Source organism: Acinetobacter sp. RW6 (assembly GCF_041956835.1).
Lineage (GTDB): Bacteria > Pseudomonadota > Gammaproteobacteria > Pseudomonadales > Moraxellaceae > Acinetobacter > Acinetobacter calcoaceticus.
Window position 1 is genome coordinate 1,901,540 of record NZ_CP167121.1, and the last position, 57,671, is coordinate 1,959,210.

50 protein-coding genes and 2 pseudogenes (2 of these 52 running past the window's edge) are annotated in these 57,671 nt (G+C 38.6%); 22 read left to right on the forward strand and 30 right to left on the reverse strand.

Annotation, left to right across the window (positions count from 1 at the left end):
• Both ACB088_RS09035 and ACB088_RS09040 read right to left on the reverse strand, forming a co-directional pair.
• Positions 1-956: the 5' portion of an AMP-binding protein gene (locus ACB088_RS09035; RefSeq protein WP_375038703.1), read on the reverse strand. Its footprint begins 739 nt before the window's first position; the window shows 956 of its 1,695 coding nt (coding positions 1-956); the start codon lies at positions 954-956; its stop codon lies off the left edge, out of view.
• Between the two features lie 110 nt (positions 957-1,066).
• On the reverse strand, positions 1,067-1,684 hold the full coding sequence (locus tag ACB088_RS09040; protein ID WP_004793061.1) for a TetR/AcrR family transcriptional regulator: 618 nt from the start codon (positions 1,682-1,684) through the stop codon (positions 1,067-1,069).
• A gap of 144 nt (positions 1,685-1,828) precedes the next feature.
• On the opposite strand from ACB088_RS09040, the gene ACB088_RS09045 reads away from it, so the two are divergent.
• From ACB088_RS09045 to ACB088_RS09065, 5 genes are read left to right on the forward strand one after another with little or no spacing between them, the layout of a single operon-like run.
• Positions 1,829-3,001, forward strand: a complete 1,173-nt coding sequence (locus ACB088_RS09045; RefSeq protein ID WP_375038704.1) for an isovaleryl-CoA dehydrogenase — start codon at positions 1,829-1,831, stop codon at positions 2,999-3,001.
• Positions 3,002-3,025: 24 nt separating this feature from the next.
• Positions 3,026-4,627 (forward strand): carboxyl transferase domain-containing protein, encoded by a 1,602-nt coding sequence (locus tag ACB088_RS09050; protein WP_375038705.1) that lies wholly within the window; start codon positions 3,026-3,028, stop codon positions 4,625-4,627.
• A 9-nt stretch (positions 4,628-4,636) separates the two neighbouring features.
• Entirely contained in the window at positions 4,637-5,440 is an 804-nt protein-coding gene (locus ACB088_RS09055; protein WP_005041477.1) for an enoyl-CoA hydratase/isomerase family protein, read from the forward strand.
• Between the two features lie 11 nt (positions 5,441-5,451).
• On the forward strand, positions 5,452-7,443 hold the full coding sequence (locus ACB088_RS09060) for an acetyl/propionyl/methylcrotonyl-CoA carboxylase subunit alpha (protein WP_375038706.1): 1,992 nt from the start codon (positions 5,452-5,454) through the stop codon (positions 7,441-7,443).
• Positions 7,440-8,342 (forward strand): hydroxymethylglutaryl-CoA lyase, encoded by a 903-nt coding sequence (locus ACB088_RS09065; RefSeq protein WP_375038707.1) that lies wholly within the window; start codon positions 7,440-7,442, stop codon positions 8,340-8,342. The genes ACB088_RS09060 and ACB088_RS09065 overlap by 4 nt, the downstream gene beginning before the upstream one ends.
• Positions 8,343-8,592: 250 nt before the next feature.
• Here ACB088_RS09065 and ACB088_RS09070 read toward each other — a convergent pair whose 3' ends face one another.
• On the reverse strand, positions 8,593-9,534 hold the full coding sequence (locus ACB088_RS09070; protein ID WP_092705465.1) for a LysR family transcriptional regulator: 942 nt from the start codon (positions 9,532-9,534) through the stop codon (positions 8,593-8,595).
• A gap of 204 nt (positions 9,535-9,738) precedes the next feature.
• On the opposite strand from ACB088_RS09070, the gene ACB088_RS09075 reads away from it, so the two are divergent.
• Positions 9,739-13,221, forward strand: coding sequence for an indolepyruvate ferredoxin oxidoreductase family protein (locus tag ACB088_RS09075; protein ID WP_375038708.1), 3,483 nt, complete (start codon positions 9,739-9,741; stop codon positions 13,219-13,221).
• A gap of 73 nt (positions 13,222-13,294) precedes the next feature.
• On the opposite strand, the gene ACB088_RS09080 is transcribed toward ACB088_RS09075, so the two are convergent.
• Together ACB088_RS09080 and ACB088_RS09085 are read right to left on the reverse strand one after the other, a co-directional pair.
• On the reverse strand, positions 13,295-14,098 hold the full coding sequence (locus ACB088_RS09080) for a thioesterase family protein (RefSeq protein ID WP_375038709.1): 804 nt from the start codon (positions 14,096-14,098) through the stop codon (positions 13,295-13,297).
• 196 nt (positions 14,099-14,294) lie between these two features.
• Positions 14,295-16,097, reverse strand: coding sequence for an acyl-CoA dehydrogenase C-terminal domain-containing protein (locus ACB088_RS09085; protein WP_309950215.1), 1,803 nt, complete (start codon positions 16,095-16,097; stop codon positions 14,295-14,297).
• A 307-nt stretch (positions 16,098-16,404) separates the two neighbouring features.
• Here ACB088_RS09085 and ACB088_RS09090 point away from each other — a divergent pair, with 307 nt between their 5' ends.
• The gene (locus ACB088_RS09090; protein WP_092705461.1) at positions 16,405-16,854 is read left to right on the forward strand and encodes a PaaI family thioesterase; all 450 of its coding nucleotides are present in this window, start codon (positions 16,405-16,407) and stop codon (positions 16,852-16,854) included.
• 8 nt (positions 16,855-16,862) lie between these two features.
• On the opposite strand, the gene ACB088_RS09095 is transcribed toward ACB088_RS09090, so the two are convergent.
• From ACB088_RS09095 to ACB088_RS09120, 6 genes are read right to left on the reverse strand one after another with little or no spacing between them, the layout of a single operon-like run.
• Positions 16,863-18,092, reverse strand: a complete 1,230-nt coding sequence (locus tag ACB088_RS09095) for an MFS transporter (RefSeq protein ID WP_375038710.1) — start codon at positions 18,090-18,092, stop codon at positions 16,863-16,865.
• 18 nt (positions 18,093-18,110) lie between these two features.
• Positions 18,111-19,427 (reverse strand): outer membrane trimeric porin-like protein DcaP, encoded by a 1,317-nt coding sequence (dcaP, locus tag ACB088_RS09100; protein WP_309950211.1) that lies wholly within the window; start codon positions 19,425-19,427, stop codon positions 18,111-18,113.
• Between the two features lie 40 nt (positions 19,428-19,467).
• A complete protein-coding gene (locus ACB088_RS09105) occupies positions 19,468-20,121 on the reverse strand; it encodes a 3-oxoacid CoA-transferase subunit B (RefSeq protein WP_309950207.1) in 654 nt (217 codons plus the stop codon).
• On the reverse strand, positions 20,121-20,789 hold the full coding sequence (locus tag ACB088_RS09110; protein ID WP_133746303.1) for a 3-oxoacid CoA-transferase subunit A: 669 nt from the start codon (positions 20,787-20,789) through the stop codon (positions 20,121-20,123). The genes ACB088_RS09105 and ACB088_RS09110 overlap by 1 nt, the downstream gene beginning before the upstream one ends.
• Positions 20,790-20,836: 47 nt before the next feature.
• Positions 20,837-22,120 carry an MFS transporter gene (locus ACB088_RS09115; protein ID WP_375038711.1) on the reverse strand — a complete coding sequence of 428 codons (1,284 nt, stop codon included), beginning with the start codon at positions 22,118-22,120 and terminating at the stop codon, positions 20,837-20,839.
• Between the two features lie 58 nt (positions 22,121-22,178).
• Positions 22,179-23,333, reverse strand: coding sequence for an acyl-CoA dehydrogenase family protein (locus tag ACB088_RS09120; RefSeq protein ID WP_375038713.1), 1,155 nt, complete (start codon positions 23,331-23,333; stop codon positions 22,179-22,181).
• 311 nt (positions 23,334-23,644) lie between these two features.
• On the opposite strand from ACB088_RS09120, the gene ACB088_RS09125 reads away from it, so the two are divergent.
• From ACB088_RS09125 to ACB088_RS09150, 6 genes are all read left to right on the forward strand, one after another.
• Complete coding sequence (locus ACB088_RS09125; RefSeq protein WP_375038714.1) at positions 23,645-24,433, forward strand: enoyl-CoA hydratase; 789 nt, start codon at positions 23,645-23,647, stop codon at positions 24,431-24,433.
• A 29-nt stretch (positions 24,434-24,462) separates the two neighbouring features.
• Positions 24,463-25,224 carry an SDR family oxidoreductase gene (locus tag ACB088_RS09130; protein WP_375038715.1) on the forward strand — a complete coding sequence of 254 codons (762 nt, stop codon included), beginning with the start codon at positions 24,463-24,465 and terminating at the stop codon, positions 25,222-25,224.
• Between the two features lie 61 nt (positions 25,225-25,285).
• Entirely contained in the window at positions 25,286-26,809 is a 1,524-nt protein-coding gene (locus ACB088_RS09135; RefSeq protein ID WP_375038716.1) for a 3-hydroxyacyl-CoA dehydrogenase, read from the forward strand.
• Positions 26,810-26,822: 13 nt separating this feature from the next.
• Positions 26,823-28,028 carry a 3-oxoadipyl-CoA thiolase gene (locus tag ACB088_RS09140; RefSeq protein ID WP_375038717.1) on the forward strand — a complete coding sequence of 402 codons (1,206 nt, stop codon included), beginning with the start codon at positions 26,823-26,825 and terminating at the stop codon, positions 28,026-28,028.
• 107 nt (positions 28,029-28,135) lie between these two features.
• On the forward strand, positions 28,136-28,978 hold the full coding sequence (locus tag ACB088_RS09145) for an IclR family transcriptional regulator (RefSeq protein ID WP_003651129.1): 843 nt from the start codon (positions 28,136-28,138) through the stop codon (positions 28,976-28,978).
• Positions 28,979-29,042: 64 nt separating this feature from the next.
• Positions 29,043-30,215: an MFS transporter gene (locus ACB088_RS09150; protein WP_375038718.1), complete on the forward strand. Its 1,173-nt coding sequence runs from the start codon at positions 29,043-29,045 to the stop codon at positions 30,213-30,215.
• A gap of 72 nt (positions 30,216-30,287) precedes the next feature.
• On the opposite strand, the gene ACB088_RS09155 is transcribed toward ACB088_RS09150, so the two are convergent.
• A complete protein-coding gene (locus ACB088_RS09155; RefSeq protein WP_004642382.1) occupies positions 30,288-31,259 on the reverse strand; it encodes a nitronate monooxygenase family protein in 972 nt (323 codons plus the stop codon).
• A 286-nt stretch (positions 31,260-31,545) separates the two neighbouring features.
• Between ACB088_RS09155 and ACB088_RS09160 the strand changes: the two genes are divergently transcribed.
• Positions 31,546-32,355: an enoyl-CoA hydratase gene (locus ACB088_RS09160; RefSeq protein ID WP_375038719.1), complete on the forward strand. Its 810-nt coding sequence runs from the start codon at positions 31,546-31,548 to the stop codon at positions 32,353-32,355.
• 71 nt (positions 32,356-32,426) lie between these two features.
• Here ACB088_RS09160 and ACB088_RS09165 read toward each other — a convergent pair whose 3' ends face one another.
• Positions 32,427-33,272: an IclR family transcriptional regulator gene (locus ACB088_RS09165; protein WP_017389939.1), complete on the reverse strand. Its 846-nt coding sequence runs from the start codon at positions 33,270-33,272 to the stop codon at positions 32,427-32,429.
• A gap of 187 nt (positions 33,273-33,459) precedes the next feature.
• Positions 33,460-34,677 (reverse strand): CaiB/BaiF CoA-transferase family protein, encoded by a 1,218-nt coding sequence (locus tag ACB088_RS09170; RefSeq protein ID WP_199991152.1) that lies wholly within the window; start codon positions 34,675-34,677, stop codon positions 33,460-33,462.
• A gap of 331 nt (positions 34,678-35,008) precedes the next feature.
• Between ACB088_RS09170 and ACB088_RS09175 the strand changes: the two genes are divergently transcribed.
• Both ACB088_RS09175 and ACB088_RS09180 read left to right on the forward strand, forming a co-directional pair.
• Positions 35,009-36,160, forward strand: coding sequence for an acyl-CoA dehydrogenase family protein (locus ACB088_RS09175; protein ID WP_375038720.1), 1,152 nt, complete (start codon positions 35,009-35,011; stop codon positions 36,158-36,160).
• A gap of 60 nt (positions 36,161-36,220) precedes the next feature.
• Positions 36,221-37,471, forward strand: coding sequence for an MFS transporter (locus ACB088_RS09180; protein ID WP_375038721.1), 1,251 nt, complete (start codon positions 36,221-36,223; stop codon positions 37,469-37,471).
• Positions 37,472-37,690: 219 nt separating this feature from the next.
• Here the strand turns inward: ACB088_RS09180 and pobA are convergent, their stop codons facing one another.
• Positions 37,691-38,905 (reverse strand): 4-hydroxybenzoate 3-monooxygenase, encoded by a 1,215-nt coding sequence (gene pobA / locus ACB088_RS09185; RefSeq protein WP_375038722.1) that lies wholly within the window; start codon positions 38,903-38,905, stop codon positions 37,691-37,693.
• A gap of 141 nt (positions 38,906-39,046) precedes the next feature.
• On the opposite strand from pobA, the gene pobR reads away from it, so the two are divergent.
• Complete coding sequence (gene pobR, locus ACB088_RS09190) at positions 39,047-39,862, forward strand: IclR family transcriptional regulator PobR (RefSeq protein WP_375038723.1); 816 nt, start codon at positions 39,047-39,049, stop codon at positions 39,860-39,862.
• A 162-nt stretch (positions 39,863-40,024) separates the two neighbouring features.
• Here pobR and ACB088_RS09195 read toward each other — a convergent pair whose 3' ends face one another.
• From ACB088_RS09195 to ACB088_RS09205, 3 genes are all read right to left on the reverse strand, one after another.
• A complete protein-coding gene (locus ACB088_RS09195) occupies positions 40,025-40,669 on the reverse strand; it encodes a glutathione S-transferase family protein (RefSeq protein ID WP_375038724.1) in 645 nt (214 codons plus the stop codon).
• Positions 40,670-40,888: 219 nt separating this feature from the next.
• Entirely contained in the window at positions 40,889-41,446 is a 558-nt protein-coding gene (locus tag ACB088_RS09200) for a TetR/AcrR family transcriptional regulator (protein ID WP_375038725.1), read from the reverse strand.
• Between the two features lie 584 nt (positions 41,447-42,030).
• Positions 42,031-43,059 carry a hypothetical protein gene (locus tag ACB088_RS09205; protein ID WP_375038726.1) on the reverse strand — a complete coding sequence of 343 codons (1,029 nt, stop codon included), beginning with the start codon at positions 43,057-43,059 and terminating at the stop codon, positions 42,031-42,033.
• Positions 43,060-43,190: 131 nt separating this feature from the next.
• Here ACB088_RS09205 and ACB088_RS09210 point away from each other — a divergent pair, with 131 nt between their 5' ends.
• Positions 43,191-45,035 (forward strand): NERD domain-containing protein, encoded by a 1,845-nt coding sequence (locus tag ACB088_RS09210; protein ID WP_375038727.1) that lies wholly within the window; start codon positions 43,191-43,193, stop codon positions 45,033-45,035.
• Positions 45,036-45,177: 142 nt separating this feature from the next.
• On the opposite strand, the gene ACB088_RS09215 is transcribed toward ACB088_RS09210, so the two are convergent.
• On the reverse strand, positions 45,178-45,960 hold the full coding sequence (locus ACB088_RS09215; protein ID WP_375038728.1) for a hypothetical protein: 783 nt from the start codon (positions 45,958-45,960) through the stop codon (positions 45,178-45,180).
• A gap of 56 nt (positions 45,961-46,016) precedes the next feature.
• On the reverse strand, positions 46,017-46,685 hold the full coding sequence (locus ACB088_RS09220; RefSeq protein WP_375038729.1) for an SIR2 family protein: 669 nt from the start codon (positions 46,683-46,685) through the stop codon (positions 46,017-46,019).
• A gap of 392 nt (positions 46,686-47,077) precedes the next feature.
• Between ACB088_RS09220 and ACB088_RS09225 the strand changes: the two genes are divergently transcribed.
• Entirely contained in the window at positions 47,078-47,287 is a 210-nt protein-coding gene (locus ACB088_RS09225; RefSeq protein ID WP_375038730.1) for a hypothetical protein, read from the forward strand.
• A 97-nt stretch (positions 47,288-47,384) separates the two neighbouring features.
• Here ACB088_RS09225 and ACB088_RS09230 read toward each other — a convergent pair.
• The 3 genes and pseudogenes from ACB088_RS09230 to ACB088_RS09240 form a co-directional block, all read right to left on the reverse strand.
• A pseudogene (locus ACB088_RS09230) lies at positions 47,385-47,483 on the reverse strand (phenylacetic acid degradation protein); the annotation flags it as partial.
• Positions 47,476-47,598 (reverse strand): annotated as a pseudogene (locus ACB088_RS09235) (hypothetical protein); the annotation flags it as partial. The pseudogenes ACB088_RS09230 and ACB088_RS09235, both read right to left, overlap by 8 nt.
• Positions 47,599-47,657: 59 nt before the next feature.
• Positions 47,658-49,037 (reverse strand): L-serine ammonia-lyase, encoded by a 1,380-nt coding sequence (locus ACB088_RS09240; protein ID WP_375038731.1) that lies wholly within the window; start codon positions 49,035-49,037, stop codon positions 47,658-47,660.
• 466 nt (positions 49,038-49,503) lie between these two features.
• On the opposite strand from ACB088_RS09240, the gene ACB088_RS09245 reads away from it, so the two are divergent.
• Positions 49,504-50,127, forward strand: a complete 624-nt coding sequence (locus ACB088_RS09245) for a hypothetical protein (RefSeq protein ID WP_375038732.1) — start codon at positions 49,504-49,506, stop codon at positions 50,125-50,127.
• Positions 50,128-50,200: 73 nt separating this feature from the next.
• On the opposite strand, the gene ACB088_RS09250 is transcribed toward ACB088_RS09245, so the two are convergent.
• The 3 genes from ACB088_RS09250 to ACB088_RS09260 all read right to left on the reverse strand — a co-directional run bounded on the left by ACB088_RS09250 (position 50,201) and on the right by ACB088_RS09260 (position 51,745).
• Positions 50,201-50,635: an I78 family peptidase inhibitor gene (locus ACB088_RS09250; protein WP_003651098.1), complete on the reverse strand. Its 435-nt coding sequence runs from the start codon at positions 50,633-50,635 to the stop codon at positions 50,201-50,203.
• Between the two features lie 158 nt (positions 50,636-50,793).
• On the reverse strand, positions 50,794-51,261 hold the full coding sequence (soxR, locus tag ACB088_RS09255) for a redox-sensitive transcriptional activator SoxR (protein WP_375038733.1): 468 nt from the start codon (positions 51,259-51,261) through the stop codon (positions 50,794-50,796).
• A gap of 190 nt (positions 51,262-51,451) precedes the next feature.
• Complete coding sequence (locus ACB088_RS09260) at positions 51,452-51,745, reverse strand: hypothetical protein (RefSeq protein ID WP_307010347.1); 294 nt, start codon at positions 51,743-51,745, stop codon at positions 51,452-51,454.
• Between the two features lie 450 nt (positions 51,746-52,195).
• Between ACB088_RS09260 and ACB088_RS09265 the strand changes: the two genes are divergently transcribed.
• Positions 52,196-52,855 (forward strand): epoxyqueuosine reductase QueH, encoded by a 660-nt coding sequence (locus ACB088_RS09265; RefSeq protein WP_003651086.1) that lies wholly within the window; start codon positions 52,196-52,198, stop codon positions 52,853-52,855.
• Positions 52,856-53,132: 277 nt separating this feature from the next.
• Here ACB088_RS09265 and ACB088_RS09270 read toward each other — a convergent pair whose 3' ends face one another.
• Complete coding sequence (locus tag ACB088_RS09270) at positions 53,133-54,611, reverse strand: PLP-dependent aminotransferase family protein (RefSeq protein WP_375038734.1); 1,479 nt, start codon at positions 54,609-54,611, stop codon at positions 53,133-53,135.
• A 111-nt stretch (positions 54,612-54,722) separates the two neighbouring features.
• Here ACB088_RS09270 and ACB088_RS09275 point away from each other — a divergent pair, with 111 nt between their 5' ends.
• Complete coding sequence (locus tag ACB088_RS09275) at positions 54,723-55,178, forward strand: GNAT family N-acetyltransferase (RefSeq protein ID WP_375038736.1); 456 nt, start codon at positions 54,723-54,725, stop codon at positions 55,176-55,178.
• Between the two features lie 93 nt (positions 55,179-55,271).
• Here the strand turns inward: ACB088_RS09275 and ACB088_RS09280 are convergent, their stop codons facing one another.
• The 3 genes from ACB088_RS09280 to ACB088_RS09290 all read right to left on the reverse strand — a co-directional run.
• On the reverse strand, positions 55,272-56,420 hold the full coding sequence (locus ACB088_RS09280; protein WP_199991164.1) for a winged helix-turn-helix domain-containing protein: 1,149 nt from the start codon (positions 56,418-56,420) through the stop codon (positions 55,272-55,274).
• Positions 56,421-56,497: 77 nt separating this feature from the next.
• Complete coding sequence (locus ACB088_RS09285; protein ID WP_375038737.1) at positions 56,498-57,451, reverse strand: M15 family metallopeptidase; 954 nt, start codon at positions 57,449-57,451, stop codon at positions 56,498-56,500.
• Positions 57,452-57,458: 7 nt separating this feature from the next.
• Positions 57,459-57,671: the final stretch of a hypothetical protein gene (locus tag ACB088_RS09290; protein WP_375038738.1), read on the reverse strand. 414 nt of this gene lie beyond the right edge of the window; the window shows 213 of its 627 coding nt (coding positions 415-627); its start codon lies beyond the right edge, outside the window; the stop codon is at positions 57,459-57,461.

A 57,671-nucleotide genomic window follows, 5' to 3' on the forward strand; every position in this document is an offset into this window, starting at 1 on the left:
GACAGATCAAACTCATTAAACTGCTCATGTTCTAAGGTTGCAATAAACATGGTTGGTACGCCATATGCTGCCGTACAACGCTCTTGATGAATGGCTTTTAACGTTTCTAAAGGATTAAATACCGCCGATGGATAGACCATGGTTGCCCCATGCGTAACACACGCTAAATTCCCCATCACCATGCCAAAACAATGAAATAACGGCACAGAAATACAGACTTTATCTTGAGGCGTTAAACGAATACCTTCGCCAACAAAATAGCCATTATTTAAAATATTATGGTGGGTCAACATGGTCCCTTTAGGGTTACCCGTTGTACCTGAGGTAAATTGGATATTAATGGTTTCATCAAACTGATGTTGCTTGGTTAACTGTTTTAATTGTTCAAGCTGCTCGGAAGTAGGTTGCGTAACTAAATCACTAAAACGGTGAATGCCGGTGTGTTGCTGGTCATCAATTTTAATCACGAATTTTAAATGTGGCAGTCGTTCTGAACTGAGCACTTTATCAGGACTGTTGGTTAACTCAGGGGCAATTTTTGTGAGTAATTCTTGGTAATCGGTGGTTTTGAATTGAGAAGCAATAATCAAACCTTTGCATGAGACTTTATTCAACACATATTCAAGTTCATGGCTTTTATAAGCTGTATTCAGGTTGACTAAAATAATGCCTGCTTTAAAAGCTGCAAATTGGGTAACTGTCCATTCCACACAGTTAGGCGACCAGATGGCTAACCGATCTCCTTTTTTTAACCCCAATTTCAACAAGCTACAAGCAAAAGCATTTACTTCATCCTGTAAAGCTTTATAGGTTAACCGTCTGTTTTGATGAAAACTGACAATTGCTTCCTTTTCTGCATATTGCTGACAGGCCTGATCAAATTGTTCACCAATGGTCATACCCAATAAGGGTTGCGTGCTTGGTCCCGAGGCGTAGCTTAACCGTTCTTGTTGCATTGAATCATTCTCCTTGATTCTTTGTAATTCTCTTCGTACCTGATCTAATTGTTGTTACTGCAACTACTTTTCCAAACCGCCTACTTTGTAATGTTTATCCTTTATATGCCCTATTTCTTCTGCACAGCGTCCACACAAAAGTCAGCAATCTGTTTTGAAAAATAGTCTTTGTGCGCATGATCAAACTTTGTATTTTGAGCTGGATCTAGGGGTTCAACCACCACATAGGTCATGGCACCGACAACACAAAGTGCTGCTGTATTTAAATCATCTAGGACAAACTCACCACTTGCATTTCCATCCGCAAGTATTTTTTTAATACTTTGTTTAATCAATTGCTTCACACGAAAACGCTCATGTTCAACCGTTGAATCGACGGGTTCAAACATGAGTGAATATGCAAGCTGAGGACTATTCAGTGCCCGTTTTACAAAGGTTGCTACAGCCTTATGCAATTTCTGCTTTGCCGATAACTCACTTTCGGTAATCGAATCAATCACCAATAGTTCTGTATTAATAGCCTCGGACAAAACCTCAATAAGCACTTGGCTCTTATTATCAAAGTAGCGATAAACCAGTCCACTAGATACACCCGCTTGCTCTGCAATTGTTTGTATTTGCGCGTCTTTAAATCCTCCCTCTGAAATTATTTTTCTGGCTGAATTCAAAATCGATTTACGATTTTGCTCCATCCGCTCTTGCATTAAAGATGATCGTTTATAGCTCATAATTTATTCTCTAACAAATAAAATGAATTGTAAATCATTTTATGAATCTGTATTCACTTTTTCAAAAAATCATTGTATGTTACTTATCAAATACCCACAAAATATTTTATGGACAACAAATATAACCAATAGGATGAAAATATCATGAACCTACGCAGCTTGAATTTCGGTCTAGATGAAACTTTAATTGCGCTTCAAGATTCGGTAGCCGCTTTTTGTGCAAAAGAAATTGCACCAATTGCTCAACAAGTTGATCAAGACAACAAATTCCCTGCACATCTCTGGAAAAAATTCGGAGATATGGGCCTTTTAGGTATGACCGTCTCTGAAGAATATGGCGGTGCCAATATGGGTTATTTAGCTCATATTATTGCCATGCAAGAAATTTCTCGTGCTTCGGCAGCCATTGGCCTCTCTTATGGTGCTCATTCTAATTTATGTGTAAACCAAATTAATCGAAACGGTAACGAGCAGCAAAAGCAGAAATATTTACCCAAACTGATTTCTGGTGAATACGTAGGCGCCCTCGCCATGTCTGAACCAAATGCTGGTTCTGATGTAGTCAGCATGAAATTACGTGCGGAGCAAAAAGGCGATCATTTTGTTTTAAATGGTTCAAAAATGTGGATCACCAACGGCGGTGATGCAGATGTACTTGTGGTTTATGCCAAAACTGACCCTAAAGCTGGTGCAAAAGGCATGACTGCTTTTTTAGTTGAAAAAGGCATGAAAGGCTTCAGTCACGGCAACCATTTAGACAAACTTGGTATGCGTGGCTCTAACACTTACCCTCTGTTCTTTGACAATGTAGAAGTACCTGCTGAAAACATACTCGGCGGTGTTGGTAACGGCACAAAAGTACTCATGAGTGGTTTGGACTATGAACGTGCAGTTTTAAGTGCCGGACCTTTAGGCATTATGGATGCCTGTTTAGATGTGGTAATTCCATACTTGCATCAACGTGAACAGTTTGGCCAAGCCTTAGGTGAGTTCCAGCTTATGCAAGGCAAACTTGCCGATATGTATTCAACTTGGTTGGCATGTAAAGCACTCGTCTATGCTGTTGGCGCTGCCTGTGACAAAGCCGACCATGACCGCAGCCTACGTAAAGATGCTGCAAGTGCCATTTTATATTCCGCTGAAAAAGCAACATGGATGGCTGGTGAAGCAATCCAGACTTTAGGTGGCAACGGTTATATCAATGAATTCCCTGCTGGACGTTTATGGCGCGATGCAAAACTTTATGAAATTGGTGCAGGAACTTCTGAAATTCGCCGCATGCTGATCGGCCGCGAACTCTTCAATGAAACCAAATAATAATTATAAATAAGGACGCATCTTATGAACCAATTACAAAGCAAGATTAATGTTCGAAGTGAAGACTTCAAAACAAACCAGCAAGCCATGCAAATATTGGTCACAGATCTCAAACAAGTGGCCCAACGTATTGCTTTAGGCGGTGGTGAAAATGCCCGTCAAAAACATTTGGCTCGAGGGAAACTTTTACCCCGCGAACGTATTGATCAACTGATTGATGTCGGAACCGCATTTTTAGAAATTGGTCAATTGGCAGCGTACAACGTTTATGAAGATGATGTTCCTGCTGCGGGTGTGATTGCAGGTATTGGTCAAGTGAACGGCATAACTTGCATGATCGTTGCCAACGATGCAACGGTTAAAGGCGGAACGTATTATCCCCTTACGGTTAAAAAACATTTACGTGCCCAAGAAATTGCCGAACAAAATCACTTGCCTTGTATTTATTTGGTGGACTCAGGCGGTGCTTATTTACCAATGCAAGACGAGGTTTTTCCTGACCGCGATCACTTCGGGCGTATTTTCTATAATCAAGCACGCATGTCGAGCTTAGGTATCGCCCAAATTGCTGTCGTAATGGGTAGCTGTACCGCAGGTGGTGCGTATGTACCTGCCATGTCTGATGAAACCATTATTGTACGTAATCAAGGCACCATTTTCTTAGGCGGTCCTCCTCTTGTAAAAGCTGCAACTGGCGAAGTGGTGAGCAGTGAAGACTTAGGTGGTGGTGATGTACACACACGCCTTTCAGGTGTGGCTGACCATTTAGCAGAAAATGATGAACATGCAATTGCGATTGCACGTAACATTGTTGCCAACTTAAATAAAAAGCCAAATGATTTAAATAAACAAGTTGATGAACCATTGTTTGATGCATCTGAACTCTACGGCGTGGTGCCAAGTGATGCACGTAAGCCTTTTGATATTCGTGAAGTGATTGCACGCATTGTAGATGGTTCTCGTTTTGATGAGTTTAAAGCACGTTTTGGCTCAACCCTCATTACTGGTTTTGCTTCGCTTTATGGTATGCCAGTCGGAATTATTGCCAATAACGGGATTTTATTTTCAGAGTCTGCACAAAAAGGTGCACACTTTATTGAACTATGTACCCAGCGCAATATTCCTTTGTTATTTCTTCAAAACATTACTGGCTTTATGGTGGGCCGTCAGTACGAAAATGAAGGGATTGCAAAAAATGGCGCTAAACTGGTCATGGCAGTTGCAACCGCAAATGTACCAAAACTCACCCTAATTATTGGCGGTTCATTTGGTGCGGGTAACTACGGCATGTGCGGACGTGCTTATTCACCACGCTTTTTATGGACATGGCCAAACTCTCGTATTTCAGTGATGGGTGGCGAACAAGCAGCCAGCGTACTTTCAACTTTAAAGCGTGATCAAATTGAGCAAAAAGGTGCCGAGTGGTCAGCTCAACAAGAAGATGAGTTTAAACAACCCATTCGTGAACAATACGAACGCCAAGGCCATCCATATTATGCTTCTGCCCGCCTTTGGGATGACGGTGTAATTGACCCAGCTCAAACACGTCAAGTACTTGGTTTAAGCCTTGCTGCTGCCATGAATGCCCCTATCCAGCCAACCAAATTTGGCGTGTTCCGCATGTAAGAGGTGTATATGAGCTATCAATTTTTACAACTCGAACAACAAGGTCAGGTTGCCTATGTTTGGTTGAACCGCCCTGAATTGCACAATGCTTTTAATACCACAGTGATTGAAGAACTACATGCTTGCTTTAAGCAAATTAATACACGTGATGATATTCGTGTGGTGGTTTTAGCGGGTCGTGGCAAAAGTTTTTCGGCAGGTGCTGACCTGAATTGGATGAAACAGGCAGGTCAGGCATCTTCAGCAGAAAATGAAGCGGATGCTCTAAAACTTGCGCAAATGTTAGATGCACTTGCAACGCTGAGACAACCAACCATTGCCCGTGTACATGGCATAGCCTTTGGTGGCGGTATGGGCTTGGCATCAGCATGTGACATTTGTATTGCCAGTACTGATGCCAAGTTTGCAACCTCTGAAGTACGTTTAGGTCTTGCGCCCTCTACCATTAGTCCCTATGTGATTCGTGCGATTGGTGCAAGACAAGCCTCTCGTTACTTCTTAACTGCTGAGCGTATTTCGGCACGTGACGCCAAACAAATTGGCTTGGCACATGAAGTCGCAGATGCCGAAGACTTAGACAGAAAAGTTCAAGAAATTATTGATGCCCTATTACTTGGTGGCCCCCACGCTCAAGCTGCATCAAAACAACTCATTCAAATGGTGAGCAACCAGACCATGAGCAATGACTTGCTACAACAGACGGCGCATCATATTGCTCAAGTTCGCCAAGGTAGTGAGGCAAAAGAAGGTCTGAGTGCCTTTTTAAATAAACAACAGCCTGCTTGGGTTTCTAACTCGAATAACAACAATTAAGGACGATCATCATGTTTGAAAAGATTTTAATTGCGAACCGTGGTGAAATTGCCTGCCGTGTGATTCGTACAGCAAAAAAACTGGGTATCGCGACAGTTGCTGTTTACTCTGATGCAGACGCAAATGCACAACATGTCAAACTTGCAGATGAAGCCATCTATATTGGCCAGTCCCCTGCAACGCAAAGTTATTTGCAAGCCGACCGCATTATTCAAGCTGCCATTGATACAGGTAGCCAAGCGATCCATCCGGGTTACGGTTTTCTTTCAGAAAATGACCAGTTTGCACTTGCTTGCCAACAACACAATATTTGCTTTATTGGCCCACCAGTCGACGCCATTTTAGCTATGGGTTTAAAAGCAACCTCTAAAGCTTTAATGGAAAAAGCAGGTGTTCCTTTAACACCGGGTTATCATGGAACCAACCAAGATGCCGACTTTTTAAAACAACAGGCAGACCAAATTAGCTATCCAGTTTTAATTAAAGCCAGTGCCGGCGGTGGCGGTAAAGGCATGAGTCTGGTTGAACGCAGTGAAGATTTTCTGCATGCATTAGCTTCTTGTAAGCGCGAAGCTAAATCAAGTTTTGGTAATGATGATGTCTTGATCGAACGCTATGTGATTCAACCGCGTCACATCGAAGTACAAGTGTTTGGCGACACACATGGTAACTATGTGCATTTGTTTGAACGCGACTGCTCTGTACAACGCCGCCACCAAAAAGTATTAGAAGAAGCTCCAGCTCCACAAATGCCAAGCGAGAAGCTTGATGCGATGCGTCAGGCTGCTATTGATGCTGCACGTGCAGTAGACTATGTGGGTGCTGGAACCGTTGAGTTTATTGTGGAACAAGACGGCACAGCGTATTTCATGGAAATGAATACCCGCTTACAAGTCGAACACCCAGTGACCGAAATGATTACTGGTGAAGACTTGGTTGAATGGCAACTTCGTGTAGCTTATGGCGAACCATTACCTAAACTACAAAACGAATTGCAAATTCACGGCCACGCGCTCGAAGCGCGAATCTATGCCGAAGAACCTGAAAAAGGCTTTTTACCTGCGATTGGTAAAATTGACTATTTGCACTACCCAACTCAAAACCAGTATGTGCGTGTAGACAGCGGTATTGTTGAAGGCGATGAAATCACGACGTATTACGACCCAATGATTGCCAAACTCATCGTATGGGGTAAAAACCGTGAAGCTGCACTCATTCAAATGCAACATGCCTTAAGCCAATTTCATGTCGATGGCTTAGGCAACAACATTGCCTTTCTTGAAAAGATTGTTCGTAGCGACTCGTTCAAACAAGCCAAACTTGATACCAACCTGATTCAACGCGAACAAAACTTCTTGTTTAGCCCTGAAGAGATTAAACCAGAACTTGTGGTGGCAGCGGCATTTATTGAGTTTCTAAGTAAACTTAATAACAACAGCTCAAGCCAAAAACAGCTTTGGCAGGCTCAACCGCTATGGCGCTTAAATATTGCCTATCAGCACAGCATTAAACTGAATTATTTAAACCAAAATATCCAAATCAAATTTGCCTCAAATGAAGATGGTTTCACCGCAGAATATAACGGACAAAGCTACCCTATTTCTGGTCAATTAATTGATGCGCATACTGCCTCTGTTCAAATTGGTGGGACTAAGCAAAAGCTATCTTTTAATCAAAGTCAGCAAGGCATTACGCTATTCCAAAATGGGCAAAGCTATAAATTTGCTTATATTCGTCAAGACTTTAATCAGGCAGATAGCCAAGCTGATGAAGGTCACTTAAAAGCCCCAATGCCGGGTGTGGTCACGCAAGTGCTGGTGAGCGCAAATCATAGCGTGAAAAAAGACGATATTTTAATGACGCTTGAAGCAATGAAAATGGAATACACCATCCGTGCTCCTAAAGACGGCGTGATAGTAGATTCCTATTTCCAAGTCGGTGATCAAGTTAAAGCTGGCGATGAGCTTGTGGAATTTCAGCCTGCTGAGGAGGAAGTTGCATGAGTGAGTTTGTCAAAATTGTGGAGGTCGGTCCCAGAGATGGCCTCCAAAACGAAAAGCAAGCTTTAACGGTCGAACAACGCTTAAATTTTATTAATGACCTAATTAGTGCAGGTCTAAAATCGATTGAAGTGGGTTCATGCGTTTCGGCAAAATGGGTGCCGCAAATGGCTCAAAGTGACGAGCTATTTAAGCTGTTACCCCAGACCACAGATGTGCAATTTAGCCTGCTCACACCCAACATTAAAGGTTTTGAAACTGCTCAAACGGTAGGATGCAAAGAGGTTGCGGTGTTTACCGCAGCTTCTGAAAGCTTTACCCGTAAAAATATTAACTGCTCTATTGATGAAAGCTTTGAAAAATTTAGCGATGTCATGAGCGCAGCGAAAGCACAGAACATACGTGTGCGCGGTTATGTCTCTTGTATTGTCGATTGCCCTTATGAAGGCGCGATTGCACCTGAGCAAGTGGTGAAAATCGTTAAACGGCTCTATGACATGGGCTGCTATGAGGTGTCTTTAGGTGAAACTATTGGTACCGCAACACCAGATCGAGTTCAAAAGGTTTGGCAAGCCTGCCTTGCTGAACTCGACAGTAAAGTTTTAGCTGGGCATTTCCACAACACCTATGGCATGGCGATTGCCAATATTTATCAGTCTTTACAGCAAGGTATTCGTGTTTTTGATTCTTCCCTTGCTGGACTTGGCGGTTGCCCTTATGCCAAAGGAGCTTCGGGTAATGTATCGACCGAAGACCTATTTTATTTGCTGTCACACATGGGATTTGAGACTGGTGTAGACTTAGAAAAGTTAATGCAAGCCAGCCAAAATATTAGCAATGTATTAAACCGAAAAAGCTTGTCGAATTATGCAAATGCCTATTGGCAGACAAAGTGTGCTTAGCAATAAATTAAAATAACTCAACTTCTGGTATAAGGCTTAATCTATTAGGCTAAGTACCAGATCATCGCGTCTAGTCTTTATCTCATTCTGATCAGGAATTGGGACTAAATCCCTCATGCAATTTATTAAAAATCTATCATTTATCTCTGTATTAAATGCCTCTCTCAACAGAAGCATTCTCTACCCTATTTTATTCTAATCCGTATTATTGTTCATCCTTTTCTATCTTAGTCCTTAAGAATTTATCTCATTATTTATAAAAATAAGATGCATCCATTTCAATTCTTGGCGAAATATATTCTTCCACCCAATCCAACCATGCACGCGTTTTGGCATCAATAAAATGGCGTGAAGGCAATAAGGTATAAACCCCAATATCGGGCGAACGCCACTCTGGCAAGATATGGCATAATCTTCCATTCTGAACCGCGTCTAAAGCCGAAAACATCGGTAATAACGCCACGCCCATATCTTGTTGCACCACATCTAATAATAACTCTGGGTTATCTGCAATGAGTTGCCCACCAATATCAATTTGGTAAGACTCACCATTTGCATTTAACAAGTGCCAATCTGCTGTAATCGATGGATTAACTAATCGTAAACAAGCATGATTTTTTAAGTCTTCTGGTGACTTAGGAACACCATGTTTCTCGAGATAAGCAGGTGAAGCACATAAAACAGAAAAAATAGTGCCAATTCTGCGTGCAACAAAGCGGGAATCTGTTAAAGACTCAGTGAGATAGAGACTCACGTCTACCCCTTTCGCCAACAGGTCTGGAACGTACTGCGATGTCGTATATTCCACCGTTAACTCGGGATAATTTTTGCAAAACTCGGCCATGACTGGAAAAACATAGTGATGCCCGAAGCTTCCCATGCTTAATACACGTAAACGTCCTTTCGGTTTAGATGCCGTTCCTGTTACTTCTGATTCTGCTTCATCCACTATTGAAATGACTTGGCGACAGCGCTCTGCATAAGTCGCACCAATATCGGTCAGAGCCTGCTGGCGCGTTGAGCGTTGTATTAATTTTGTACCTAAGCGTGTTTCTAGCTCGCTGATAAGACGTGAAACCTGTGCTGTGGTCAGATCCATCTGCTCAGCTGCTGCTGTGAAACTCCCGCTATCAATCACTTTCAGGAATGCATGCATTGCATGCAATAGTCCACCATCGAGATTTTTGCGCATAACGTAAATATGTTTTCCTAAATTACGGATTGTTGCACCAGTTTAGATCAACCACAATGACTAAATGTACATACATTGGCACTAATTCTTTTTAAGAAGAGGAACCGATCTTTTTTTATTTCGTATGTCACTTGCTCCAAATATTCAACTGGATGTTGAAAAAAGAAAGTAGTCCGAGCTACTAAAAATTCTAAGGAGATATAAATGAACATAGCTACAAAAGTCACTCCAAATATTATTGCAACAAAGGATGTGTCACTTGAAGATAAATATATAAGTGATAACGGTACAGCATATATGACCGGCATTCAGGCACTCGTTCGGTTGCCTCTTGCACAAACTCGCCGTGACGCGATGAATGGTTATCATACTGCTGGTTTTATTTCTGGTTATCGCGGTTCTCCTGTTGGTAACTATGATAGTTTCCTTTGGCAAGTTCAAGGATTACTTAAATCCCATAATGTTGTATTTCAACCTGGTGTAAATGAAGACTTAGCTGCTACCGCAATCTGGGGTACCCAACAAGTTAATCTTTCAGGCCAAGGCAAATATGATGGAGTGTCTTCATGGTGGTATGGTAAAGGGCCGGGTGTTGACCGTTCAGGCGATGTACTCCGCCATGCTAACTTAGCTGGTACCTCTGAACGTGGTGGTGTCGTTGCTTTATTTGGTGATGACCACTCATGTAAATCTTCTACAATTCCTCACCAGTCTGAACATGTCATGATTGGTTGTGGTATTCCAATTTTCTACCCAACATCCGTTCAACAAATTTTAGACTTTGGTGTACACGCCATTGCCATTTCACGTTTTTCTGGCCTCTGGTCTTCAATGAAACTGGTCAGTGAAATTGTGGAAACTTCCGCTTCAGTTCATGTTGATCTAGACCGTGTTACTCCCGTTATACCAAAAGACGTTCATTTCCCTGCCGATGGCGTCAACATTCGTTGGCCAGATCATGGCATTCAGCAAGAAGAACGTCTTTATAAATATCGTTTACCTGCTGTTTTGGCCTATGCCCGTGCCAATAAAATCAATACCGTAACATGGCCTTGTGAAAATGCCCGTGTTGGTATTGCAGCAAGTGGTAAAGGTTATTTAGATACGATCGAAGCCTTACGCATTTTAGGTATTGAAGATGAAACTGCCCAACAGCTTGGGCTACGTGTTTATCAAGTTGGTCTAATTTGGCCTTTAGAACCTCAAGGCGTTCGTGAATTTGCAGAAGGTTTGCAAGAACTGATCGTTATTGAAGAAAAACGCCCAATTATTGAAGCACAAATTAAAGATGAGCTGTATTCACTTCCTGATGGCAAACGCCCACATGTGATTGGTAAAGCAACTGATGGTAAAGGTGAATGGAGTACCTCTATTGAGGAAGCACCACTCATTGGTCACTATGAGTACCAGCCTGAACCTATTGCAAAAATGCTGGCTACTCGCTTCTTAAAACTAGATATTCCAGAAAGCTTAAAAGTACAAATCCAAAGCAGAATCGACTTACTGCTAAAAGCAGAGCAAGAATCAAAACGTGTAATCGATCTTGCTGAGCGTAAACCATATTTCTGTAGTGGTTGCCCACATAACTCATCAACAGTCGTTCCTGAAGGTAGCCGTGCATTAGGCGGTATTGGTTGTCACTATATTGCTGTTTCACTTGACCGCGGTACAGAAACGTTCTCTCAAATGGGCGGTGAAGGTGTAAGTTGGGTGGGTGCATCACCTTTTACTAACGAAAAACACATTTTTGCTAACCTTGGTGATGGAACTTACTTCCACTCAGGTTACTTAGCAATTCGTCAATCTATCGCTGCAAAAACTAATATTACCTACAAAATCCTCTACAACGATGCTGTCGCTATGACAGGCGGTCAACATGTAGATGGACATTTGAGCGTTGCACAATTAACTCGTCAGCTCGATGCCGAAGGTATTAAAAAACAAGTTATTGTCACTGATGAAGTTAAACTATTAAACGAAGAAGATGGGATTGCACCGGGTGTAGAAATTCGCCACCGCAATGAACTTGACGCGGTTCAACGTGAATTGCGTGAAGTTTCGGGTGTGACCGCTTTAATTTATGTACAAACCTGTGCCAGTGAAAAACGCCGTCGCCGTAAACGTGATGCCTACCCTGACCCAGCTGAGCGTTTATACATTAACAGTGATATTTGCGAAGGCTGTGGCGACTGTTCGAAAAAATCAAACTGCTTATCTATTGAGCCAGTAGAAACAGCTTTAGGTACTAAGCGTCAAATTAACCAAAGTAGCTGTAATAAAGACTTCACTTGTGCCGAAGGGTTCTGCCCTAGTTTTGTGACTGTTCATACACGTGATATGAAACGTCCAGCTAAATTTGAAGGAATTGGCGCAGGCTGGCCAACATCACCAATCATTCCTCAATTATATGATGTTCCAAGTCGTATTATGGTCGGTGGTATTGGCGGTACAGGTGTTGTGACTATTGGTGCACTCCTTGGTATGGCAGCTCACCTCGAAGGTAAAGCGACACGTGTTATGGACATGGCTGGACTTGCGCAAAAAGGTGGTACGGTTTATTCATACGTACAACTTGCGGCAAGTGATGAGCAAATTTCTTCTACTAAAATTCCAGCAGGACAATGTGAATTACTGATTGGTGCCGATGCCGTAGTCGCTGGTGGTAGTGCCGCACTTTCTCGCTTAAGAGATGATGCTTTAGTCATTGTTAATGAAGACAGCACGCCGACTTCTGAATTTATTAAATCTCGTGACTGGTATGCACCTATTACCGATTTAATTGATCGTCTTCGTGGTCGTGTTCGTCAAGGTCAATTGGTTTCATTACCAGCAGCCCGCATTGCAACACAACTACTGGGTGATGCAATCTATACCAATCAATTGTTACTCGGTATGGCATGGCAGTCTGGTCGTATTCCGCTATTACGTGAAAGCATTGAAAAAGCAATTAAGTTAAATGGTACTGCTGTTGAAAAGAACATCGAAGCTTTCCGCGTGGGTTGTCACCTTGCAAGTGACCCAGCTTTAGCTGCACGTTTACTTGCGGCAATGCCAAAAACCAAAATGCCGCAAACGTTGGCTGAACTTGTTGAAGACCGCTCTGCTCGTCTGACAGACTATTGGAATGACGCTTATGCAACTAAATACCGTACGCTGGTAGAACTGGCTGCTAAAAAGTTACCAGAAGAATTAACTGGTACGATTGCAACCCAGCTTTATAGAGTCATGGCATATAAAGATGAATATGAAGTTGCACGTCTGTTAACAGGCAAAAGCTTCAAAGAATCGATTGAAACACAGTTCGGTAAAGGCTTACGTTTAACTTACCATCTTGCTCCACCAGCATTACTCGGTGGTCTGCAAAATGTTCGTAAACGTGCGTTTGGTTACTGGATGCGCTTCCCAATGATGATGCTTGCTCGCTTACAATGGCTACGTGAAACTTTCCTTGACCCATTTGCGCGCCAAGAAGAACGTCAACACGAACAAGCATGGCGTGACCGTTACATCGCATTTGTTGAAGCACTGGTTGAAGCTCCAGAAAATCATAACTTGGCTGTTGCTGAACAAATTGCAAAATTACCAGCAGAAGTTCGTGGTTATGGACATATCAAAATGAAAGCAATGGACGCTGCAAAAGCGCGTTGGGATGAACTTACGCCAACACTGATTAAAGTTCGTAGCTAATAAATTTCTTAAAAATTAAATCTCAAAATAAAAAAGTCATCCTCAGGGATGACTTTTTTATATGTTCAAATATTTATTTAGTCATCTTACGTAAAGTCAAAATCTGCTCGCTTCGTCCAAATGGGCCATAGATATCATGTAAAACCGCGCTTGTTAAGCCAATGCCATCCGATCCATATTGCTGAACAGTTTCCAAACCTAACCATTTACCTTGCGGATAACGATGCATATGAATTTGCAAATCAAGATTTGGAAAGCCCCACGTAAACTCACCTTCTTGTCTTGGTACAATTCCGTTTGCGGTATCCACCATGCCAATCAAATGTGCAAAATCTGTTGTCGGCTGCCCTTCAACCATTTCTTTATCATTATTTAGCCAAACAATGCCTTTACCTGCGCGATGCTGATCATCAATTTTTGTCACTAATGTTTGAATAAAACCACCCGGCCATCTTTTCATACCCTTCCACTCTGTAAAAGAGTCTGGATGATGAACTGGCTGATCTTCAAGCCCAGCAATAGCAGAACTGTCTTGAGTACACATTCGCCATGCTCTGGCAACAATACAGGTTTTACCTTGTGCTTGCATTTCAGCTTCTATTAGCTCAATTGTTTTTCCGGCACGAATCACTTGCGTCTTAATTGTAAATTCACCAAAGGCAATAAGACCGAAAATATCAAAACTAATTCGACCAATTCGCATATCTTGTCGTGGCGAAAATTGCTCTAACTCAGCTGCTATTAAGCCACTTGCAGGCGCCATATGCTGTTCATGAGGGTTCCAAGCACCTTGTGCATAAACAGTTGCGCAATAATGAGCAATGACTTCATCTTGAGGACCAATTGTTCTATTCAGTAATTGATAATAAGCATTCATGATTTTCTTTCCTTAGTCCTTATCGAACATCAATATTTAATGAAAGTTCACGTTTTAATGCTTATATTAGTGATCTATTCCTTTGGCTAAATTGGTTTTTCCTACCAAAAACTCATGAGTCTAAAGTTACAAATTTAATCAGTGAGTAAAATTCCATATTTAAATTTCACCCAATGATTCCAAAAATTACGATTCACTAAAATGCAAAAGCATCTTGGTCAAGTTCCATGACCGATTCAGCTCCTGACTCAATTGCGGCTGCATGGCTTTGTGTACGATGCAAAAGTTTTTGATAGAAAAACTTAGCTGTACTTAGCTTAGCTTTATAAAAAGCTTCCTCTTGTGTACCTGACTCTAGTTTTTCATGAGCAACTTGTGCCATTCGAGCCCAAAGATAGGCAAACACGACGTAACTGGAAAAATAAAGATAATCTACAGAGGCCGCGCCAATTTCTTCGGGGTTATACTTCGCTTTTTCGGCAATTGTTTTAGTGAGCGATAACCATTGTTGCTTAAGTTCACCTAATTTTTCTAAATAAGGTTTCAGTGCAACATTTGCTTGATGTTGAAGAATGAATTGATCAATTAAATCCGTCATATTCTTCAAGAGCTTGCCTTCTGAATTTAAGACTTTCCGTGCAAGCAAATCTAAAGACTGGATTTCAGTTGTTCCCTCATACAATGTTGAAATGCGTGCATCGCGTACAATTTGCTCCATTCCATGCTCAACAATAAACCCATGCCCGCCAAATACTTGAACACCATGTTTTGCAGACTCATTACCAGACTCAGTTAAAAAAGCTTTAGCAATAGGCGTTAAAAAAGCCAGTAAATTATCGGAATGTTTTTGCTGTTCTTGATCGGCTGAACTTTCAACAATGTCTACATGTTGAGCTAGAAAATAAGCCAGCGCACGTCCACCTTCAGCAAATGCTTTTTGTGTCATTAACATTGAACGCACGGCAGGATGCACAATAATCGGATCGGCATTCTTTTCTGGATATTTTGGACCAGATAATGAACGCATTGCGAGGCGTTCTTTGGCATAACTTAACGCGCCCTGAAATGAAATTTCCGAGGCAGCGAGCCCTTGTACTGCAGTTCCAATGCGTGCCGTATTCATAAAGGTAAACATACAATTAAGCCCACGATTTTCCGGACCAATCAAATAACCTTGAGCACCATCAAAGTTAAGAACACAGGTGGCATTTCCGTGAATTCCCATTTTATGTTCAATGGCACTACAGACGACCTGATTGCGATCTTGCAAATTACCTTCATCATCTACATTAAATTTAGGCACGATAAACAAAGAAATACCTTTTGTACCTGCGGGTGCCTGAGGTAATCGAGCTAAAACAATATGAATAATATTTTCAGAAAGATCGTGTTCACCTGCCGATATAAAAATCTTTTCACCAGTAATAGAGTAACTACCATCCGGATTTGGTTCAGCCTTGGTTCTAATTAACCCAAGGTCCGAGCCCGCATGTGATTCGGTTAAACACATGGTTCCAGTCCAGATTCCACTAATTAACTTGGTTAAAAATTGCTGCTTTTGCTGTTCTGTTCCGTGGTGTTCAATTGTTCTCATCGCACCATGAGATAACCCTTGATACATTGCCCAAGCCCAGTTAGAACCACACAACATTTCAGAAATCGCAATGCGTAATAAAGTTGGTAAGCCCTGCCCACCATATTCAGGATCGGCGGTTAGAGAGGTAAACCCAAGTTCGGCATATTTTTGGTAGGCTTCTTTAAAACCTTTCGGTGTAGTCACTACGCCTTGATTTAAATGACACCCTTCTTGATCGCCATTTTGATTAATAGGTGCCAATTCATTTTCACAGAAATCTGCTGCTGCCTCTAAATATTGATCAATTAATTCTCGATTTACGCTTTCCTGATATTTACTTAAACGTTGGTAGTTCTCTTCAGTTTGAAGCATTTCATGCAGAACAAATTGCATATCACGTAATGGAGCTTTATATAAAGGCATAGTTTTTTCCCTTTCACTTCACTGCCCGTTTCATGCAGGCAGATATAGTTTTTTTCCTTAAATAGACTTTTATTTTTTCAACATTATCAAAATATCAAAAAATTTCTTATAGCAAAACTAATTTTCACTATTTTCATAAAATTTAACATGTAAAAACATCCATTAAATCTTTAATATGTTGTATTTAAATATTTTTATTAAATACTTATGTATAAAATTAAAAAACTGACCCATATTTTAATTTTGTACTGCAAAATATTATTCCGTAAAAAATCAATTTATAGTATTGTGATTACATTGCTTAATCATCCAAGGACGATTTATGAATAGCCCGAAATACACAGGTCTTGAATTTTTAACAGCTTTAAAAAATGGCGAAGTTTCTCCATCGCCTATGGCTCATACCATCCCCATGCAATTAGTAGAAGTTTCCGAAGGTAAAGCCACTTATAAAGTTACACCTAGACAAGAACATCGAAATATACAAGGCGGTGTACACGGCGGCTTTTGTGCCACAGCTTTAGATACTGCTACAGGAAGTGCTGCGCATACCCTACTCGAACATGGGGTTGGTTATGGGACTATTGATTTGAATGTAAAAATGATTCGCCCCATGCAAGTTGATACGTCTTACTACGCAAAGGCCGAGTTGATTAATGCGGGGCGCAATATTATTAGCACTGAAGGTAAAATCGTGGATGAAAATGGAAAAGTATATGCTTTTGCCACAGCCACATTAATGATTATTCGAAAATAAAAGTCGTGTTAAGCTCCTCCTTCTGGAGCTTTTTCTTGTTTTGCGATTTTGTTCATTTCATAAAAATCTAAGCGATCAATCATAAAACTCACAATGGCTAGACTTATACCTAAGGCGACACAGGCTTCCCATCCCCAGTGTTTCCATGCATAAACTGCAATAAAAGAGCCCAAGGCCGCCCCACCGAAATAGAGCGTCATATAAATTGAGTTAATGCGGGAACGCGCCTGCGCGGAAATTCGATAAACCAGATTTTGGTTGAGTACATGAAATGCCGACAGCCCAAAGTAAGCCATAATTACGCCAACCGCATAGGCCACTAAAGATTGCTGTGCAAAAAATAGTGGTATCCATGCAGTAATTAATAAAACCATGCTAACCAGTGCAACTTTATTCTCAAGTCCCGCTGCAATTTTCTTACCCGCCCACGGTGTGGCAAACACACCAGCTAACCCGACAATTCCAAATAGACCAATTTGGAAATCATTAAAATGATATGGAGCATTGGCTAAAAGGAATGTCATGGTTGTAAAAATAAGTGCCAAAATACCAAAACCAATTCCACCAGCAAAACCACGGCGAAGCAGATGAGGTTGATTTACCGCTAATGAAAATAATGAACTGTAAATTTGTAGAATATTGAGTTGATGGGATTTACGCGCAACCGGCAATTTTGACCACATGATCCAAGCAAAAAATAGAATGACGATGCCACTAATTAAATAAACAGCATGCCAAGACCAAACCGTAGAAAGTAAACCCGCAATAGAGCGCGCCAATAAAATTCCCAAGAACAAACCACTCATGAGAGTCCCAACAACTTGCGGGCTTTTTTTCGGTCCTGCCAAACCTGCGGCAAAAGGAACCAAAACTTGAGTTGCAATAGAAAAGAATGTCGCTAAAAAGGTAAAGCCATATAAGACAGGTAAAGTTTGGCTAAAAGAAAGCCCCACTTGTGCAAGCCCCGTACAACACATGAGCAAACAAATATAACTACGCTTTTCAAAGAAATCACCGAGTGGAACCAATAGAAACAGGCCAACCGCATAAGACAGTTGTCCAATCACAATGGTTAAAGCCACTTGCTCGGCATTAGCCTGCAAGGCTTTGGCAATTGAATAAATTAAAGGCTGGTTATAATAGTTCGAACCCGCACAAATCCCGCATGTCATTGCCATGATAAAAATAAAGCTTTTTGACAAAATATTCTCTGCATGGGGTCGAACTATTTTTTCCATTTTTAATTACGCCCTATTTTAAAATTTATACATCGACACAAAGTTTACGCGTGACACATCGGCCGTTCTGCCATCAAAGACTTCACGTTTACCTTGATGGTATTCCATACCGATATCCATTTGTTCAATAGGTGAATAAAAGACGTTAGCAGCATAGTCGGTTAAACGCTTATTGGCATCGGGATTGAGTTTTGCATAAGCCGTGTCGTCATCATAATCAAACACTGAAGCCGATAAGTTTGCACGCCATTGTTCATTAAATTTATATGAATAACCAATATTTACGCTATTGAGTTTATTCATAACTAAATCAGTTTTGTCTTCATTTAAAGAAAAATCACCCGCTGCATTTAAACTTGTTGAATTTGCCAAGCCGCTTTGCGTGGTATACGGCATAAATTTTTGATCACCAACAATATATTGATAATTAGCCTGTACCGATTGCTGTGGCGTTAATTGGTATTTTAACCCGCCGCCTGCGCCCCAACTTACTTTCTTCACTGTTGCGGTGGCTACATCTGCTGACTTCTCGTTAATAAAACCTTGAGCAAGTGCAGTTAAAGGCCCTTGTTTAAAGCTATAGCGTCCCGTTAATGATGGAAAAGCCGAGACTCTGGAACCTGTATATTCTAGAGCCACTTTTAAATCATTATTGGCATCAATTTTCCAGTCATAGCGAATTTGAGGTGTCCGTGTATAAGAGGTTCCAACAAATTGCGTGTAATCGACGGCTTCAGTACGTGTTTCCATGTTGGACATGAGTGACCATGTTTGACCAAAGGTCCAATCTTTATAAGTGAAAAATGCATGTCGAATACGGAATTTACCATCCCCCGTTCCCATGTTAGAGCTATCAAAGAAGTCGGCTTCAATATTTCCCGTCACTGCTTTATTTGGGCTATTAAAATAAACACCTAGTCTGCTTGCATTAATCATGGCATCAGAACGGGCATGATTAGAACGTTTATCGCTCTCAAAAGGTGTTCGGTACAAACTGCTGGTTGTTCTTCCCCCCGAATCAGGTGAAGATTTAAAATCGACCGCCGCATCAATACGGGCAATACCATAAACCTTAACATTATCAGTCCACGTCACCCATGACGGAGCAATAGGCTTCTCTGTTACAGTGGCTTTATTTTTTTCGATGTTTTCTTCAATTTTTACCTGCTTGACCTGTAAATTATTTTGAGTTTGTTTCTGAGCAGCAAGGTCTGCTTTTAGCTTTTGTAGCTCAGTTTCTAGCAAATTAATTCGCTGTTCTGTTGTATCTGAAGAATTTGCAAAAATAGTCCCTGAAGCCGCAGCGCAAGCTGCAGCTAAAATTAATTTTTTCATCTTTTAATCCTTAAAGAAGCTTTTTTTCCATGTGTATAAATTAGGCTACACGTGCATCTATTAGCTCACAGTCTGTGGCTGCCTGTAATTCATCAAAAGTTAAGCCTTCCACCATTTCCTTGACGTAAGCTTTTCGGTCTTTGAGTTCAATAATGCATAAATCGGTATAAATACGGTTTACACACTGCTCACCAGTCATTGGATATGTAAGTTCCTTTACAATTTTGGACTCACCTTTTTTGGTGACATGTTCCATATAGACGTAAATCGTTTTAGCGCCGACCGCCAAATCCATCGCACCGCCGACTGCTGGTACATCATCTGGTTTGCCTGTATGCCAGTTTGCCAAGTCTCCATTTACAGCAACTTGGAATGCACCAATCACGCAAATGTCTAAATGGCCACCACGCATAATGTCAAACGAGTCACCATGATGCATAAAGCACCCACCATCTAATAAAGTGACAAGTTCTTTTCCGGCATTGACTAAATCTTGGTCTTCTTCGCCAGGTTGTGGCGGTGGTCCAAAAGCCAAAACACCATTTTCCGAATGTAAAAAGATTTCTTTGTCTTTTGGCAAAAATTTGGCGACGTTGGTAGGCAGGCCAATACCTAAATTGACATACGAACCTTCTGGAATGTCATTTGCAATGAGTTTGGCAATATCTTCACGAGAACGTTTTTGAACTGACATTAGATATCTCCTACTTTTACAACGTGCTGTACAAAAATTCCCGGTGTAATAATGCACTCTGGGTCAAGCGTTCCTAGCTCTACCGTGTCATTAACTTGAACAATGGTATTTTTTGCGGCTTTTGCCATAATGGGGCCAAAATTACGAGCCGCTTTGCGATAAGTTAAATTACCCCAACGGTCCGCCTTATCTGCATAAATCAGAGCAAAATCAGCTTCAAGCGGATATTCAAGTACATAATTTTTGCCATTAATAGTTCGCGTTTCTTTACCCTCGGCAACTTTGGTGCCATAGCCTGTTGGAGTAAAAACAGCTCCTAATCCTGCACCTGCTGCTTGAATACGGCATGCCAAATTCCCTTGTGGAACCAGCTCTAGCTCGATTTTTCCCGCACGATATAAGTCTTGAAAAACAGTTGATCCAGCAGATTTCGGAAATGAACAAATCATTTTTTTAACGCAACCAGCAATAATCAGATTTGTTAAACCACGATCACCAGAAGCTGCATTGTTATTTACAATGGTGAGTTCTTTTTTTCCTAAATCAATTAAGGCTTCAATTAATTCAGCAGGTTGCCCCGTAACACCAAACCCACCTGTCATGATGGTTGCTCCATCAGGAATAGCTTTTAAAATCGGTTCAATGTCACTGGTGATTTTATTTATCATCTCACTTGTCCCTTTTCATCCTTAATTTAAGGTGACAGATTGATCTGTCACTCTGCCTTTTGCGGGTTAAATAATCGGTCTTTAATAAATAACAATGGAATCACGCCACAGATAAAGTACGCAGCAGCCATCACCAAGAGCCCTAAGCCAATAGAACCACTTTGAGACAGATAACCAATTGTAAGTGGAGAGAAAATCGACAGAACCTTACCAATATTATAGGCACCACCAACTGCAGAACCACGAATCGAAGTCGGGAAGCTTTCAGTCATATAGGTGGCATTAATGGCATATGGAATACCGTACAAGAAACCGAAGAACAGCATCATCCATAAAATATTAGTGGGTGTATTTAAATAGACAATGACAGGAATAAATAAGGCTGTACCAATGGTTCCAAAAGCGAATACAGCACGGCGACCCAATTTATCCGCAACAATGCCTGCAATCACTTTGGCAAACATCATGATCAGGAAGGTACCGACCATATACATCGCCATTTCTTTAAACTTGATGCCTAGATCGGACTCTAAATAAGCTGGTAACCAGTTACTTACGCCGTAATAACCAAACTGTAAAGCGCCTGTACTAATAATCCAAAGAACAAACATGGTGCCATGTTTTTTATCTTTTAAAATTTCAAGATAAGGATTCTGACGTTTTTTAGGGTGAGAACTTTGAGCCACTTCTAAAGCTTTTAATTGACGAGCTTTTTTCCATGATTCAGGTTCAGGTACACAAAAGTGCATCAAAATCGACAACACCACAGGGGTAATTGCAATCCAGTACAGGAAACGCCAACCATGTTCAGGAATAATATGACCTGCTAACAAGGTCGCAAGTAATGATCCTAAGGTATAACCCGTCATCAAGGTTGCCAATACCGTGGTACGATGTTTAGTCGGAACCATTTCTGACATTAAAATATTACAGGCAATATATAATGCACCCAGCCCCATCGAACCAAAGACACGTACAATGGCAAACTGCATATAAGAATCAGTAAAGCCAAGCGCACAGGTTAAAACTGAAGAATAAGCAATAAAAAACACAATAATGCGAACCCGTCCAAAACGGTCACATGCCCAACCACCAATCAGCCCGCCAATTGCGGAACCTAAAAGTGTTAAACTTCCTAAAGTACCTGCCTGCACACCCGTTAAATGAAACTCTGCTTTAAGACTAGTAAGGCTCAATGCCAAAAAACCTAAATCGGCCCCATCACATAACAATGTTAAAAAAGCGAATATAAATGCTGTAATCCAAATCTTTTTTGGTGTTTGAATAGCTTCACTGCTAGCCGTATTTTGCGTAATTGTTTCTGTTGTCATGTCCATATCCTCAGAAGGAACATGAGGCATCCAATGCCTCATGGCATTTGATTTTTTATTAGGCTGTAGCTTCCCTAATCATGTTTTTGGCAATAATAATTTGTTGAACTTGCGTAGTTCCTTCATATAAACGGAACAAACGCACATCACGGTAAAAACGTTCGATGGCATATTCGCTGATATAACCTGCCCCACCGTGAATTTGTACGCAGCGATCTGCTACTCGACCACACATTTCAGTCGCAAACATTTTTGCGCAAGAAGCTTCTGTGCTAATGTTTTCGCCATTGTCACGGCGGCGAGCTGCATCTAGAACCATACATTTAGCAGCGTAAATCTCGGCTTTTGAGTCGGCGAGCATGGCTTGAATAAGCTGGAAGTTCGCAATAGGTTGACCGAACTGTTTGCGCTCAATTGCATAGTGAAGAGCATCATTTAACATCCGCTCAGAAACACCCACGCTATATGCACCAATGTGCAAACGCCCTTTATCAAGCACTTTCATGGCTGTTTTAAAACCAACACCTTCTACACCACCAATCAGGGCAGACGCAGGTACACGGCAGTTTTCAAAAATGACATCACACGTGTGCGATCCTTTTTGCCCCATTTTTTGGTCAATTTTTCCCAAAGTAATGCCCGGTGTGTTCGCTTCTACTAAAAAAGCTGAAATACCGCCCGACCCTTTAATTTCAGGATTAGTTCGTGCCATTACGGTGAAAGTTGCAGCATGGGGCGCATTGGTAATAAAACGCTTAGTACCATTTAAAACGTAAAAATCATCATCTTTTACTGCACTGGTCTTTAAAGATGCAGCATCCGATCCTGACTCAGGTTCAGTTAAACAAAATGAACCAATAATTTCGCCACTTGCATAACGTGGTAAATATTTTTGTTTTTGCTCTTCTGTTCCATCAATCAAAATTGCACTTGAGCCAATTCCGTTATTGGTACCAATTAAAGAACGGAAAGCTGGTGAGGTTTGCCCAAGTTCAAATGCAACTCTAACTTCTTCTTCCATGGTGATGCCTAAGCCACCATATTCTTCTGGAATTGTGAGTCCAAACAAACCAAGCTCACGCATTTGCTGCACAATGTCATCCGGAATTTTATCTTTCTCTACCACTTCGTTTTCACGAGGGATCAATTCATTTTTTACAAAATCTCGAATTGTTGAAAGTAATTGCTCCAACATCCCTTCATCACGGATCATCTGTGATCTCCCTTCTTATGTATTTTCATCGTACCCATCAGCCAATTCCAGCTTGTCTAGCTACCATGTTTTAAATCTTGTTTACTGCGGATTTGTTTCATAGTACGAGAACGAAAACACAAATTTCAAGCTTTTTTGAAAATTAATTTCGTTTAACGAAATTTAAAAACATACCAATACACAATATCAATCACTTAGGTTCTTTAAGGGATCACAATTGCTCTATTAGAGTAAATAAGACTTGAAATAAATTCCAAAATAAGCATCATAAAAGGAATATAGTTTTGATATGCGAAACAAGGAGTGCAAAAATGAGCAAAGAAATAGGGAATAATTTCGTAGATGTTGATTACACCATTCAAAAAATAGCGATTGTAAAAATTAACCGCCCAGAAGCTAAAAATGCCTTAAACGGTGAAGTTCGTAAGCAATTAGCACAAATTTTTTCCGAATTAAGTTTTAACGATGACATCAATGCCGTTGTACTCACAGGTGGCGATGAAGTTTTTGCTGCAGGTGCAGATTTAAAAGAAATGGCAACAGCAACTTCAACAGAAATGCTATTACGTCACACTGAACGTTATTGGAACGCAATTGCCCAGTGCCCTAAACCAGTGGTTGCAGCTGTAAATGGCTATGCGCTGGGTGGCGGCTGTGAATTGGCAATGCATGCCGACATTATTATTGCCGGTAAAAGTGCAGTTTTTGGACAGCCAGAAATTAAAGTTGGTTTAATGCCAGGTGCTGGTGGCACACAGCGTTTGTTTCGTGCAGTCGGTAAATTTCATGCTATGCGCATGATTATGACAGGTGCCATGGTGAAGGCTGAAGAAGCTTATATCATTGGGCTTGTTTCACAAGTCACGGAAGACGACCAAACTATTCCCACCGCTATTCAAATGGCACAAAGCCTAGCAAAAATGCCTCCTATCGCCTTGCAACAAATTAAAGAAGTTGCACTCATGAGTGAAGATGTTCCATTAAATGCTGGCTTAACCCTAGAGCGAAAAGCCTTCCAACTGCTGTTCTCTACCGAAGATAAAAATGAAGGTGTGCAAGCTTTTATTGAAAAACGCAAACCGTCTTATCAAGGCAAATAATTTAAATCAATAAGAACAAAGGAATGGAAATGGCTAAAAAAGTATTTATTAGTGCAGGTGGTTCAGGGATTGGACGCTGCATTGCTGAAGCATTTTTAAACAATGATGATGAAGTTTTCGTTTGTGATATCAATGCTCAAAGTCTAGAACAGTTTCAGAAAGATTTTCCAAAGCTGCATATATATGCATGTGATTTAGCAGAGCCTGAGCAAATTAAGCTGATGTTTGCCGAAGCGATCAAAAAACTTGGCTATATTGATGTTTTAGTGAACAACACAGGCATTTCAGGCCCGACTGTTGCAGCAGATGAGCTAAGTTTTGATGACTGGAATACGGTTATTAATTTGAATCTGAATAGCACTTTTTTAATTACTCAATTAGCGATTCCCTTGTTAAAGCAATCAGATGCGGGTGTCATTATTAATATGTCATCAATTGCAGGACGCTTAGGCTATCCATATCGTTTGGCATATTCCACCTCTAAATGGGGTCTCATTGGTTTTACCAAAACGCTTTCTATGGAACTCGGTGCAGATAATATTCGAGTTAACGCTATTCTTCCAGGTGCTGTTGACGGTGACCGTGTCCAGCGCGTTTTACAGGCCCGCGCCGATGTAGCCCATAGCTCACTTGAACAAGTCACACAAAATGCACTTAAAAATCAGTCACTCAAATATTTTGTAAATCCGAAACATATCGCAGATTTATGCCTATTTTTAGCCTCAGATAGTGGGCGTTCTATTTCAGGCCAGATCTTACCAATTGATGGTGATAAACAATGCTTAAGCTAACTCACCAACCCTTATTTATCCGCTTAATTTCAAATACAGATCAATAATCAGGATGATCGACATGACTTATGATATTAAAAGCATGGCTGTGATTGGTGTAGGTATTATGGGCAGCGGTATTGCTCAAATTGCTGCACAATCAGGACATACCACTTATTTATATGATGCCAAGGCTGGTGCAGCAGAACAGGCCAAAGAAAAACTTGTTGCTACATTTCAAAAGTTAGTCGACAAAAATAAAATTACGCCTGAACAAGCCGCAACTGCAAATAGTCATTTAATTGTTGCGCACCAAATTGAAGATTTAAAAGATTGCGACCTGATTATTGAAGCCATTGTTGAACGTCTGGATATCAAACAAAGTTTGATGCAACAACTTGAAGAGGTTGTTTCAGAAAATACAATTTTAGCTTCCAACACATCTTCTCTTTCTATCACGGCAATTGCTGCAAACTGTAAAAAACCTGAACGTGTGGTGGGCTACCATTTCTTTAACCCTGTTCCACTCATGAAGGTTGTTGAGGTCATTCGAGGTTTAAAAACCGATCCACTTATTATCGACGCTTTAAATAGCTTGTCTCGTGCATTCGGCCACCGCCCTGTGGTTGCTAAAGACACACCAGGATTTATTATTAATCATGCTGGACGAGCTTACGGAACTGAAGCTTTAAAAATTTTAAATGAAAATGTCTGCGACATTAGTGAAATTGACCGAATTTTACGTGACGGTGTTGGTTTTAGAATGGGACCTTTCGAGCTAATGGATTTAACGGGGCTTGACGTTTCTCATCCTGTCATGGAGTCGATTTACCATCAATACTATGAAGAAGCACGCTACAAACCTAACCCGTTAACCAAACAAATGTTGGAGGCTAAACAACTCGGACGCAAGGTTAATCAAGGTTTTTATAATTATGAAACTGGTTCAAAAACAGGTGAACAACCCGCCAAGTTTGTAGACCGTTTAGCGCAATATCCAAAAGTTTGGGTAGCAGCAGATTTCTCTGAAGATAAAACACAGCTTGAAGATTATTTAACTCAGCAAAATATTGCCTTAGATACTGGCTCTGCACCGCAATCAGACAGTTTATGTTTACTCGCTTGTTACGGCGAAGACACAACTCAAGCAGCTATACGCCTAGGTGTTAATCCTGAGCAAGCGGTTGCTATAGACATGTTATATGGCATTGCAAAGCATTGCACATTAATGCCTTCACTTGTCACCAAAGCTGACTACCGTCAGGCAGCTCACTCTATTTTCAATTTAGATGGAAATACGGTCAGCATGATTGCTGAAAGTATCGGGTTCGTTGCTCAGCGTGTTTTAGCCATGGTCATTAATTTAGGCTGTGATATTGCCCAGCAAGATATTGCAACAGTAGATGATATTAATGCGGCAGTGCGTCTTGGTTTAGGCTACCCATTTGGCCCAATTGAGTGGGGCGACCAAGTAGGTAGTCAAAAAATCTTACTCATTCTCAACCGTATAACAGCACTTACGCATGACCCACGTTATCGCCCTAGCCCGTGGTTACAGCGTCGCGTCGCACTTCATTTACCTCTTACTTTTACTCACGAGTCTTGAAAAGGAATTTCTCATGTTAAATGCTTATATTTATGATGGTTTACGTAGCCCAATTGGTCGCCATGCAGGTGAACTTGCCTCAATTCGTCCAGATGATTTAGCTGCAACGGTTATTCAAAAGTTACTTGAAAAAACTGGTGTTCCGGGTGCTGATATTGAAGATGTAATTTTAGGTGATACCAACCAAGCAGGTGAAGATAGCCGTAATGTTGCGAGAAACGCGCTTTTACTTGCAGGTTTACCTGTCACTGTACCGGGCCAAACTGTAAACCGTCTATGTGCCAGTGGTTTAGGTGCAGTGATTGACTCTGCGCGTGCCATTACTTGTGGTGAAGGTGAGTTATATATTGCAGGTGGCGTAGAGAGTATGTCACGTGCACCCTTTGTGATGGGAAAAGCGGAAAGTGCTTATAGCCGTGATGCTAAAATTTATGACACCACGATTGGCTCTCGTTTTCCGAATAAAAAAATTATTGCCCAGTACGGTGGTCACTCAATGCCTGAAACGGGTGATAATGTTGCTGCCGACTTTGGTATTACACGCGAGCAAGCCGATTTATTTGCGGCTCAGTCACAAACCAAATATCAAAAAGCCAAAGAAGAAGGTTTCTTTACGGGTGAAATCACCCCAATTGAGGTTTTCCAAGGCAAAAAGCTACCACCGAAACTGGTTTCTGAAGATGAACACCCTCGCCCAAGCTCGACTGTTGAAGCACTTACAAAATTAAAACCATTGTTTGAAGGTGGTGTAGTGACTGCTGGGAATGCTTCAGGCATTAATGACGGCGCTGCGGCACTCTTGATTGGTTCAGAAGCTGCAGGTCAAAAATATGGCTTAAAGCCTATGGCAAAAATATTGTCAGCAGCAGCAGCTGGTATTGAACCCCGTATTATGGGGGCCGGCCCTATTGAAGCCATTAAAAAGGCAGTTGCACGTGCAGGGCTGACTTTAGATGACATGGATATTATTGAAATTAATGAAGCTTTTGCCTCACAAGTGTTGTCTTGCTTAAAAGGCTTAAATGTTGATTTTAATGACTCTCGCGTAAATCCAAATGGCGGTGCGATTGCTATTGGTCATCCACTTGGTGCTTCTGGTGCCCGTCTTGCTTTAACTGTGGCACGCGAACTCATTCGTCGTAAAAAGAAATATGCTGTCGTAAGCCTATGTATTGGTGTGGGTCAAGGCCTCGCTATGGTGATTGAAAACGTTTCATAATTACCAAACCAGATATCCATTCATCACAACAGCACAGTGATGAATGGATTTATTTTGCAGAGCGAAATATAATAGCAAAACTTTGCTTTATTATATTTGAGGATCGAATGTCTCAGAATTCAAAAACTGAACAACCAATAAATTTTGATGAGATACGCCTAGATCCTATTTCACATATTCATCGGGAAAACAACCCTCAATTTATCGCTTCCTTAGCGCGTGGCTTAGAACTTTTACGCTGCTTTTCTGCAAATAATCAGGTACTTGGAAATCAAGAACTCGCAAAAATGACAGGTTTACCTAAACCGACTATTGCACGTATTACCAATACCCTTGTGTCATTAGGTTATTTAAAACAATTGCCTAATTCGACCAAATATACCCTAGACATTGGTGTCTTATCTTTAGGATATGCAGCATTGTCGAATATTTCTATCCGTACTATTGCTCATCAATATATGGAAGAAATGAGTCAATATGTGCAAGCGCCTGTGGCAATGGCAACACGTGACCGACTCAATATGGTGTATATCGATGTGGTACAAATTGAAACTGCATTAAATATGCGCCGTCCAATTGGCTCAACTTTGCCACTTCATAGTAGTTCAATGGGAAGAGCATGCTTAGCGGCGACTCCTGAACGTGAACGTAATTTTTTACTTGATGCGCTTAAACAAAAGAACGCTGAAAACTGGCCTGCCATCAAACGCTCTTTAGAACGAGCTTTCCGAGATTATCAAGATTACGGATATTGTTTGTCTTTAGGTGAATGGCATAAAGAAGTGAACTCGGTTGCTGTACCTTTAGTCAGCTCTAAACACGGCCTTTATGTCTTTAACTGTGGTGCGCCAAGTTTCCATTTAAATCCGGAAAAACTTGAAGGTGAAATTGGACCACGTTTAATCCATATGGTGCACAATATTCAAGATGCTTTGAATGAAACGCACTGACAACCGTACTTAGAAAAGTAATGGTTGTGATGGTTAAAGTTCCTCTTTCATTATGACAATAGGCATGATGAAAAACGCACTCTATACCCCAACCATTATTTTAATGGCTATTGCAGCAGGCATCTGTACAGGCGGAAATTATTTTAGCCAACCACTTATTCATTCGATTAGTTTGAGCTTAAATTTAACCGAAACCACCACCGCATGGGTGCCTACTTTAGCCCAAATTACCTATGCTTGTGGCTTACTCTTTTTAATGCCACTAGGAGACATTTTAGAAAAGCGTAAACTGCTCTTCATCTTTATGTTGCTGGCTGCAAGTGGATTAATTATTAGTGGTTTTTCACACAATATTTATCTGCTCTTACTAGGTACAATCATTACCGGTCTATTTTCCAGTTCAGCCCAGCTTCTATTACCTCTTGCTGCAAGTCTGGTTCCCATTCAACAAAGTGGTCGTGTTGTTGGTTTTTTACTGAGTGGTCTCATGATGGGGGTTTTACTCGCTCGCTCCCTATCAGGTTTAATGTCTACGCTCTTTGCATGGAATGTGATTTATCTGGTCAGTGGCTTTTTATTATTGGTTATCGCCATTATTTTGCACCGTAGTATTGGATTATTCCCACCCACTAAATCTGAAAACTATGCAAAAACCATCCGCTCGCTTCCGCAGATTTTTATTCAAAATCGACGTTTAAGGACTAGAACTTATATTGGTGGTTTTACATTTGCTTGCGTGAGCTTAACTTTTACTACCATGTCATTACTTTTGGCTCCCGCTCCCTATTTTTTTAGCGACTTTACGATTGGTCTTTTTGGTTTTGTTGGTATTTTAGGAACTTTCGTTGCCAATTTTTCAGGCAAATTTATTGACCAAGGGTATATCCACAAAATTTCAATTTATTGCGGCGTGGGACTTATTCTAAGCTGGATTCTTTTTTCACTTTTACCCTACCATTTCATCTTTTATATTATTGCCTTACTCATTCTATACGCCTCACTTTCCGCAGTTCATGTCACCAATCAAAGTATTGTATTTAAGCTCAATCAAGAATTACGTTCGCGTTTTAATGCGATTTATATGACGGGTTATTTTGCAGGTGGAGCTTTAGGCACCACAGCTGGAAGCTATGCTTGGAAACATTTTGGTTGGACGGGTGTCTGTATTTTAGGCTTAATTTTTGCCGTATTGTGTCTTTATTATTGTATCGCCGATGCAAAAGATCAGCACAACTAGTAAGCTTGTGCTGATCTTAAACGAATAACTTTCAATAATTTCGTAATAAACGTTATGAGCTAAAGTTAGATTTTATAAAAGCCCTAATAAACGTCCACGAATAATATCTTCTGCGTCTTTTACAATACGGCTGACCAATTCATCACAGGTCGGAATATCATGAATTAAACTTGCAACTAACCCACATGACCATGCTCCGGCATTTACATCGCCATCTATCATGACTTTAGGATAAACCCCTGCAACCTCTTCAATAATATCTTCAAATTTAATGTTGTCGCCAAGCGCTTTTTCTTTCGCTACAATTTTTTCAACGGCCACATTATTCAGCACGCGCTCGGTGTTGCGTAAAGCTCGCATAATTAAACGGGTATCTCTTTCAGTTGCATTAAGAATTGCCTGTTTCACATTTGCATGTACTGGAGCTTCTTGAGTTGCAATAAACCGTGTTCCCATATTAATTCCATCTGCCCCCATGGCTAAAGCTGCCGCGAGTGAACGTCCATCCGCCATCCCGCCTGAAGCAACAAATGGAATTTCTAATGCATCAGCTGCTAAAGGCAATAGAATCATATTCGGTACATCATCTTCACCAGGGTGCCCACCACACTCAAAACCATCTACAGAAACTGCATCGCATCCAATTTGCTGGGCTTTTAGGCTATGTCGAACAGAGGTACATTTATGAATAACTTTAATTCCAGCAGCTTTTAAATAAGGCATGACCTGTTCAGGATTACGACCCGCTGTTTCTACAACCTTGACTCCGCCCTTAATAATTGCTTCTACAAAACCCGGATAATCTGGTGTATTTACGGTAGGCAAGAAAGTTAAATTTACGCCAAAAGGTTTATCAGTCATTTCTCGACAGCGTGCAATTTCTTTTGCTAAATTTTCCGGTGTTCTTTGAGTCAGGCCAGTAATAATGCCTAATCCACCTGCATTTGAAACCGCAGCAGCAAGCTCCGCAAAACCGACGTAATGCATACCGCCTTGAATAATCGGGTGCTCGATTTCAAATAATTCTGTAATTTTGGTCTTCATCTTATTTCCACTCACTTTTTATATACCTAGCTTCTGATTTCCTTAGCATGTCTAGGTACTTTATTACCAATAAATCCTGTAAACAATTTAAACCTATAAAGTTTAAAATTTCACAATACAAAATTATATACCACAATATAAAACAAATTAATTGATAACGGAATTTATTTTCGATAGGATTATCTTATTAATTTAAAGTTTTAATTTCAAATCTGTCTAAGAATATTTGGTTTGAATCAACCATAAAGCAAATATTTTTCAAATAGTTAAACAAAAGGAATAAATGATGCAGCAGGATGATAAGAGTCAAAATAAATTGACAGTAGGTGTGATTAAGCAACATTTATATAAAAATATACTCACACTAACGATGAGCAATCCCACCAAAAAGAATGCGATTAATTATGAAATGTATTCTGCACTCAGTCAGGCATTAGATGAGGCAGCAATCAATCAAGAAGTTCATGTTGTTATACTCACAGGCGAAGGGTCTGCATTTACCAGTGGCAATGATGTAAATGCATTCGAAACGCGTAATACAACCAGTACCGAACCACCCTCTTCGATTGTGTTTCTAAAAAGCTTAGCAACGTTTCCAAAGCCGATTATTGCTAAAGTAAATGGTGTGGCAATTGGCATTGGCAGCACCATGCTTTTACATTGTGACCTCGTATATGCAAGTCAAAACTCTATTTTTCAGTTTCCTTTTGTGAATCTCGGACTTGTGCCTGAAGCAGGTTCAAGTTATATCTTGCCAAGATTATTGGGCTTTGCTCGGGCTTCTGAAATTATTTTACTCGGTGAAAAATTCTCGGCAGGCCAAGCAAAAAATTATGGTTTAGTGAATGAAATATTTGAAGCAAACGAGCTTGATCAATTTGTTCAAGATATGGCAATCAAATTAGCTCACAAACCAAGCCAAGCATTACAACTGAGTAAAAAGTTGCTAAGAGATATGCCTATTGATGATCTATTAAATCGTATTGATCATGAGTCGACTATTTTCTCGCATTGTTTACAGGGTTCCGAGTTTAAAGAAGCCCTAAGCGCCTTCAAAGAAAAAAGAAAACCGAATTTTCATAAGCACGTCATTTGAAATACAACTTATGAAAAAGGCCAGCAATCAATATCTTTGCTGGCCTTTTTTAATTTCTTAATTCAGTACAATTAACTAATCTCAGTACGAATGTTATTCACCATATGTAAGAGACGTGGTGCAATATCTTCTTCAAGTTTTTCTCGGTTCATAATAAAGCTTGGACCGCCACAGTTGAACACCAGCAAACCATGTTGTTCATGAATCAGTGGAACTGCAACTGAGTTCACATCTTTATGCCATTCGCCAATTGAAAAACAATATCCAAAATCTTGGTAGTCTTTAAAAGCTTTGTCTAAATCACGATTAATTTTGATCCAGTCTTCTTTATGCTTGGTACGAATCGCATCAAGCAAAAACTCTCTTTCGTCTTCAGGCATTGCTGCCAAACACGCACGTCCCATCGAACTTAAATGAATCGGTAAATAAGTTCCGACCTGACGGCGCATGGTCATATTGCCTTTACCTTGTACTACATCAAGGTAAATCATATTGAGTCGATCACGTGTTGCCATTGCGACCGCCGCGCCAGCATAGTCTGCCAGATTTTTCATATATGGATGAGCAATAGAACGAATCGACACGTTAGAAAGCATCGAATAACCAAAGGCAAGAACCCCAACTGAAAGTTGAAATTTGCTCGAATTTGGTACTTGTTTGATATAACCCAAACGAGACAAAGTGTGCGTTAGACGAGTAATGGTTGGCTTAGGTAAACCCGTCATTTGTGCGAGTTCTTGGTTTCCTAAATGCTGATGTTTGGGGGTAAAACAACGCAATAGCTCTAAACCACGGGCTAATGCAGTAATAAATTGGCGATCATTTTCATCCTGCATGTCTTGAATCGGATGTAATAATTCATGTCTTAAAGGTGCTAATAATTTTTCTGTTTGCTCTGCATCTACTGCATCATTCATATCTATACCAATCCACATTTTGTTTCGCACTGCGAAAATTATAATCTATTTTTTCTATAAATAGCAAAAAAGCAAACGTCCGAGTCTGCATCTAAAATATAACTTGATTTAAACCATTCAAGCGAAAGGCTAAATATTTTATTTTCTAATTTTAAAAATAATTTTAACCCTTCGCTTTCAGGCCAGCTTAAGCAATCACGCCTTTTTTCTTAAGCTCATCTAATTTTTCCAGAGAAACGATTCGACCTAAAACCACTTGCGTATGTTCACCCAATAAAGGAGGAGCTGTTTTGTACTCAACAGGTGTTCTTGAAAGTTTGATTGGTGAACCAATGACCTTCAGTTTTTCACGTTGCGGGTGATTCATCTCGACCAACATTTCTCGGGCAATGACTTGTGGCTCTTGAAAAGCTTGTTCCAAGTTATTGATTACACCTACCGGAACTTTAGCAGCATAAATCACATCTACCCATTCATCTGCCGTTTTAGTTAAGAAATGGTTTGATAAAATTTCGATAATTTCACTACGATGTTTAATTCGGTCTGCATTTCGGGCAAAACGCGCATCATTGGGTAAATCGGGTAAGCCAATACTTCTACAGAGCTGAATAAACTGGGTGTCATTTCCACACGCGATAATAAAATCACGATCAGCAGCTTTAAATACCTGATAAGGCACAATATTGGCATGTGCATTGCCATAACGCTTAGGGATATTACCCGATGAAAGATAATTCATTCCCTGATTTGCCATGGTCGCAATTTGGACATCAAGCAAGGCCATATCAATGTATTGACCTAAACCTGTTACATGGCGGTTGAGTAAAGCAGCTTGTATGGCAATTGTAGAATAAAGCCCAGTCGCTAAATCGGAAAAAGCCACCCCTACTTTTTGTGGTCCCCCACCCGGTAAATCATCGCGTTCACCCGTGACCGACATGAGTCCGCCCATTCCCTGAATAATAAAGTCATAACCAGGTTCTTCAGCTCTTGGGCCATTTTGACCAAAACCTGTAATTGAGCAATAAACCAATTTGGGGTTAATTGCAGATAAAGACTCGTAATCTAGGCCATATTTTTTCAAAGAACCCGCTTTATAGTTCTCAATCACCACATCTGTGTCTTGAATTAAAGCTTTAATCAATTCTTGACCATCAGGGCTGGCAATATCGATGGCAACTGATAGTTTATTGCGGTTTGTAGACTGATAATAAGCCGCTTCTTGAGTATCAAGACCAGAGTCATCTTTCATCCAAGGTGGTCCCCAAGAACGGGTATCGTCACCTACTTTGGGTCTTTCAATTTTGATGACCTCTGCACCTAAATCGGCCAGCGTCTGTCCACACCAAGGCCCAGCCAATACCCGACTTAAGTCAAGCACCCGAATTCCATTTAAAGCACCCATCTTCATCCCATTCTATCTGGTGACTCATTTCCTATAGGAAAACTTATCCACTTAAAATTTCGCATAGCGATATATATTTTTAATATACACACCTCATTTTAAAAATCAAACTTTAATTTTCCACTAAAAATGATGATTTTTTATAAGAAAATATAGCTTAAATAAATCAATAAATTAGCTTATTATAAATCAACAACAACATATCGCATTGCGAAATTAATTTTCAAAATATATTGTTTTGCATCCATCCTTTGATTACTATCGCTTCAAATATTGATGATTTTACGAACATCACATTGATGTTCTTAGCATGTAGTAAAAGGATGAGACTATGATTCGAGATCAGGAAACCTTAAATCAACTTGTTGATATGATTCGACAATTTGTTGAAGGTGTATTAATTCCTCATGAGAATGAAGTCGCTGAAACGGATGAAATTCCTCAAGATATCGTTGAGCAAATGAAAGCACTAGGCTTATTTGGTTTAACCATTCCTGAAGAGTACGAAGGCCTTGGACTTACGATGGAAGAAGAAGTCTATGTTGCTTTTGAATTAGGACGGACCTCTCCTGCTTTTCGTTCGCTTATTGGTACCAATAATGGCATTGGTTCAAGTGGTCTCATTATTGACGGTACTGAAACTCAAAAATCATTTTTCTTACCACGTTTAGCTCGCGGTGAAGTAATCAGTTCTTTTTGCTTAACTGAACCAGATGCGGGTTCTGATGCTGCATCTTTAAAGACGAGTGCAGTAAAAGATGGTGATTTTTACATTCTAAATGGCACCAAACGATTTATTACCAATGCCCCTCATGCTGGCGTATTTACAGTCATGGCACGCACAAGTTCTGATATTAAGGGTGCAGGTGGTATTTCTGCTTTTATTGTCGACAGCCAAACACAGGGTATTTCTCTTGGCAAACGCGATAAAAAAATGGGGCAAAAAGGCGCTCACACTTGTGATGTGATTTTTGAAAATTGTCGTATTCCTGCTTCAGCACTCATTGGTGGAGTTGAAGGCGTTGGCTTTAAAACTGCCATGAAAGTACTTGATAAAGGCCGCTTGCATATCGCTGCGTTAAGTGTTGGAGCCGCGACAAGAATGCTAGACGATTCTTTAAAGTACGCCATCGAACGTAAGCAATTTGGACAACCGATTGCCGAATTTCAACTCATTCAAGCCATGCTTGCCGATTCAAAAGCCGAGATTTATGCAGCCCGATGCATGGTTTTAGACGCTGCACGCCTACGTGATGCGGGACAGAACGTCAGCACCGAAGCTTCCTGCGCAAAAATGTTTGCAACCGAAATGTGTGGCCGTGTCGCTGATCGCTGCGTACAAATTCATGGCGGCGCAGGCTACATCAGTGAATATGCGATTGAACGTTTTTATCGAGATGTTCGCTTGTTCCGTCTCTATGAAGGAACTACCCAAATTCAACAAATGATTATTGCCCGAAACATGATTCGCGCTGCGTCTTAATCAACTTTGAGCACTTTCAAACGACTTGAAGTGCTTTCAATCAAATGTAGGTAATGGATTATGGCTATAAATTACAAAGAAGGTCTTTCACGTATACAACCACATACGTGGAAAATTGCATTTATTTTTGCATTTCTAGCGCTATTGGTTGATGGTGCAGATCTAATGCTGCTGTCTTATAGCTTAAACAGTATTAAGGCAGATTTCGGATTAAGTTCGGTACAAGCCGGTATGCTCGGTAGTTTTACTTTAGCAGGTATGGCTGTTGGTGGAATTTTTGGCGGTTGGGCATGTGATAAGTTTGGTCGCGTCCGCATTGTTGTTATTTCTATTTTAATTTTCTCACTTCTCACCTGTGGCTTAGGTTTTACTCAGAGCTTTCTTCAATTCGGTATTTTAAGGTTTTTTGCATCACTTGGACTTGGCTCGCTCTACATTGCCTGTAATACCTTGATGGCAGAATATGTTCCGACACGTTACCGCACAACCGTACTCGGAACTTTACAAGCGGGTTGGACGGTTGGATATATTGTTGCAACATTACTTGCAGGTTGGATTATTCCAGATCATGGCTGGCGCATGCTGTTTTACGTTGCGATTATTCCGGTCATTATTGCCGTTTTAATGCATATTTTTGTACCAGAACCAGAAGCATGGCAAAAGTCTCGACTTCAACAACCTGTTACAGCGCAAAACACTCCGAAAACATCGGCATTTAAACTTATTTTCCAAGATAAACAGAACCGTAATATGTTTATCCTTTGGGCATTAACCGCAGGTTTCTTACAGTTCGGCTACTATGGCGTAAATAACTGGATGCCTTCTTACCTAGAAAGTGAATTGGGTATGAAGTTTAAGGAAATGACTGCCTATATGGTCGGTACTTATACCGCCATGATTTTAGGTAAAGTCCTTGCCGGCATGATGGCAGACAAACTAGGTCGTCGTTTTACCTATGCCTTTGGTGCCATTGGTACTGCTATTTTCTTACCACTTATTGTTTTTTATAACTCGCCAAGCAACATTCTATATTTACTGGTGACCTTCGGTTTCCTATACGGTATTCCTTACGGCGTAAATGCGACCTATATGACTGAAAGTTTTGCGACAGCTATTCGCGGTACGGCAATTGGCGGCGCTTATAATGTTGGTCGTCTTGGAGCAGCCCTTGCACCTGCCACAATTGGCTTCTTAGCGTCTGGTGGTTCTATTGGTTTAGGTTTTGTCGTAATGGGAGCTGCCTACCTGATTTGTGGCGTGATCCCCGCTCTATTCATTAAAGAAAAATTATACGACCCACAAAAGTCGTAAAGAGATCTATCACATAGGTCATGTGCCTATATGGTGATGGTTCTAACGATCTAAACATGTGTTTTAAATCGTTAGCAGGAAATAAGGAATCTACTCCGCAAGGTTGCTCCTTATTTCCAAACATGTAGAGTTTATCTACTCTTCATTTTAATTTTTTAGGTAAGCTTAGTTCCCAAGGGAGCTAAGCTTAAAAAGCAGGTTCCCTCATTACCTAGAAAATCAACTTGCGTGCTTAAAACTATCAATTTGCTTAATTTCATACGGTAAACCGACATAGTTTTCAGCCAATGTCGTTCTACCTGCAATCGACCCAAGTACATAACTTAACTCTGCTTGTTTAATCTTATGATCAAACTCACTTTCAGTTTCAAAGCGATGTAATAAATGAGTCATCCACCAAGAAAAACGCTCTGCTTTCCATACGCGTTGTAGGCATTTTTCAGAATATTCATCAATACCCTGTTCAGAACCTTCGACATAATATTCAATAAGCGCACTTGATAAATAAGCAATATCGGAAGCCGCGAGATTTAGGCCTTTTGCTCCTGTTGGTGGAACAATATGCGCAGCATCACCTGCTAAAAATAGTTTTCCGAAGCGCATTGGCTCGGTCACAAAGCTACGTAACGGCGCGATACTTTTTTCAATAGAGGCCCCAGTTACTAGCTTTTCACGGCTTTCAGGATCTAGGCGGTTTTTTAACTCATCCCAAAACTTTTCATCCGACCAGTCTTCTACGTGATCGGTTAAAGGGACTTGTAAATAATAACGGCTACGCGTTTCTGAACGCATACTACATAAAGCAAAGCCACGTTCTGACTGTACATAAATCAATTCATCGGCTACAGGTGGAACATCTGCCAACACACCTAACCAGCCAAACGGATAAACTTTTTCAAAGGTTTTAATTTTATCTTCAGGCACGCTGGCACGGCAGACGCCATGGTAGCCATCACACCCTGCAATGAAGTCACACTCAATTTGAAAAGCTTTACCTTGGTACTCAAACTCAACTTTGGGCGCAGTGTAGAAATCTTTAACCTGCACATTTTGAGCTTCATAAAATGAAGTCAGTTTCTCTGCTTCACGCGCAGTCATCAGGTCTTTAGTCACTTCGGTTTGACCATATACGGTCACTTGTTTTCCACCTGTTAGTGCCGCCAAATCAACCCGATGTTTTACACCATTGGTTAAGATTTCAATGCCTGAATGCGGTAATCCTTTGTCTTTCAAGTTTTGGTCAACGCCTGCTTGTTTAAGTAAGTCGACCGAAACTTGCTCTAAAATTCCTGCACGAATCCGTGAAGCCACATATTCAGCACTGCGTTGCTCAACAATAATATGATCGATCCCAACTTTATATAGAAGTTGCCCAAGCAATAACCCTGCTGGCCCAGAACCAATAATTGCAACCTGTGTCTTTAAAATATCCATAACTTCATCCTTGTTTCATCCTGACTTTTAAAGTACTGGCTTTAAGTTTTGTGCACTATGTATCCAAGACGAAAATAACCGTTTATCATTTAGTTTGTCCGAATAGCGGACAGAAACACCCCAAATAACAGGAATGAAAGGATGCCTTCTCTCGATGCTTTTTTAGAACACCCGAACTCGCATGAGAAAATTCGTCAAGAAGACTACATTGCAGGGTTAGCAAAAGGCTTAGCTTTACTGGAAGCTTTTGGAACAGATCGGCAACGGCTCAATGTGACTCAAGTGGCCGAGCGAACCGGTATTAGCCGCACGGCGGCAAGGCGTTATCTTAAAACTTTAAAATACTTAGGCTATTTAGAAACAGATGAACATTACTTTTGGCTCACTCATCGTGTACTGCGCTTTTCAAGTTCTTATTTAAGCTCTGCTCACCTACCCAAAGTTGCTCAATCATTTTTAAATCTTTTGTGTGCGCAAACATCTCTTACTTTTTCGATTGTGGTGCTGGACGATAACGAAGTCGTGCCGATTGCCCGTAGCTATTTACCGCAGCAAGATAATTTACGTGTGAGCCCTTATGGCATGCATTTAGGGAACCGACTGCCTGCCCATGCCACGTCTACAGGTAAAGTTTTACTTGCAGCACTGCCTGAAGAAGCTCAGCACACATGGGTAAAAACTTATGGTTTAAAGCGTTTAACCCCTTTTACCCTTGTAGATGAGTCAAAGTTTTTTGAAGTGCTTAAGGGCATTTCATTATCGGATTATTGTCTTTCTAAAGAAGAACATGAGCTTGGTGTGATTGCGATTGCAGTGCCTGTTTTTAATGCACAAGGTCAAGCGGTGGCAGCGCTTAACTGTATGTCTCAAACCAACCGTGTACAGGAAGATTATTTGGTTCAGCAAATTTTGCCATTACTGCGCAACACGGCAAATGAACTCAGAAATGTGATTTAAATAGACATAGAAACTCTTGTCATCAATTAGAGGTACAAGAGTTTCAGCTCATGATTTTAAAGGGCGAATTCTTTAACTCGCTGGTCTGCCAGAACTAATGAAAGAACGAATACAAGCCAATTGAGCAGCTAAACAATATTGAAAAAATTACTAACAGCAATTTTAGACATTGATTCGGTGAGGAAGATTTTGTTCAATAGACATGGCTTTTTTCCAGCTTTCTAAGTTTTCTAGACTTTTTACATATTGTTCAATATTAAGATATTTTGATCGAATATTTAAAGAATTAATTAGTCCATAGACTACAAAACCAATCATAAAATCTGCACCCGTTAAGCAATTGTCTACTAAGAATTTTTTGCCTACTAATTGTTGATCTAAATATGAGAATACTTTATCCAACTCAGCATGCGCATATTGATCCAAGAACTTTAATTGAGTGCCATTTTTTAACTCAACCGAATTAAAAATATTTAATAAATATGGAACCATAGCCGAACTTTCTGAAAAATGAATCCATTGTAAATAATCAACATAACTGTCTGAATCTTTCGCGGGCATAAGTTGAGGAGCAAACTTTTCAATCAAAATTTCTACAATGGCACCTGATTCAGCAATTACTTTTCCATCGAGCTCAATCACAGGTGATTTTCCTAAAGGATGAATGTTTTTTAATTCTTGAGGTGCGAGATTTGTAGTTTTATCTCGAAAATAACTTTTTAATTCATAAGGTTGATTAATTTCTTCAAGTAACCACAGAATGCGAAATGAGCGTGAAGCATTTAAATGATGAAGAATAATAGACATTAATTTTCTCTTTTAAACTAGAAGGTCAACAAAGTAAGGCCTCACTATATAGATTGATAGACGACCGGTCTAATATTTTTTGTTATCAGCCCAGCATTTGTCTGATTAAGTAATAAAGTAAATGTGTTAAAAACATAAAAAAAAACATCCATAGATATGGTGACAAATTGGCTTTTAATTTTATCGACTGTCTAGCGCATTCTGAGGCCTCAAATTACATCAACCACCTAAACTGCGCAAAAAACACTCCAGTACCTTTTCCCGATCGACTGCCCCATCTGAGCTTAAATGCTGAATAATTGCGCCTTCAATCATATATAAAAACAGTTTGGCGTCTTGAAAAGTCGCATCGGTTTTTAGTTTTATAAGTTGGCTATAGATTTCATTAAGCAGCCACATTCTATATTTAATCGCAACTTGATAGGCGTTTGGATAGATCAGTTTCGTTTCAAAAATGGCTTTAAATAGTAAGTAGTAAAGCCCCTCTACATCGGTATGTAAGAAATAAAGTTTTTTAAGTTTGTCCTTCACGCTTGTGCCTTGGTCGTACTCAGCAATTGAAACCACTTTTTCTTTTAAGCGCTCTTTTTGCACAATCAAACAGATTTCAATAAAGCGCTCTTTAGAGTGAAAGTAGTTATAAAAAGTCCCTTTTGGAATTTCACACTCTTTGACGATTCTGTCGACCCCAACGGTATGAAACCCACGGTGGTGAAATAAATGAATCGACTTATTGATGACTTGTATGGCACGGGAAGAAAGTACTAAATTTGGCATAGTTTTACCGTTATAAATTCTTGTTGTTTCTAAACGAGATACTTTTTTGGGAGAAAAAAAGACACAGCAAAGCCGTAAAGACTGTGCTTGGCACATCTCGAGTTTTATTGTTGATTAAGTTTTTTTGAGCCGTAATGACTTAAAGCCTGAAAACCTTGGGGCGATCAAGCTGCTTTAAATTTTTAAGCTGTGTCGTTATAGCTTTTGGCATTGAGAGCCAAGAAATAATGAATGTGCAAAGCCAACTCCTTTTTATTGGGAGTTCTGCCGACATTAAAATTATGGTGGCAGAACGAGAAAGGGTTCGCGGACTGGTACAACAACCAGCACACCCGAAGGTGTCCCTCTCCCGTCCTACCGCTACGGGAGGAGACGAGGAGATGCTCACACAAAACTATCCCTCAGAAAGGAATAATTCTGATGCTGTTGTAATCGGTCCGCGACGACCGTCTGGCAATGTGGCCAGCAGGCAAAGAATAGTGCCCAACCCTATTGCAGTCAAGCACGCAAAATGACATTTGCTTTAAATTAGAGCATTAGAAAAGTAAGGCTAAATAATGAGGGAGTTATTGTTAAGTGGGGTGTTATAAACTTGAAATAGGATCATCAAGAAATATTGATGGAGAACCATGTCCAATCATATCATTCCACTCATATTGTCCTATCGTAAGTTCTAATATTTGAGAGAAACGTTTCTCTATTAAATAATTTTCCTCTTTAGTAATTTTTAATTGCTCACATTTTAATTTCAAAAAGAAACAGTCACTATTACTACAATAGAAACCTTCTTCAATGAATTCATCAAGCCCTAAGAAGAAAACTAACGATAAGAAAAGTTTAATTTCTGTATTTTGCCAATCCACATTTCTACGAGAAAAAACAGATTGATGAGTGTGATCTTTATTGCTCATCTTAGCAATATTTATAGCTTTTATAACATACTTATTTTTTACAACATTAGACTCTTGATCAGAATCAAAATACTTTAATAAATAACGTTTTAAACATGATTCAACTTGAGTTTTACTAAAACTAAGTTCTTCAAAAGTACACTTTTTTTCAAAAAAATATTGTAAAGTTACGATAGGTAATTCAATAGTGTTTTCTTCAATAGAAGTTTGTTCATATTCCCATAAAAATAATTTCCCTTGAAAAATAGGACATAAAAATTCTATCAGTGAGTTATAGGAATGATCTGGTTTAAAATCTTCTACCAATATTTTTTTAGTTTTGCTAAACAACTTTCCCTTTACATCTTGTGATTTAAGCAAATCCATATGCCCATAATGTTTAACTACTAATAGAAAATGCTTCCAAAATTCTGGATGATGTTCCAAAAGAACATGCGCCACTTGTAAAAGCTTTGAAAATTTATAACCTACTGGTTTGCCATGTTTTGCGCTTAAAATTGCTTTTATTAAGATAATATATCCATCACCAAATGAACCTGTTTTGATTTCATAAAGTTCAAATTTTTCATCAAAAGAACTATGCCATTTCCAAAACCAACCATAATCGGTATCTCCATTTACCCAACCATATTCAAATAAATCTCTTAATTCATTAAAATCATCTGGAATTTCAGAATAATTAATATGTGAAAGCTGTTCCATTATCTTCATTAACTCCAGAGTAAAGAGAAATTTATTTAAAGGATTATATATAAATTTGATATGTTTCACATTATTTCTTACAATTGCCAATTATTCAAAATAATCTTTTATAAAAAGTTAGAGATAAATCTATGGCTGAAATGATTCCTGAAAGTATTTTAAAAATTCATAAAGCAACATCTGGTGAGAAGAAAATATTCAAAATTTTACGAGAAGCTCTTCATCCTGATGATGAACATTATGTTTGGTATGATACTCCTGTACTAGGTCGATATAGCGACTTTGTAATTTTCAGTCAAGATTTCGGCATAATAGTCTTAGAAGTAAAAGATTGGTCTAAAAATAGATTTAAAAGTTTTAATCCGCGTAAATTTCGCGGTAACTTCTATAATGAAAATGAAGAAGTAGAAGTTATAAACCCACTACAACAAGCAAGAAATTATGTCAATAAAATTCGAGACCTTGTAGGAAAGAATACTTCTCTAATTCAAACTGAAGGTGAATATTCAGGAAACATTCGCTTTCCTATTGGTAAATGTATTGCTTTTACAAATATGAACCGTAAAGAAGCAAATGAGTTAGGATTAATTAATGATTCAATAATACCAAATGATCAAGTATTGTTTTCTGATGACCTTAATTTTGATTTAGATGATAGAGATGAATGTAAAAATTTTATCAAAAAAATAAAAGCTTCTTTAAAATTTGATCGCATTAATTTTCCTTTTGAACCACTAGGTTTTAAAGAGCTACAGCATCTAAGATATACTTTATTTCCTGAAATCCGTATTGGTGATCAAACAGAAATATTAAATATAAATAATATTAAAGCTTTAAGTATTGAACAAGAAAAAGTAGCAAAAAATATTGGTGAAGGTCATCGTATTCTAAAAGGTGTGGCAGGAAGTGGGAAAAGCGTTGTCCTCTCGTGTCGTGCGAAGTACCTACAGCAGACAAATCCTGAGTGGAAAATTCTTGTTATATGTTTTAATCTTAATTTATTAAATCAACTTAAACTTAATATTTTAAATGAAAATTCACCATCAAATATCACTATTACTCATTTTCATGGACTAGTTAAGAAAATTACTCAAGCAAATTTAAAAAAATATCCAGATGAAGATCAAAGTCAATATAATGAGCGAATAGGTCATTTATTATTCGACCATATAAATGAAAATTCTACTGAAAAATATCAAGCGATTTTAATTGATGAAGGTCAAGATCTTTCAGATGATTGGGTGCGTGGGATAACCAATCTAATTGATCCTGAGACAAATAGTATCTTATTTTGCTATGACCCAGCACAGAATGTGTTTGGTAGAAAGCGTCCTAATTGGAAATCTGTGGGACTAACGGTACAAGGTAAAAAGCCAACTGAACTCAAAGAATGCTATAGAAATACAAAAGAAATTCTTAAATTAGCAAGTTTATTTTCTGATGGTTCAAATGAAATATTAACAGATGAAGATGATTTATCTTCTCGTCTAATACCCAATATAGAATATTGCCATTCTGGCTCTGAACCAGTTCTTAAACAATTAAAAAATAGTGAAGAATTAACTTTATTTTTAACTAAAGCAATTCAAAAGGCAATTTCATCAGATAAATACACATTTAAAGATATTGGCATCATTATTGCGCCTAGCAGTAATGATTTGCTTCCTCTGATCAGAAAAAACTTATTAGAGACTTTCGGCTCTGATGCAGTCACTTTTTTACTAAGACGTGAAGAAAAGCTGAACTTTAATCCCTTATTAAATAGCATTAAAGTTATGTATATTGAAGGTTGTAAAGGTCTAGAGTTTCCAATCGCTTTTTTTGTTGGTCTAGATAGTATGCCTAGAGAAGATAGAGATCCAGAGGCTGAAAAATGTCTTGCATATGTAGGAATAACTAGAGCACAGCAACACTTAATTATCCCCTTTATAAATGAGCAAGGTTATATCTCTCATATTTACAACCATCTTAATTAGTTATAAATAAAATTAAAGGGAGATCATATTTTTTGATCACCCTTTATATATAAAATCAAAGATAAATTTATTTTAGATAGCTGAATTGACTTACAAAAGCCATTTATACAATATATCTATCTCTTTTAAATTAATCTATATTTTAAGAGTATTTCTTAAAATCATATAAACATAATAGCTTCCTATATTCTGAATTTCTATCATCTTCTAAACTATCAATATAATTTTTCAAATCATCAAGACTAAGAGTATCATTCAAAATAAAGTGAAATATTGCATCCAACTTATAAGTCTTTCTAATTTGGTCAGTATCTAAAATACTCTGAATTGATGTAGCGGGAAAATTTTCAAATCTATCCTTTTTAGAGTTTTGATGATAAGCATAAATTTTATCACTTTGAGACCTTTTCAGTGTTGCAGAACACTTCAATTCCGGACAGACTTTACTAAATCCATAAGCTGGAAACCATTGATTAATCGGGACAACCATATCATCTAATAGCTCAACTATTTCACAGTTATTTGTATTGATGATTTCAAAATATTCACTTATAAACTGGGCTGGATTATTGATTTTATATAAATACTTAATATTTTCTTTTGAATCAATTGCTAAAACTTTATCAGAATTTTTCAGAGTCTCGATATCATCTGCAACACTAACTTTAATCGTTCCACCCGCAACAATTTCCCTGACAACGTCCAGAACTTTTCTAACTTCAAGTGCTGAAACTGGCAATGATAAATCTTCAATAGCTTTATATATACTCATATAATCATCAGTTTTAACCTTATTAATTCTAATCATAGAACCATTAATTAAAATATCATGATCTTGAATATCTAAAGAATCTGATCCTGCTTCATACTCTACCAGTAAAAAGTTTTTTCTAATTTCTTCAGCTTCTGGAGAGTTAATTTCCACATACTTATAAATCGTACTAAGGATCTCTTTAATATTTGTATCGCCAACACTATAACCTAAAAAATAATAGGATTATGTACAAATAAAGAAATTAGCTGTGCTCTAATTAACTCATATCTTTTAAAAAATATATCATAATCTTTACTTGTTAAAATTATTTTTTCTGGATGATTTACACATCCATGAATTTTATAAATAGATCCATAAGGATTACTTAAAAGAATTTCATTCCCAATTAGAGGCTGAAATTGAATTAAGTCTTCAATCATACGGTCATAATTTGTAGTTACAACAGATGAAATATTCTTCGATACTCTTTTGAATGTCTCTATCTCTTCCCTTCTTTCAGACCTGTAATTTAACGGAGTTAATAAATTTTTTACATAGATTTTAAAACGACTTAAGGTTTTACCTTGACGAGCAGCTTGATAGAATAATTGATTAATATCAGAGAATTTACCATCTTTATCATTCTGAGCAATCTCATTAAATTCTTTTTCTAAGGTCTCAGCTAGTTTCATTAAATCATGAGAGCCGTCATGCTGATTGTAAACTGTACTCTTTAAATCATAAAATTTTTCATCACTTCCATACAGTTCAATAGCAATATATTTCAGTAACCCTTCCCATGTAAATGAATTATCTAAATATCTTAAGCTTAATCCAGTCCCTACAAATAATACTGGATGGTTTTTGTAACCACTAACAAATTCAAAAATATCCATGCTACCGCTTCTAATGTGTTTTTCTAAAGACATTCTCATCTTATATTCTTGAATCTGTTCAATCAATTTAGAAATTGACTTTATTTTTTATACTTCTCATTAGGTTACTTTGAGTGCCACTTCCCTAAACAACGATGAACTGAAAATTTCAGAGCTTTGCTTTTCTTTATGAACCCAAGGCACTACCATTGATCCAACCCAAGCTGATTTAGCCCAAATATTTTCACCTTTCATCACTAGTGTTAATGGACCAAACATAGGTGAAATATTTTTGTACCTTAGTCATAAGTTACAAAACAAAAACGATTAAAAAATCTATGTGGAACAAAAAAAATTGATTTTTTAATAGCGACTTATAATGAAGATTCATATCTAATTTAGGTTTAAAAAACATGTCTAAAGTTTATACAATGATAAAAGAAATGAATACTTTTTTGGTTGAAAACGGCTATCCACCTTGCTCCGATATAAATCAATTCACATCTGAGCAATGGTTTGATTTTTCACAAATTGCCTCAAACCAATATCGCAACTTAGCGTTAGGGGATCTTTTCAAGAAGTTCGCTCTAGACACAGCTATCAAAACTCCTATTATGTGGTAACAACACAATCACCAAAAAGGAGCCTCTAGCTCCTTTTTGACTTTCTATAATTACATTTAATTTCTATAGAGTTTGATAATTACTATTGAACTGCCTATCACGGCGCAAGTCTGTAACACGTAGACGTAAATAAAGCGACTCTATTATTTAAACCGTCTGTTATCACAACTTCATAATGCGCGAATTTTTCACAACTTCAGAGCATGATAGTTGGAAGAACAGAAGTCTTTATAGGTAAGGCGGTTTTCCGACTCTGATGTTAAAGGCTGAACTTCTTGCATTAAATTTAAGTATCGTTCTGCAAGTTCAATTCAGGCTCGCCCTGCTTAATGTTCAAAATAAGATGGGGCATCTCGCCCCATCTTATTATTTAGCACTCAATGGCATTAACAGCGAGTCCACCTTTTGAAGTTTCTTTATATTTCTCAGACATATCTCTGCCTGTTTCTTTCATGGTCTGGATAACTTTATCTAGCGTCACAAAATGCTCCCCCTCATCATGAAGTGCCATTTGTGCTGCATTAATGGCTTTTACAGCCGCAATTGCATTTCGTTCAATGCAAGGAACCTGAACCAAACCACCAATCGGGTCACAAGTTAAACCCAAGTTATGTTCAAGACCAATTTCAGCCGCATGTTCTACTTGTTCAGGTGATGCACCTAAAATCTCGGCTAAACCAGCCGAAGCCATCGCACACGCCGAGCCGACTTCGCCCTGACATCCCACTTCTGCACCAGAAATAGAGGCATTGAGTTTACATAAAATGCCGACTGCTGCCGCACTTAGAAAAAAACGAACAACTTTGTCTTCTGAAAAGTCTTTAGAAAAAGTCACGTAATAATATAAAACTGCCGGAATAATCCCTGCTGCACCATTTGTGGGAGCTGTCACTACTCGACCACCAGCAGCATTTTCTTCATTTACGGCTAATGCAAATAAATTGACCCACTCCATGGCATGAAAAGTCGTCACAATCAGGTTTGAGTTTTTCTTATTTAATAACTTATCGTGAATTTTTTTAGCCCGACGTTTTACGTTTAATCCGCCTGGTAATATTCCTTCATTGATCAGCCCATTGTGAATGCACTGCTGCATCACTTTCCAGATTTGCATAATCTTGGCGCGAATCTCACTTTCACTACGCCAGCTTTTCTCATTTTCAAACATTAACTGACTTATTGATAAATGATGAGTTTTACATAAGCTTAAAAGTTCAGCCGCACTATGAAATGGATATGGAACCTTAATTTCACCAGTCTCAGACTGGGTTTGTGTTAATTGCCTTTGGCTAACAATAAAACCGCCACCAATCGAGTAATACGTTTCAGCATATAAAATTTCTTTCGCCTCGTTATAAGCAATCAGTTCCATTGCATTTGGGTGGTGAGGCAAAGATTCATCTAAAAAAAGCAAATCACGCTTATAGTCAAAAGAAATACTCTTTTGCTGATCGAGCTGAATGACTTTATTTTCAAGAACATCTTCAATCAAACTTGTACTTACTTGAGTATCGATATGTTCAGGATCAAAACCCATTAATCCTAAAAGAATAGCCTTATCTGTCGCATGACCAACACCAGTTGCTGCAAGCGAACCATATAACTTAATCTGAACTCGAAATGTCGTTTGGAGATAATTTTGCTTAACTAAATCATCCACAAAACTACATGCTGCTCGCATTGGTCCAACCGTATGGGAGCTAGATGGGCCTACACCAATTTTAAAAAGATCAAATACACTTATAAACACAGGGGTCCTACCTTCAATTCATTATTATTCGTATGTTCGTCGTTATTGTGTCCTTTCGGATAACTCCAAAATTATCATTAAGCTGAGTACAAATCACGAATAACTATTGGTTAGCAGCGCAAAAAGACAACGGTTGAACAATCAACATCGATCGGTTTAATCAAAAATATAAATTGTGGAGCTTTTATCCCCTAATAGATATTCTAGAAATAGTCTTTAAATAAGCACGCCAATTTGTATAAATAAAAAACCACAAATATTAGCCATTAGTCGCACCTCTCTATTTTTATTCATTTTTGCTGGTAAAGTGCTTTACATGGTTTGATACAACCTACTTAACTCAGATGCATAATTCACCTGTTACCGCATCTGATGTTTTTCAGCCTCTAGTCCGCTAGAGGCTTTTTTTATTATTGATTTAAAGCCTGATATATTAAATTTATAGAAATAATGAAAGAGAAGAAAAATGAGTCGAATTTTAAAATTAAGTATTCTAAGTTTTCCAGTTTTATTCTTGAGTGGCTGTATTGGCTGTTATAACCCGACAGGCTGTAACCGTGATGATTCACCTTATTTCTATACGACCCAAATAACTCAAGCCAAAGGCGTAATTGTTCCAGTTGGAACAAAACTGGTTTATAAATCTCAAAAGTCAAAACAGAAAAATGAACAAACTGCGCCACTTAAAGAAGAAAATATAACCTCGATAAAACTACCAAAAGATACTGCTATTCTTTGGGGAGGAATGCCCACCAATCATCTGCTTCAATTTGCTAATTCCGAAATGCAGGGATTTACCGCCTATCGAGCCCAAGAAGTTCCTGCCACATATTCCAATCAATTTTTAAAACTCTGGAAAGAGTGTGATAGTGATTTAGATATCTCGATCAAAAATAAAAATGACTGGAGTTTTAACCCTGCAAATATGAAAATTATTGGATGCGGAATTAACTATCAAGAAAGAGCTTCATACAACACCAACAATTCAAGCCAAGATAAAGTTGATATTTTTCTAATCAACATTAACAAGGCTTTACAACAACTACCTCAACAAAAAGAATATCCAGTCATTCACTATTCCCAAAATTAAAGTCGTAAAAAAGCCCGCATTTCAGCAGGCTTTTTTATTTCAAAATTCGGTCTATTCGCTTTTAATTAAAAAGTTAACCACATGTTGCATTCGTAATTTTTTTAGAAGCTGGGTCAATGGTGACCGTAACTCGGTTTGTACGATAATCCATAGTCATCGGTTGACCCGGAGCAACTTTACGCACAATTTCTGATTGAGTCTTTTGTTTAATTTGATCATCAGTAAGGCCAGATTGTCCCACTAATTTTTGAGCTTCTTCTGCTACACAGTTCGCTTGATTGTCACGGAATAATTTCCATTCTTCTACAACTTGGCCATTTGGTAAATGACAATAGCCGACCTGACCATTTGCTTCATTTCTAATTTCTAATTTTCCACCTTGTTCAACACAATATTGGCTAGCTGGATTTGGTGAACCAATTTTTGGTGGAGTCGGATCTTTATGTTGTACAGACGAGCAAGCCGTTAATGAAACAAGTGCCAAGCCAAGAAAGAGAATTTTTTTCATAATTTTTTGCTTCTTACTAAAAAAACTAAAGATATCAAAAAATTTCATATTCCATGTCACTTCTTTACAATAAAAAACTCACTTGAATGTTCTAGCAAAATAAATTTAATTTATTGGAAATTAAGATATTCCCAATTAAAAGCAATTTTTGAAATATTCTATTCAGGTCTTTCTAAAATTCGTGGCCCCGATCCTTCTAGCCCTAAAATATCTTCGGGGTTTCTTAATGGGCATTGCTCTAATGATAAACAGCCGCAGCCAATGCACCAGTCCATTTCATCTCTTAAGCGAGTTAATTTTTGAATTCGATCATCCAGATTTCCTCGCCAATGACTCGATAGATCCTTCCATTGCTTGGCTGTTAATTTACTACCTACAGGATACTGACTTAAAGCCTCTTTAATTTCATTTAAAGGAATACCCACTCTTTGAGCGACTTTAATAATCGCAATATATCTTAAAATAATTAAGGGATACCGACGTTGATTACCATTTGTTCTTATACTTTTTATAAGCCCTTTCGCTTCATAAAAATGTAGGGTCGAAACAGGAACTCCACTCCTTTTTGCAACTTCACCCACAGTCAAAACTCGACTAGAGTCAGCTTTTTTATTTTCACTCATCATGATTGACCTTAACTTTACTTGAGGTTTATAAGAGAGCGCTTTTATTTTGTCAAATAAATAACATAGATTTTCTTATACACTATGAGCTACCCCCCAAGGTATAGGTCTTATCTGTAAAAGCTGATGACAAAATGGATCTGATAATTAATTCAATCTATAAAATAACTTGCTGTCATTTAAATTTAAGACATTAGTTTTGTAGAGTAAACGAACATCCACAAATCCAAAACATGTTGTAAACGAAAGGCATGGGTGCACCTAATGGATAGACTTTTATCTGCTCGATCTTATAAGTTTTTTTACGTGACTCAATGTGTAATATATTATCGTAACGGGCAACCACAACTCCCTTTTTATATAATTTTTTCCTTTCATTCTTTGCGTCAAATTTATATACCAAAAAGTAAACTTTTTCTCCTACACCGATCTTTGAATGATTAACCATAATGTAACCATTACAATACTTACATTGCCAATCTTCCATATCTCAAATTATCACACGCTTAAATTAAAAAAACACACTGAATTTTATAGTATAGATTTATTAAAGATATAAATCTAAAAAAATATTTTAATTGAAAAAATAAGGTTTATTTGTGACACATATCACAATAAAAAATTCAAATTATATTCAGATACATCAATCACTTATCAAAAATATTTAAGGTTTATTATTTTTAAATATATAAAACCCATCCATAATTTATTTAATTATATAGTATATTTAGCAATAACTTTAAATTTAATTATAAATCTAGCCTCAATATATAACATGACATTTATTTAATTATTTACATTCAATTTAACCTTAAATATAACAATAGATTTTTTTAAAATATTAAATTAATTTCACAGTAAAATTGAAAATAATTCATTTCACATTATACAAATAATAAATATATAATTAATGGCATTACAATTTAATTTTTTTATTATGTCAACTCAACGTTTAAAATTAGAACTCCCTTCTGGACACGATCAACTATTACTTCACTCTTGTTGTGCTCCTTGTTCAGGAGAAGTTATGGAAGCATTAATCGACTCAGAAATTAAATTTTCAATATTTTTTTATAATCCTAATATTCATCCAGTAAAAGAATATTTAATCCGCAAAGAAGAAAATATTCGTTTTGCAGAAAAGCATAATATTCCATTTATCGATGCAGACTATGACACTGACAACTGGTTTGCCCGAGCAAAAGGGATGGAAGATGAACCTGAACGTGGCATTCGTTGTACCATGTGTTTTGATATGAGATTTGAACGAACTGCCCTTTACGCACATGAACACGGCTTTAGTCTCATCAGTAGTTCGTTAGGAATTTCTCGTTGGAAAAATATGGCGCAAATCAATGACTGCGGAATTCGCGCTGCTGCTCACTATCCTGAAATTCAGTACTGGGACTATAACTGGCGTAAAAATGGTGGCTCAAGCCGTATGATTGAAATCAGTAAACGAGAAGAATTTTATCAGCAAGAATATTGTGGCTGTGTATATTCTTTACGAGATACTAACCGCTGGCGTATGGGTAATGGGCGTGATCGTATTAAACTAGGTGTTAAGTTTTACAGTAATGCCATGGAAGAAGATTAATTTTTACTTCTCTTAAAAAATTAATTAATTTGTTCTTAGCTATATTTATTTTTTATAAAAAAAGAGCCACATCTGGAGAATGTGGCTAAAAGGTGTACTAAATAAGCTTTGATGTAGTTAGATTAATTGTGCTAGCTTAAAATAATATTAATTAAAATTAATTTTTAAAAATTTTAATAGCATTCCTATTTTCATATAACCAATTGATCGTCATAAAAATTTGCATTCAAGTATTTGAATAATGATTAAATTTATGTAAATAGCATAACTTAGGCTATTATTTAGCTTTTAAATATTGTGCAATTTTTTGAATGTTTTCAATAATTTCATTAGGTGTGTGGGCTGCATAGCCAATAAGTACAGCGGCCTTCTTGTTTGGCATCTGACAATATCTTGATAACGGCTGAACAGCTAAGTTTAGAGCTGAGCACTGATCAATAAATTCTTGCTCTGTCCACTCACCTTTTAACCAGCACACTGCATGGATACCTGAATCGGTTGGTTGAACACTAATCACATCTGAAAGATGCTCATCAATAGCTTTAATCAATGCTTGTTGGCGCTCATAGCATGCTTTTCTAACTTTACGCACGTGCCGAGCATAGTGGCCTTTTTGCATAAATAGAGACAAAGCTACCTGCTCTAAATAAGAACTTCGAACATCCGTATAATATTTGGCCGCACTAAAGGTTTCAATTAATGCTTCAGGCACAACCATGAATCCTAACCGAAACTCAGGAAACATCATTTTGGTAAAAGTACCAGAATAAATAACTCTTTGCTGCTGATCTAAACCCTGTAGAGCTTGAATGGGGTGTGTGCCATAGCGAAACTCACTATTATAATCATCTTCAAAAACCCATTTCCCTTGTTGAGATGCCCAATCGAGTAACGCAAAACGGCGAGCTAAACTTAAAGTTCCACCTACAGGAAACTGATGTGAGGGTGCGGTATAAACAAGTTTGCTTTTTGAATAATGATCTGTAATGTCAGAGATTCGCATTCCTTCCTCATCACTCTCGATCAAATTGACCTGAGCACCAAAACTTCGAAAAATATTAAAAGCTGCGTCGTAGCCTGGTTCATCTAGGCACACCTCATCATTTGCTTGAAGTAAAGCGTAACCAGCTAAATGAATTGCCTGCTGCGTCCCATTTACAATAATGATTTGCTGTTCATTGCAGTTCAGGCCTCGGGTGGAGCGGACATACTCACAAATTGCCTGACGCAATGGTAAATAGCCTCGCGAGTCGTGAAATTGGCCCAGTTGATAATAAGATTGCCGCCAAGCTTGTGTTAATAATTTCCCCCAAAGCTGATGAGGAAATAAATCAATACACCCCACTCCCACATGGAACATTTTTTTCTTTTGACTTGACCACGACTGCTCTCGCCATGAAGTTAATAAACCTTCAAGATTTGGATTAATGTTTAAGGATTGGGGCTTTTTTTCAACACATGAATTTAAGTCTTGCTGAATACCAATTAATTGATCTGGAATCACTTCGGCAACGTAGGTACCTGAACTTGGCTTAGTAAATAAATAGCCCTCATCAAGTAACCGTTCAAGAGCAGCTAACACAGAGTTTCGTGAAATCGACATCATCTCTGCTAAAGCACGACTTGAGGGTAATTTTGTCCTGGCAGTTAGCCTGCCATCTAAAATAGCATCACGCAAAGCAGAATATACTCCATCTTTAATCTGGCCCTTTGGCAAAATCAAATGTGGAAAAGATGCAGAAATCGAAGTTGCCATAACAAACTGGTACTGTGGAAAATATAAAAAGTGTATCTTATAAAAATACCACTATCAAAACTACACTCTTGTTTTCGACTTTCTAGAACTTTAAAACAGAGTGTAATTATTATGCAAAATCAAGATATTCAGATCGTCTCTGTTCAGCAGCAGGACTATTCACAATGGGAAAAATATTGGCTTGCTTATCAAAATTTTTATCAGGTAAATTTACCCCTTCATGTCACCAAAGTGACTTGGGAACGCTTTTTCGATGAAAATGAACCCGTTTATTGTGCTGTTGCCAAACAAGGCGAGCAAGTTTTGGGAATTGTGCATTATGTTATTCATCGTTCAACATGGGCAGAGAATAATTATTGTTATTTAGAAGACCTGTTTGTTTCACCTGAAGTCCGTGGCCAACACATTGGTAAGCAACTCATTGAATATGTACAAAAGCAGGCAATTGAGCATAACTGTGACCGTTTATATTGGCACACTCAAGAAATCAATCACACAGCTCAAAAACTTTATGACTGGATTGCACAAAAACCAGGAATAATTGAATATCGTATGCCTTTAATGTAAATCAATTGAAAACACCAAAAGCTGTAGTAATTCTTTTGGTGTTTTATCTTAAATAAACTTTATTTAAGACCAACATAGCTCCCTGCTTACACCTTAGCGAATGAGCTTGATGACTTTGTCATTAATGATGGTGCATTGATTAAACTCTGCAAAGCGCTTGATCTCTTGCTCTAATTGAAAAAAGAAAAGCTCTTTATCCTTGATTGTTTTTTCTAGATGTAGACTAATGACTTCTAACTCTTTTACTGTCCGATGTGCTTTGCAATCTATGCGACCCACTAGCTCATCTTGATAAAGAATAGGTAAGCAAAAATAACCAAATACCCGTTTGGCCGCTGGCACATAGCATTCGATCCGATAATCAAATTCAAATAAAGATGTTAAGCGGTCACGATGAATCAGCGAGTTATCAAAAGGCGAAAGTATTTTTAATCCAAAATCAGTATTCACTTTTTGTTCTATTGCAGCTACATCGACATATAGAGTTTGTCCATCAACAAGTTTAATCGCTGATACTACACCTGCGTCGATCTGCTCCTTCAGCACGACACGCATAGCTTCTTTTAAATCTTTTCCCTTTAAATGAACCAATTGCTTCCATGTAAATGCACCATGTGCTCGAAGCGTAGTATTAAATAAATACTGCGCATATTCATGAAGCGTAGGCATACTTAAATCAATATTTTCAGGTAAGCAGCGTTCGGTCAAATCATAGACTTTTTCCATTCCATTACGCTCACAGATCATCAGATCCCCCTGCATATATAACTGCTCAAAAGCACGGCGACCTGGACCTGTATTCCACCAATTTCCCAAACTCTTTTTATTATTCTTATCAATATCGCGTAGTCGAATTCTACCCTCCGCACGAACACGGGCTAGAATTTCATTCATGAGGTGTTGATCACCTCTATTGAAATAACGACTTTCCCCTTTCCTTACAGACATCATGGCAGGCAGTGCATAACGGTAGTCTTTCATAGGAAGATAAGACGCCGCGTGATACCAATATTCAAAAATCTGACGCTCTCGAACCAAATTATTTAAATGACTTAAATCATAATCAGGCACTCGACTCCATAATATATGGTGATGAGCGCGCTCAACAACCGATATGGTATCAATCTGCACATAACCCAAATGCTCAATAGCCTGTAAAGTTCCATCCACACCTTTTGCAAATGGACTAATCTTTCCTAAGCCTTGATTAAATAGAGCCAAACGTTTTAAAGATGAAGTCATAGAAAGCTCAATTGGCTAATCACTGAATCAATTTTAATGTCCTGTATTTTAGGTTCTGTAAACATATTTCTCTCTTTTTAATTTATATCATTCAAACTTTCAGCAATCAGTTTTTCTGCCATTTCCTGTGTCTTTCTTAAGCCCGGCATACGGAACTCGGTATGGCCATAATCTTGAATAGATTTCCAGCGTCCACCCCATGTAAGCCCAACTGATTCAGCAACTTGCCCATACAAACGATAGCCTTGCATAGCCCAAGGGTCTCTTTCAGAAATAACCACTTTTCCATTTCGTTTAAAGGCTACATCTGCCGCCAAACCAAATTGATGGTAACTCTGATACCCTTTTGCTCTTGTTGTGTTCGGATTACCTGCCAACATATTTTGACGAACAGGACTACGATATCCCTCTAATAGAACCAACTCATAGCCATATTGTTCTTTCATGATTTTAAAAACCATGAGTAAACGCTGCTTATAACGGGGGTTCATTTTGCTCCATTTACGATCTACTAAACTGGTATCTAAAATAGCTCGCCCATCGAAACTCGCATTATCAATAGGTGAAGAATTAATAGCGCCACTATTTTGAGAAGAATATTGTTGCTCTAGTTGTGTGGCCTCTACAATCGCTGCTTCAATTAAGCTTTCGTCCACTTCTGGCGGTGGAGATAATATTTCACCATTCAAAAGTGCATAAATTTGAGGATCTGTTTTTTTGAGATATTCAGCTTCAATTCGAGTTGAGCTAATAGGTCTGGTGAAAGCAAACACTAGAATACTGGCAAACAAGAAAAAACCTGCAATTACAATCCACCACTGTTGTAAATGCCAATGGGATTGTAGCTTTTCAGGCGCAGCTGCCTGATTCATTGTTTGAGCAAATTGTCTAACTTGATTAAGCTGCTTACGACCTTGTGGCAGTAATGACAAAACAAAATCTTTACTTCTACTCCTTAGCTCATAAGACATTAAGAACGCTAAACCAATTGCCAAGCATGTAAAGCAAAAGAAAATGAGAAAAATCATCATCAGTTCATTAATTCACGGCAAAAGGACTTCGTGTAATTTTAATATCTACCGATGCCTTAGGTGGTTCAACCTCTGCTTCTTGTTCGGCTTGAGCTTTATTCTCAACAATTGGTTTAGCCTGTGCAGCTTGTTGTTGCTGCGGTTTACTCACTGGCTTTTGCTGAGCTGGCTGTACCTTCGATTGGGTCGCTTTAGGTATCGTCCCTGTTTGTAGTTGAGG

Excerpts from the sequence above, each read along its gene's own strand:
- ACB088_RS09210 (WP_375038727.1), top strand. The coding sequence starts at position 43,191 with ATGGCTGAAATGATTCCTGAAAGTATTTTAAAAATTCATAAAGCAACA.
- ACB088_RS09155 (WP_004642382.1), bottom strand. The coding sequence starts at position 31,259 with ATGAAGACCAAAATTACAGAATTATTTGAAATCGAGCACCCGATTATT.
- ACB088_RS09055 (WP_005041477.1), top strand. The coding sequence starts at position 4,637 with ATGAGCTATCAATTTTTACAACTCGAACAACAAGGTCAGGTTGCCTAT.
- ACB088_RS09220 (WP_375038729.1), bottom strand. The coding sequence starts at position 46,685 with ATGGATATTTTTGAATTTGTTAGTGGTTACAAAAACCATCCAGTATTA.
- ACB088_RS09085 (WP_309950215.1), bottom strand. The coding sequence starts at position 16,097 with ATGCCTTTATATAAAGCTCCATTACGTGATATGCAATTTGTTCTGCAT.
- ACB088_RS09200 (WP_375038725.1), bottom strand. The coding sequence starts at position 41,446 with ATGCCAAATTTAGTACTTTCTTCCCGTGCCATACAAGTCATCAATAAG.
- ACB088_RS09150 (WP_375038718.1), top strand. The coding sequence starts at position 29,043 with ATGATGAAAAACGCACTCTATACCCCAACCATTATTTTAATGGCTATT.
- pobR (WP_375038723.1), top strand. The coding sequence starts at position 39,047 with ATGCCTTCTCTCGATGCTTTTTTAGAACACCCGAACTCGCATGAGAAA.
- ACB088_RS09060 (WP_375038706.1), top strand. The coding sequence starts at position 5,452 with ATGTTTGAAAAGATTTTAATTGCGAACCGTGGTGAAATTGCCTGCCGT.
- ACB088_RS09125 (WP_375038714.1), top strand. The coding sequence starts at position 23,645 with ATGAGCAAAGAAATAGGGAATAATTTCGTAGATGTTGATTACACCATT.
- ACB088_RS09130 (WP_375038715.1), top strand. The coding sequence starts at position 24,463 with ATGGCTAAAAAAGTATTTATTAGTGCAGGTGGTTCAGGGATTGGACGC.
- ACB088_RS09120 (WP_375038713.1), bottom strand. The coding sequence starts at position 23,333 with ATGATCCGTGATGAAGGGATGTTGGAGCAATTACTTTCAACAATTCGA.
- dcaP (WP_309950211.1), bottom strand. The coding sequence starts at position 19,427 with ATGAAAAAATTAATTTTAGCTGCAGCTTGCGCTGCGGCTTCAGGGACT.
- ACB088_RS09095 (WP_375038710.1), bottom strand. The coding sequence starts at position 18,092 with ATGGAAAAAATAGTTCGACCCCATGCAGAGAATATTTTGTCAAAAAGC.
- ACB088_RS09075 (WP_375038708.1), top strand. The coding sequence starts at position 9,739 with ATGAACATAGCTACAAAAGTCACTCCAAATATTATTGCAACAAAGGAT.
- ACB088_RS09160 (WP_375038719.1), top strand. The coding sequence starts at position 31,546 with ATGCAGCAGGATGATAAGAGTCAAAATAAATTGACAGTAGGTGTGATT.
- ACB088_RS09170 (WP_199991152.1), bottom strand. The coding sequence starts at position 34,677 with ATGGGTGCTTTAAATGGAATTCGGGTGCTTGACTTAAGTCGGGTATTG.
- ACB088_RS09110 (WP_133746303.1), bottom strand. The coding sequence starts at position 20,789 with ATGATAAATAAAATCACCAGTGACATTGAACCGATTTTAAAAGCTATT.
- ACB088_RS09045 (WP_375038704.1), top strand. The coding sequence starts at position 1,829 with ATGAACCTACGCAGCTTGAATTTCGGTCTAGATGAAACTTTAATTGCG.
- ACB088_RS09250 (WP_003651098.1), bottom strand. The coding sequence starts at position 50,635 with ATGAAAAAAATTCTCTTTCTTGGCTTGGCACTTGTTTCATTAACGGCT.
- ACB088_RS09040 (WP_004793061.1), bottom strand. The coding sequence starts at position 1,684 with ATGAGCTATAAACGATCATCTTTAATGCAAGAGCGGATGGAGCAAAAT.
- ACB088_RS09135 (WP_375038716.1), top strand. The coding sequence starts at position 25,286 with ATGACTTATGATATTAAAAGCATGGCTGTGATTGGTGTAGGTATTATG.
- ACB088_RS09070 (WP_092705465.1), bottom strand. The coding sequence starts at position 9,534 with ATGCGCAAAAATCTCGATGGTGGACTATTGCATGCAATGCATGCATTC.
- ACB088_RS09140 (WP_375038717.1), top strand. The coding sequence starts at position 26,823 with ATGTTAAATGCTTATATTTATGATGGTTTACGTAGCCCAATTGGTCGC.
- ACB088_RS09065 (WP_375038707.1), top strand. The coding sequence starts at position 7,440 with ATGAGTGAGTTTGTCAAAATTGTGGAGGTCGGTCCCAGAGATGGCCTC.
- ACB088_RS09175 (WP_375038720.1), top strand. The coding sequence starts at position 35,009 with ATGATTCGAGATCAGGAAACCTTAAATCAACTTGTTGATATGATTCGA.
- ACB088_RS09280 (WP_199991164.1), bottom strand. The coding sequence starts at position 56,420 with ATGACTTCATCTTTAAAACGTTTGGCTCTATTTAATCAAGGCTTAGGA.
- ACB088_RS09115 (WP_375038711.1), bottom strand. The coding sequence starts at position 22,120 with ATGACAACAGAAACAATTACGCAAAATACGGCTAGCAGTGAAGCTATT.
- soxR (WP_375038733.1), bottom strand. The coding sequence starts at position 51,261 with ATGATGAGTGAAAATAAAAAAGCTGACTCTAGTCGAGTTTTGACTGTG.
- ACB088_RS09265 (WP_003651086.1), top strand. The coding sequence starts at position 52,196 with ATGTCAACTCAACGTTTAAAATTAGAACTCCCTTCTGGACACGATCAA.
- pobA (WP_375038722.1), bottom strand. The coding sequence starts at position 38,905 with ATGGATATTTTAAAGACACAGGTTGCAATTATTGGTTCTGGGCCAGCA.
- ACB088_RS09245 (WP_375038732.1), top strand. The coding sequence starts at position 49,504 with ATGAGTCGAATTTTAAAATTAAGTATTCTAAGTTTTCCAGTTTTATTC.
- ACB088_RS09145 (WP_003651129.1), top strand. The coding sequence starts at position 28,136 with ATGTCTCAGAATTCAAAAACTGAACAACCAATAAATTTTGATGAGATA.
- ACB088_RS09285 (WP_375038737.1), bottom strand. The coding sequence starts at position 57,451 with ATGATGATTTTTCTCATTTTCTTTTGCTTTACATGCTTGGCAATTGGT.
- ACB088_RS09180 (WP_375038721.1), top strand. The coding sequence starts at position 36,221 with ATGGCTATAAATTACAAAGAAGGTCTTTCACGTATACAACCACATACG.
- ACB088_RS09225 (WP_375038730.1), top strand. The coding sequence starts at position 47,078 with ATGTCTAAAGTTTATACAATGATAAAAGAAATGAATACTTTTTTGGTT.
- ACB088_RS09205 (WP_375038726.1), bottom strand. The coding sequence starts at position 43,059 with ATGGAACAGCTTTCACATATTAATTATTCTGAAATTCCAGATGATTTT.
- ACB088_RS09050 (WP_375038705.1), top strand. The coding sequence starts at position 3,026 with ATGAACCAATTACAAAGCAAGATTAATGTTCGAAGTGAAGACTTCAAA.
- ACB088_RS09275 (WP_375038736.1), top strand. The coding sequence starts at position 54,723 with ATGCAAAATCAAGATATTCAGATCGTCTCTGTTCAGCAGCAGGACTAT.
- ACB088_RS09195 (WP_375038724.1), bottom strand. The coding sequence starts at position 40,669 with ATGTCTATTATTCTTCATCATTTAAATGCTTCACGCTCATTTCGCATT.
- ACB088_RS09105 (WP_309950207.1), bottom strand. The coding sequence starts at position 20,121 with ATGTCAGTTCAAAAACGTTCTCGTGAAGATATTGCCAAACTCATTGCA.
- ACB088_RS09260 (WP_307010347.1), bottom strand. The coding sequence starts at position 51,745 with ATGGAAGATTGGCAATGTAAGTATTGTAATGGTTACATTATGGTTAAT.
- ACB088_RS09165 (WP_017389939.1), bottom strand. The coding sequence starts at position 33,272 with ATGAATGATGCAGTAGATGCAGAGCAAACAGAAAAATTATTAGCACCT.
- ACB088_RS09080 (WP_375038709.1), bottom strand. The coding sequence starts at position 14,098 with ATGAATGCTTATTATCAATTACTGAATAGAACAATTGGTCCTCAAGAT.
- ACB088_RS09270 (WP_375038734.1), bottom strand. The coding sequence starts at position 54,611 with ATGGCAACTTCGATTTCTGCATCTTTTCCACATTTGATTTTGCCAAAG.